Here is a 57,408-nt window from a genome sequence, read left to right as displayed (position 1 = left end):
CCGAAACCGATGTGCAACTGAGGCAGATGACGCGCGCCGGCTATCGTGCGACGACAGCCGGCAACCAGAACTATCCGCTCGCGATGCAGCGTGCGCTCGAACGCGTGAGGTACCCGGTGCCCGACCGCTCGCGCGAGGAGAAGGCCGCGATGGAAGCGCGCGCGGCCAGCGCAGCGCAGAGCGGCCATCCGGTGAAGGCGTTCTTCGTGAAGACCGCGTATTACCTGAAGGGCGAGAACACGTTCTGATGCAGGAGCAGAGCATGGCATGCCTTGACCGACTCCCCGACGTGTTGCGCGCATCCGCGATGCGCCGGCTGCCCCAGGCGTGCGCGACGCGGCGGCGGGGCGACGTGTGCGGCGGCGCGCGACGCCGCGCGAACGGCCATCGCGACGCGAGCCGCGGCGCCGTCGCGTGCCGCACCGCGTCGCCGGCATTCGACGTGGACGACGACGCGGCAGCCGAGGGCGGATCATGAAGGCCGCTCGAAAAGGCCGTCGCCACCCGCCGTTGACGCGCGAGTGGCTGCTGCCGCTGCCGCCCGCGCATGTGCGCGACATCTCGCTGAAATGCCACATGGCGCTCGTCGCGCTGCGCGGCGAGCACGGCAGCGAAACGTTGCTGATGCGGCTGCGCACGAGCGTCTACCTGGTGTTCCTCGCGCTCGACGACGCGGTATCCCCGGATGCGAGCATCGACCTGTGCGTCGACGCGGAGCGCGTGCTCGACGCGAGCATGGCGCGCGCCGTGCAAAGCGGCGCATGGATGCTGCACGACGACGAGTGCGCGGTGCTCGAGCGTGTGCTCGCGGCGAACGACGCGTGCGTCGCGACGCTCACGCGGCACCGGCTCGCCGAGCTGTGGCGCCACGTGTGCGCGTTCGCATCCAGCGAGCAGCCGGGGCTGGTCGCGCAGGCGGCGGCCCGAATGCGGGAACCGGCCGTACTGCATTGAGCGGTGGCAACGCGGCCGGCACCCTGGCCGCGTTTCATGCGTGTTCCGGTCCCCGGGGCTGACGCTCGCCGCCCAATGTCACGACACGAACCGAACGGGTTCGGTCGATGACGATCCATCCGCGCGTTCGCGGCGATCGTGCGTGTCGCCGCGAATGCATTCGTTTCAGTCAGGAGGCGCGATGGCGCTATACAGGATCGGTGGCTACTTCACGTGCGGAAGCGGCCGCGCATTCAGCGAGAACCTGCCGCCGGGAAGCGAGACGCCGGTTGCGGGCATCTATCGATGCACCGTATGCGGCGACGAGATCGGCATCGCGAAGTCGCAGGCGCTGCCGTCCGACGACGCGCATCGGCACGATCTCGATCCGCCGTCCGACCCGCTGCTCGATCGCGGGCCGACCGCGTGGCAACTGATCGCGGCGGCGGAGTCGAGACACTAGGCGTGCGGGCGTTCGCATGCTCATGCGCGGACGAATGCGCGCGGCCTTGCGACGACGCCCGACAAACAAAAGCGCCACGGAGCGAACTCCGTGGCGCTTCTTCGATGCGGGCCGCAGCGGAGGCGCGAACCTCCGTGCGGCGATACGCGCTTAAGCCGCCGTTGCCGGCTTCGCCGGCTTCTGCAGCTTGCCCTTGCCGGCGCGCTGAATTTCCTCGAGCTTGATCTCGACGTGGCGCGAGAACACGTACTCGGCCGGGCGCTGCTTCGCGATCGAGATGTCCGGCGCGAACGCGCCTTCGGTCTTGATGCCCTTGCGGCTCACGGCGAACGCCTTCAGCGGATGCGCGATCGTGTCCATCACGGCGGTGGCTTCGAAGCCGCAGTGGACCATGCAGTCCGCGCACTTCTCGTAGTTGCCGACGCCGTAGTTGTCCCAGTTCGTGTCTTCCATCAGTTCCTTGAAGGTCTTCACGTAACCTTCGCCGACCAGATAGCACGGCTTCTGCCAGCCGAACACCGTACGCGCCGGGTTGCCCCACGGCGTGCACTTGTACGTCTGGTTGCCGGCCAGGAAGTCGAGGAACAGCGACGACTGGCTGAACGACCAGCGCTTGCCGCCTTCGCCGCGCTTCAGGATTTCGCGGAACAGGTTCTTCGTCTTGTCGCGGTTCAGGAAGTGCTGCTGATCCGGCGCGCGCTCGTACGCATAGCCCGGCGACACGGTGATGCCGTCGACGCCGATCGGACCCAGCGTGTCGAAGAACTTCGCGACGCGCTCGGGGATCGCATCGTTGAACAGCGTGCAGTTGATGTTCACGCGGAAACCGCGGCGCTTCGCTTCCTTGATCGCCGCGACGGCCTTGTCGTACACGCCGTCCTGCGACACGGAGTGATCGTGCATCTCCTTGTCGCCGTCGAGGTGGACCGACCAGACGAAATACGGATTCGGCTGGTAGTCGTCCATCTTCTTTTCCATCAGCAGCGCGTTCGTGCACAGGTACACGAATTTCTTGCGCTTCATGATGCCCTTGACGATCTCCGGCATCTCCTTGTGGAGCAGCGGCTCGCCGCCGGCGATCGACACGATGGGCGCGCCGCATTCGTCGACGGCTTCCAGGCATTCATCGACGGACAGGCGCTGGTTCAGGATCGGGTCCGGATAGTCGATCTTGCCGCAGCCGTTACAGGCGAGGTTGCAGCGGAACAGCGGCTCGAGCATCAGCGCGAGCGGATAGCGTTTGTTGCCGGACAGGTGTTGGCGCATGATGTATGCGCCGACGCGGACTTGCTGGAGCAGCGGAATAGACAAGAGTTGTCCTCCTTAAACTTCGCGGGCGACAGCTTGCGTAAGCTTCGCCGGCAACTTGAATTCGACTTTTTCCTCACGGCCCGTCATCGTCGTGACATCGACGGGCCCCAGCGCGCGCAGCGCGCCGATTACATCCTCAACCATTTCCTCGGGCGCCGACGCGCCGGCGGTCAGGCCGACCGTCTGCACGCCCGCGAACCATTCGGGCTTCACTTCCGAGCCGTCGGCGACGAGATAGCTCGGCACACCGCTTTCGGTGCCGATCTCGCGCAGGCGGTTCGAGTTCGAGCTGTTCGTCGCACCGACGACCAGCAGCACGTCGACCTGGCTGCTCAACTCGCGCACGGCGGCCTGGCGGTTCTGCGTTGCGTAGCAGATGTCGCGCGTGTCCGGGCCGACGATGTCGGTGAACCGGCGCTGCAGCGCTTCGATGATGCCGCGCGTGTCGTCGACCGACAGCGTCGTCTGCGTGACGTACGCGACCGGCGTATCGATCGGCAGCGTCAGCGTAGCGACTTCTGCCTCGCTCTGCACGAGGATCACCTCGGCCGGAATCTGGCCGATCGTGCCCTCGACTTCCGGATGGCCCGCATGGCCGATCAGGATCAGCCGGCGGCCCGCCGCGACGTACTGGCGGCCCTGCACGTGCACTTTCGTGACGAGCGGGCAGGTGGCGTCCAGCACGTCGAGCCCGCGCGTTTCGGCGTCGCGTTCGACCGTCTGGGCGACACCGTGCGCGCTGAAGATCGCCACGGCGCCATGCGGCACCTCGTCGAGCTCCTCAACGAATCGTGCCCCTTTATTACGCAGGTTTTCGACGACATGCCGGTTATGCACGATCTCATGACGCACATAGACCGGCGCGCCGTGCTGTTGCAGCGCGCGATCGACGATCTCGATCGCACGGACAACCCCCGCACAAAAGCCGCGGGGCTGGGCAAGGATGACTCGCATAAGTGAGCGAACTCCGACGACAGACGCCGGGGTTCGAGGAGCTGGCACTGCTCGCTCGCCCCGGCTTGATGTTATGAAGGCAGGAAACGAACCGGCCAGGCCAGGCCCCGGAACCCCGAATTAATCGCGCATTTTAACCCTATCGCGCCGTCCTTGCTCTGGTGCCGTATCGGCCGTGTTGCATTCGTCGCAGAGCCGCGTCGGCGCTCGCGGTCGCGGAACCCGGTAAACTGCGCGGTTTCGCGGGCAGCCTGTCCGGCTGCCCGGCGTCGCGCTCATTTCAAGGCCATTCGATGACCGTCGATTCTTACGCATATTGCCCTGCCGCCGATGCGGTCATGGGTGTTTTCATTCAGACCCTGATTATGGCCGGACGATCCGGTGCCGCTCGCGCCGGCATCCGGCAGGAGGCGTGCCGATGATGCTGGCAATTACGTTCCTGGTGTCCGGCCTGTCACTGCTGATCTGGATCGTGCTGCTCGTTGCGCGTGGGGGCTTCTGGCGCGCGCGCCCCGCGCGGGCGCTGCCGCCCGAGGCGCGCGGCGCCGCGGCCGAGGCCGAGGCCGGCTGGCCGGCCGTGGTCGCGGTCGTGCCGGCGCGCAACGAGGCAGACGTGATCGCCCGCGCGGCGACGTCGCTGCTCGAGCAGGATTATCCGGGCGACTTTCATCTGATCATCGTCGACGACCACAGCGACGACGGCACCGCCGACGCGGCGCGCGCGGCCGCGCTCGCGATCAACCGCGCCGACCGCCTGACGGTGCTGGCCGCGAGGCCGCTGCCGGCCGGCTGGTCGGGGAAGGTGTGGGCGCAGTCGCAGGGCATCGCCGCGGTGCGCACGCTCGGGCTGCCGGCCGACTATCTGCTGCTGACCGACGCCGACATCGGCCATCCGCCAGACGCCGTCGCCCAGCTCGTCACGCGCGCGCAGGCCGAACAGCGCGATCTGGTATCGCTGATGGTGCGGCTGCGCTGCGATTCTTTCTGGGAAAAGGCGCTGATTCCGGCGTTCGTCTTCTTCTTCGCGAAGCTCTATCCGTTCTCGTGGATCAACAATCCGCGCAACCGGACGGCCGGCGCCGCGGGCGGCTGCATGCTGGTCAAGCGCAGCGCGCTCGAGGAGGCGGGCGGCATCGAATCGATCCGCGGCGCGCTGATCGACGACTGCAGCCTTGCCGCGCAGATCAAGCATCGCGGCAGCGGCCGGCATCCGATCCGGCTCGATCTGGCCGACCGCAGCGTGTCGCTGCGTCCGTACGACAGCTGGCGCGACATCTGGAACATGATCGCGCGCACCGCGTTCACGCAGCTCCACTATTCACCGCTGCTGCTCGCCGGCACGCTGCTCGGCATGACGATCATCTACCTCGTGCCGCCCGTCGCCGCGCTCGCGTACGGCGCGCGCGCCTGGCCGGCGTGGCTCGCATGGGCGTCGATGTGCACCGCCTATGCGCCGATGCTGCGCTACTACCGCCGCTCGCCTCTGTGGGCGCCAGCGCTGCCGCTCGTCGCGCTGTTCTACGTCGGCGCGACGTTCGCGTCGGCGTGGCGCTACTGGCGCGGCAAGGGCGGCCAGTGGAAGGCGCGCGTGCAGGCGCCGGTGGAGCGCTGACACGCGCCGGCGGATGCCGGTCGTTCCGCCGGATTCCGGAAAGCAAAAAGCCCGATCGGTTGTGACTCGATCGGGCTTTGTCGTTTACGGCGTCGCCACGCGTGCTTACCGCTGCGTCAGCATCATGTACATCTGGATCACGACGTCCGGCGAGAACGTGAACGGCACCCAGCCGTAGCCGGTGTGGCGCGCGACCAGCAGGCGGTCGCCGTTCGACTGCTTCTGCACGGCCATCATCGGGTTCTTCGTCGTCACGAAGCGCCAGCCGGCCGGGATGCCTGGCGGCGGTTCCGGCTGCATCGACGCGCGCGCATGCGCGAGTTCCTCGATCAGCTGGCCGAGCTGCTCCGGGTGCAGCGTGATCGACTGGCCGTTGACGGTCAGCGTCAGTTCGTTTTGCGACGGGCGAGCGACGTGCAACGTCGGCTTGTCCGCGGCGGCGTCCGCTGTTTCGGAAGCGGGGGCGACTTCGATTGCGGTGCCGGCGGCCGGCGCGACGACGGCGGTGCCGGCCTCGGCGGACGCTGCCGCGGCTGCGTCCGCCACCGGCTCGACAGCGGATTCGACAACCGGTTCGGCGACTTCAGCCGCGACGGCCGGTGTGGCTGCCACAACCGCCGCGTTCGTCGCGGCGTCCTTCACGACGGCTTCGACCAGCGCTTCCGCGTCGGCGATCGCCTTCGCGTGACGCTCGGCGGCCGCTTCGGCCTGTGCGATCGCTTCGGCGTGGCGTTGCGCGGCCGCGTCGGCTTGCGCGATCGCTTCGGTGTGACGCAGCGTGACGGCTTGTGCTTCGGCGGTTGCCTCGACATGGCGCTGCGCGGCGGCTTCCGCTTCGGCGATCGCCTGCGTGTGACGGTGCGCGAGTGCCTCGGTCTCGGCGATCGCGGCTGCGTGGCGCTTCGCGGCGGCTTCGGCTTCCGTGGTGGCCGCTGCATGACGTTGCGCGGCTGCATCCGCTTCGGTCGCGGCGGCGTGATGACGCTGCGCGGCGGCCTCGGCTTCGGCGATCGCGGCCGCATGACGCTGCGACGCGGCTTCGGCATCCGCATGACGCTGCGCGAGCGCTTCGGTCAGCGCGGTCGCCTCGGCGTGCCGCTGGGCAGCGGCCTCGGCCTGTGCGGCGGATTCGATGTGGCGTTGGGCGGCGGCTTCGGCCTCGGCGGTGGCGTCGGCGTGGCGCTGCTGCGCGGCCTCGGCGTCGGCGGCTGCGGCCGTGTGGCGCTGCGCGGCGGCCAGTGCTTCGGTCTCGGCGGCGGCGTGACGTTCGGCTGCGGCCTGGGCTTCCGCGGCGGCGGCGCGCGCGAACGCTTCCGCGCTGCGTGCCGCCTGCTGCGCGGCATGGTGATCGTGGAGGAGCCGATCGACGCCCGCGTTGAGCGAATCGATCTGTTCGTTCAGGTTCATGCGTGTCTTCTCTGCGTAAGACCCGCGATTTTAACCGCTGCGCCGGTGCCGGTCCGTCAGCGACGTGTAACAAAGTGCGCAAAGCGGCGTGACGCACGCCGCTTTGTGTTACTTCAGGTAGCCCGCCGAGGCGAACCAGTCCAGCGCATCGCGCAGTCCTTCGCGGTACGGACGTGCGCGGTAGCCGAGCTCGCGTTCGGCCTTCGCGGACGTGAAATACATCTTGTTCTTCGACATCCGCAAGCCGTCGACGGTCACGAACGGCTCCTTCTTCGTGAACTTCGCGACGGCCTCCGCACCGACCGCGAGCGGATAGAGCGGCCAGCGCGGCAGCGCGATCGTCGGCGCCTTGCGGTTCGTCATCTGCGCGATGTCGGTCAGCATCTGCTGCAGCGGCAGGTTCTCGCCGCCGAGGATGTAGCGCTCGCCGATGCGGCCGCGCTCGAGCGCGAGGAAGTGGCCGTGCGCGACGTCGTCGACGTGCACGAGGTTCAGCCCGGTATCGACGAACGCGGGAATCTTGCCGAGCGCGGCCTCGACGATGATGCGGCCGGTCGGCGTCGGCTTCACGTCGCGTGGGCCGATCGGCGTCGACGGGTTGACGATCACGGCCGGCAGCCCTTCGTCGGCGATCATCCGCTCGACCGCGCGCTCGGCCAGCACCTTGCTGCGCTTGTACACGCCGATCGCCTGCTCGGCGGTCAGCGGGCGGTTTTCGTCGGACGGATCGCCTGCGCTCGTGACCTTCAGCGTCGCGACGCTGCTCGTGTAGACGATCCGCTCGACGCCTTCGGCACGCGCGGCGCGCATCGTCGCGACCGCGCCCTCGAGGTTCGCGCGCTCGATCTCGTCCGGATCCGGCGCCCACAGCCGGTAGTCGGCCGCCACGTGCAGCAGGTAGCGCACGCCGCGCAGCGCGGCGCGCATCGACGTCTCGTCGCGCATGTCGCCGGTGACGATCTCGGCGTCGAGATCCGCGACGTTCGTGCGCGGGCTGGTCGGGCGCACCAGCACGCGCACCGCATAGCCCTTCTGCTGCGCGATGCGTGCGACGGCCGAGCCGACGAAACCGGACGCGCCGGTGACGAGAACGAGATCGCGGGAGGTATCAGTCATGCGTTTCCTTCAGGGCCGCGCGCGGGCGGCGCGGCGGTTGTGCGTCGGCGAGATTGTACGTGGTCGGCGCGCCCGGCGACGCGAGCGCCGTACGGCGGCCGCAGCGGGCGACGGCCGCCGCGTGCGGCCGGCTTGCCGGGCACGTGTGCGAAGCGGCCGACGCGACTACAATGCCGGGCTTGAATGCTACGGGAGGGCGACGCGATGAGCCGTAATGAACTGGACGAACGGATCGAGACCTACTACGTGCGGGTACGCGGCGTCGTGCAGGGCGTTGGCTTCCGTCACGCGACGGTGCGCGAGGCGCACGCGCTGAAGCTGCGCGGCTGGGTCGCGAATCTCGAGGACGGCAGCGTCGAGGCGATGATCCAGGGCCCCGGCGCGCAGATCGACCGGATGCTCGCGTGGCTGCGCCACGGGCCGCCGTCCGCACGCGTGACCGAGGTCACGTTCGAGGAGCGTCCGATCGAAAAGCGTTTCGAGCGCTTCCAGCAGCAGTAAGGCGAAAACAACATGACGGGGTATCCGGAGGCCGGGCGCGGCATCATGCTGTCGGTGCTGGCGTCGACGCTGTTCGCGCTGATGTCCGCCTACGCGAAACTGCTCGCGCCGCTCACGGGGCTCGACATCTTCGCGTGGCGCATATTGTGGACCGCACCGGGCGCGCTCGCGCTGATCGCGCTGCGCGGCCGCTGGCCGGCGCTCGTCGAACTCGTGCGGCGCAGCGTGCGCGACTGGCGCCTGCTGATCGCGCTGCCGGCGAGCGCGGCGCTGCTCGGCCTGCAGCTGTGGTTGTTCCTGTGGGCGCCGCTGCACGGGCGCATGCTCGAAGTGTCGCTCGGCTATTTCCTGCTGCCGCTGACGATGGTGCTCGTCGGCCGCTTCTACTATCACGAACGCCTCGATCCGCTGCAATGGGCAGCGGTCGCGTGCGCGGCGCTCGGCGTCGCGCACGAGGTGTGGGCGACGCGCGCGTTCGCGTGGCCGACGCTCGTCGTCGCGCTCGGCTATCCGCCGTATTTCGTGCTGCGTCGCCGGATCAACGCCGATTCGCTCGCCGCGTTCGCGCTCGAGATCGCGCTACTGTGCCCGGTCGCGCTCGCGATGGTGTCGGCAAGTGCGACGCCGGTCGCCAGCCACCCGCTGCTGTGGGCCATGCTGCTGCCGGGGCTCGGCGTGCTCAGCACGCTCGCGCTCGCGAGCTACCTGAAGGCGAGCCGGATGCTGCCGATGGCGCTGTTCGGGATCCTCGGCTACGTCGAGCCGGTGCTGCTCGTCGCGGTGTCGCTGCTGCTGCTCGGCGAGACACTGAGCGTCGCGCAGCTCGCGACGTACGGGCCGATCTGGGCCGCCGTCGCGCTGACCGCGTGGCACAGCGCGATGCTGATGCGGCGCTTGCCCATGCGCGGCTGAGCGCCGTCGCTCGGCGGCGCGACCGCGGCAACGAACGTGCCGCGCATCGTGTGTTCGTTGCGTCGAATCTCGCGATGCTGGCGTCGAACTGGCATCGCGCTGACGTCCGGCTGGCGGCCTTGCCAGCTTTGCATCGCCGACGTCACGCCTGTAATCGAACAGAAGATTCCGTTGCACTTTGTTACTTAGGGTATCCCCCGACCGGCCGCTAGACTGACCTGACCGTCTTCTCTTCGTATGCGGCTTTTCCATGAACGGTCATCTCCGTGCCGGGCCGGCCGGGTTGGCGCGATGCGAGCATACGCGCATCGCCGCTGATCGCGTTCGCCTTCTCCCTTCCGAATCCTCCGCCGGTGCGTGCCGCACCGGCGTCGCGCAGGTGCGGCCATGTCGTTGAGCCTGCCGCCCGCCGTCTCGGTGCCGCCGGCGCGCGGCGGCCGCCTGATCGAAGTCGATTTCTTCCGCGGCATCGTGCTGCTGATGATCGTCGTCGATCACATTGGCGCGAGCATGCTGTCGCGCGTGACACTCCACGCATTCGCGCTGTGCGACGCAGCCGAGGTGTTCGTATTCCTCGGCGGCTTCGCTACCGCGAGCGCGTACGGCGCGATCGCCGACCGGCACGGTGCGCGCGCCGCGCAGCAGCGGTTCGTGCGGCGCGCGATGCAGATCTATCGCGCGTTTCTCGCGACGTCGACGCTGATGCTCGTCGTGTCCGCCGTGCTCGACCATTACGGGATCGACGCGCCCAACCTCGCGCTCGACGACGTCAGCGTGATGCTCGCGTCGCCGCTCACGGGCGCGGCCGAGCTGCTCACGTTCCAGCGCCAGCCGTATCTCGCGTCGGTGCTGCCGATGTACGTGCTGTTCGCGCTGGCGTCGCCGGTGATCGTGCCGTTCGCGCGTCGGCATCCGTGGCTGCTCGTCGCGTTCAGCGCGGCGTCGTGGGTCGCGGCCGGCTGGCTCGGCCCCGAGCTGCTGGATACCGATGGGTTCCGCTGGAGCTTCAATCCGTTTGCATGGCAACTGATGTTCGTCGCCGGCGTGCTCGCGCGCTGCCAGCCGTTCTACCGGCGTGTCGCGCTCGGTCGCTGGGGTGCCGCGGCGACCGGCGTCGCGTGCGCGATCGTACTCGGTTGCGCGAGCTACAAGCTGTTCTCAGGGCTGCCGGTCCCGGAAGGCGTGCTCAAGCGCGATCTCGCGCTGCCGCGTATCGTGAGCTTCGCCGCGATCGCGTGGCTGATGGCCGATTGCGCGCGCCGCGGCTGGATCGCGCGCATCGCGCAGGCCGTGCAGCCCGTCGTCGCGGTCGGCCGGCGCGGCCTGATCTGCTTCGTCGCGGGTGCGGCGATCTCGCTCGTCATCGATTCGCTGCTGCATCCGGTCGCGAACGGCGCCGAGCTGCGGCATATCGGCGTGGGTCTTGCGGCCGACGCATGCGCGATCGGGCTGATGATGGCCGTGGCGGGTTCGGGAACGTGGTTCGCGCGCTGGCGCGGCGCGGCCGCATGATCGGTGCGAAAGCACGGGCAACACGGAAGCACGGAGGCGGCACGCAGCGCGCCGCGCGGCGTCGGTGCGGTCAGTGAGGTGAGCCGATGCGGGAGCGGGGGACGGCGGTCGCGTCGTCGGATTCAGCGTCGTCGCGTTCGTCGGACGTCGGATCGTCCTGCTCCGCGAGCACTGCGTCGGCTTCGGCCGCGGCCCGGGCGGCGCGCAATGCGGTGCAGCGCTGCGCGTGCCGGATGTCCGACAGTATCCTCAAGAGCCGAGTCGTTTTGCTCTTCATGATCTTCTCCCGCCAGTGCGCATCGCGACGGAGCGGATGCGCCGTTGCAACCAGTGTAGGACGTGCTGGCCGCGCTGGCGGGAGAATGTGGCGTGCAGGCCGCACGCCGAGGGATAGTACTTACTGCGCCGAGGCCATCGCCTGCGCCTGAACCGCTTCTTCCTCGCGGCGCTCTTCCGCGCAGCGCTGATGCTGACGCGACAGGCGGTTCATCATCGGCAGCAGGAGAAGTGCGAGCAGCATGCCGATCGCGGCGAGCCAGCCGAGCTTCTCGAACAGCGACAGGTAGAGCGGCAGCGATTCGGTGGCCGGCAGGTCGTGCGACGGCATCTGCGCGAAGTTCGCGACGACGCTGCCCAGATACTGCGACACACCCGTCGCGACGAAATACGCGCCCATCATGAAGCCGCTCATGCGCGCCGGCACGTAGCGGGCGATCATCGCGAGGCCGAGCCCGCTCACCAGCAGTTCGCCGAGCGAGTAGAGGCCGTAGCCCCACACCATGAACCACGACGACACGCGACCGTCCACCGCGTAGCGGCCGCTGATCGTGAACACCAGGTAGCCGGCGGCCACGGCGCCGAAGCCGAGTGCATACTTCGCCGCGACCGGCAGGTCACGGCCGCTCTTCGACACCGCGTTGTAGATCCACACGAGCACCGGGCTCAGCATCATGATCCAGATCGGGTTCAGCGCCTGGAACTGCGCGGCGCTCCACGTGAACAGCGTCGTGCCGAACAGGATGAAGCGCGGATCGACGTTGCGAAGCGCGAACAGCGTCAGCGATGTCGACATCTGCACGTAGAAGATGAAGAACAGGATCACCTGGCCGATCAGCACGAGCGCCGCGATCAGGCCCGCGCGCTCCGAACGCTCCGACTTCGCGATCATGTACGCGAAGATCGCGAGGATCGCGAATGCGGCCGTCCACACGCTCGCGACCGCGAGCTGCTTGTGTTGCAGCACGTACAGCGTAATCAGCGCGAGCGCGACGCCGCCTGCCGCCACGCCGCCGAGGCGCTTCCAGCGGATCGGCTCGTCGTCGGGCTGCGAGCCGATGTGCGCGAGCGTGCGGTGCATCAGCATGAAGTTCAGGATCGCGAGCAGCATCCCGGCGCAGCAGACCGCGAACGCGGTGTGCCAGCCCCAGTGATCCTTGATCCATGGCGTCGCGAGCATCGACACGGTCGAGCCGATGTTGACCGCCATGTAGTAGATCGTGAACGCGCTGTCGATGCGCGCATCGTCGCCTTCATAGATGCGGCGCACGAGGTTCGCCGCGTTGGCCTTGAACAGGCCGTTGCCGACGACGATCACGCCGAGCGACGCATACATGTATGCCAGCGCGTCGTTCGGCACCGCCAGCATCAGGTAGCCGGCGCACAGCACGGCCGCGCCGATGATCATCGTGCGACGGGCGCCGAGCACCTTGTCGCCGATCCAGCCGCCGATCGACGGGGACGCGTAGACGAGCGCGGTGAACGCGCCCCAGGTCAGGTTCGCATGGCTGTCGGTGAAACCGAGCCGGTCGACCATGAAGAGGACCAGGAGCGCGGCCATGCCGTAGTAGCCGAAGCGCTCCCACATTTCGATAAGGAAGACCGTCGTAAACGATCGTGTCTGTGAAACAGGTGTGTGCATCATCAATCTCGTTTGAAACGGACGGCGCGGATCGCGCGTCGCCTTGGGGTCGAACTGGCGCCGGAGCACTGTGGCCGGGTAGGCTTTGCGTCGGCGATGGAGCAGTCGGGCGGTTAGCCCGGGCCGGGGTCGGACGCCGCCAGGCAAGGCGGTGCACGACCCCGACCGGCGCGCGAATGGTAACGTTTGCCGGTCCGGTGCGTCAGGTCCGCGCCACTCAGGGAAACTCCCGATATGGCAGCAGCTTTCAGGAATATTTGTCTCATCATCTATTTGTAAGAATCGCGCCCGTTCTCCGCAAATTCCCGGAGAGCCGCTTGCAGCTTGCCTGTGAAGCGGGCGAGTCTGGCAAGATAGCGCGTCGTTTCGCTCGCCTCGTGCCCTGTTTAGTGCACCGGGCTCAACACCGAAGACGTGTGCGAACCCGAAGACTAAGCCAAATCGATCTAACTTAGTTACTTTCCATCAAACATTTTTTGACGACCACTTTTCGGCCTGCTATGGTTCCCCCCACTGAAAACTCGCAGTCGGCAGACGCTGCCGCAGCACTGGGCAGCAAGATCCGCGCGTTGCGCCAACGACTCAAGCGCACGCTCGACGACACCGCTACCGCCGCGGGGATTTCGAAGCCGTTTCTGTCTCAAGTCGAACGCGGGCTGGCGTCGCCGTCGCTGACGTCGCTGGCCGGTATCGCACAGGCGCTCGGCGTGACGGTGCAGTACTTCGTGGATACGCCGAGCGAGGAACGCTCGGTCTGCAGAGGCGATCAGTTGCGCTTCTTCGGATTCGCCGATTCGGCGAACCTGTTCGCGAGGCTGACCAACGTGACCGAAGGGCGTCAGCTCGAGGCGATCCTCGTGCGGATGCCGCCGGGGCAGAAGCGGTCGGAAGTAACGACACATGCAGGAGAGGAGTTCCTGTACGTGATTGAAGGGGAAGTGTCGCTGACGCTGGAAGGCAAGACGTTCGTCCTGCAGGCCGGCGACAGTTCGCATTATCAGTCGACGGTCCCGCACAGCTGGGTCAACACCGCGAAGATCGAGTCGGTGGTGGTCTGGGTCGGTACGCCGCGGCTGTTCTAACGCACAGGTATTCCTTCGTTTCGGAGACGGAATACCTGTCGAAAGAAACGTAAGGAATACTAAGATGCAATACGAGAATCACGGGCCTCCTCAACCGCTGTACCCGTCAGCGTCTCAAGCGTAACCGCGGCATTCGCCGCGCATCGCTCACCGAACAACCTTCTCAAGACCGCCACGATGAAATCCTTGCATGCCATGTCGGCCGTGCTGGCCGCGCTCGCCCTGACGACGCCCGCCGCTCACGCCGTGACCGTTCCGTCGAACGTCGCGCTCGCTCCTCAACAGGACCTGACGCGCCAGGTGCCCGCCGAAGTCGAGTCGCTCGATCCGGCGCACATCGAGTCGTGGACCGGCAACACGATCGGCCTCGACCTGTTCGAAGGCCTCGCCCGCATCGATGCAGCCGGCCAGGTCGTGCCGGGCGTCGCGCAGTCGTGGGAGCGCAAGTCGCCGCAGACGTGGATCTTCAAGCTGCGCCACGATGCGAAGTGGAGCAACGGCCAGCCGGTGACGGCCGCCGATTTCGTCTATGCGTGGCAGCGCCTCGTCGATCCGAAGACGGGCTCGAAGTACACGATCCTCGTCGAGTTCGTGAAGAACTCGAAGGACATCATCGCCGGCAAGGCTGCGCCGACGACGCTCGGCGTGCGCGCGGTCGACCCGTACACACTGGAAGTGACGACCGACGTGCCCGTCGCGTTCTTCCCCGAACTGACCGCGATGGTGCCGCTCGCGCCGGTGAACAAGGACACCGTCGCGAAGTTCGGCGACGCATGGACGCGCCCGGGCAACATCGTCAGCAACGGCGCATACCAGCTCGTCGACTGGCAGCCGAACAACCGCATCGTGATCTCGAAGGACGCGAAGTACTGGAACGCGCCGAAGGTCGTGATCAACAAGGTCACGTACCTGCCGATCGAAAGCGACGAAACGGCGATGCGCATGTACCAGGCCGGCCAGATCGACTACAGCTACTCGATTCCGTCGGGCATCTTCCAGCAGGTCAGCAAGCAGTTCGGCGGCGAGCTGCGCCCGGGCCTGCAGCTCGCGACCTATTACTACTACCTGAACAACAGCGATGCGGCGCTCAAGGACAAGCGCGTGCGCCAGGCGCTGTCGATGGTGATCGATCGCGACGTGCTGACGTCGAAGCTCACGCAGGCGGGCGAGAAGCCGATGTACGGCCTGATGCCGAACGGCACGAAGGGTGTGCAGCCGTTCACGCCGGAGTGGGCGTCGTGGCCGATGGCCAAGCGCATCTCGACCGCGAAGGACCTGCTGAAGCAGGCCGGCTACTCGGACGCGAAGCCGCTGTCGTTCACGCTCACGTACAACACCAACGACCTGCACAAGAAGGTCGCGCTGTTCACCGCATCGGAATGGCGGACGAAGCTCGGCATCAACACGAAGCTCGAGAACGTCGAGTTCAAGGTGCTGATGAAGGAACGGCATGACGGCAAGGTGCAGATCGCGCGCGACGGCTGGTTCGCCGACTACAACGACGCGATGACCTTCTTCGACCTGATCCGTTGCGGCAGCTCGCAGAACACCGTCGGCTACTGCAACAAGCAGGTCGACACGCTCGTCGACGACGGCAACCAGAAGCTCGACGACAAGGCGCGCGCCGCGCAGCTCACGCAGGCGCATGACACGGCAATGAACGATACGCCGATGGTGCCGCTGTTCCAGTACTCGGCGGACCGTCTCGTGAAGCCCTACGTGGGCGGCTACTCGCTGAAGAACGTGATCGACATGCGTGCTTCGCAGGACATGTACCTGATCAAGCACTGAGCGGAGCGATCATGCTGGCCTACGCATTGAGACGCACGTTGTGGGCGGTGCCGACGATTCTCGCCGTCATCACCGTCTGCTACCTGCTGCTGCACTTCACGCCCGGCGGTCCGTTCGATACGGAGAAGCAGCTGTCCGCGGCGACGCTCGCGAACCTGAACGCGAAGTACCACCTCGACGAGCCGCTGTGGAAGCAGTACCTGCTGTATCTCGGTTCGCTGCTGCAAGGCGATCTCGGCCCGTCGTTTCGTTACGTCGACTGGTCGGTGAACGATCTCGTGAAGAAGGCGCTGCCCGTGAGTCTCGGCGTGGGCGGGGTGTCGATCCCGATCTCGATCGTGTTCGGCGTACTGCTGGGTACCGTCGCGGCCGTGCGCCGCGACAGCGTGATCGATCGCTTCGTGATGCTGATCGGCAACTTCGGCAACGTCGTGCCGCCCTTCGTGCTCGGGCCGGTGCTGGTGTGGATCTTCGCAATCCTCTTGAAGACGTCGGCCGGCAACGGCTGGCTGCCGGCCGGCGGCTGGGGCGACGGCGGCTGGCAGTACCGCCTGCTGCCGATCGTGCTGCTGACCTTCATCAACGTGTCGCTGCTCGCACGCGTGATGCGCGGCTCGATGATCGAGACGCTGTCGAGCAACTACATCCGCACCGCGCGCGCGAAGGGCCTGCCGGGCTCGACCATCGTGCTGCGTCACGCGCTCAAGCCCGCGCTGATGCCGGTCGTGTCGCTGTTCGGCACGGTCTGCATCACGTCGATCACGGCGGCCGTCGTCACCGAATCGGTGTTCGCGCTGCCGGGGCTCGGGCAGCTCGTCGTGAACGGCGCGATCAACCGCGACTACACGCTGGTACTCGGCCTCGTCGTGCTGACCACCGTCTGCGCGGTGCTGTTCAACCTGCTGGTCGACCTCGCGTATGCGTGGCTCGATCCGCGCATCCGTTATTGAGCGAGGCACCGCGATGACTCCGACTACTCCCGTCGTCGGCCTGCCCGTGCAGACCGATTCGCCGCCGCGTTCGCGTTCGCCGCTCGCGCTCGCGTTCGCGCGCTTCCTTCACAACCGCGCGGCCGTGTTCAGCCTCGTGCTGCTCGTGCTCATCACGCTCGCGTGTTTCGTCGGCCCGTGGCTGCTCGCCGCCGATCCCGCCGCGAGCGACTGGGGCGCGATCAGCCTGCCGCCGACGCTCGCGAACCAGCACTGGTTCGGCACCGACGAACTCGGCCGCGACCTGCTCGTGCGCACGCTGATCGGCGGCCGCGTGTCGATCGAGGTCGGCCTGCTCGGCACGCTGGTGTCCGGCCTGTTCGGCGTCGCATGGGGCGCGACCGCCGGTTTCGCGGGCGGCCGTGTCGACTCCGCGATGATGCGCGTCGTCGACATGATGTACGCGATCCCGTACCTGCTGATCGCGATCCTGATGATGACCCTGTTCGGCCGCTCGTTCATGCTGGTCGTGCTGACCATCAGCGCGTTCTCGTGGATCGACATGGCGCGCGTCGTGCGCGGCCAGACGCTGTCGCTGCGCAACCGCGAGTTCGTCGACGCGGCGCGCGCGATCGGCGTGTCGCCGGCATCGATCGTGGTGCGCCACGTCGTGCCGAACCTGCTTGGCGTGGTCGTTGTGTATGCAACTGTTTCGGTGCCGAACATCGTGCTGACCGAATCGGTGCTGTCGTTCCTGGGCCTCGGCGTGCAGGAACCGATGACGAGCTGGGGCGTGCTGATCCAGGACGGCGCGCAGAAACTCGAATCGATGCCGTGGCTGCTGCTGGCTCCGGCCGTCATGCTGTGCGTGACGCTCTACTGCGTGAACTTCGTTGGCGACGGCCTGCGTGACGCGCTCGACCCGAAGGATCGCTGAGATGACTGCATTACTCGAAGTCGACAACCTCGGCGTGCGCTTCACGCGCAAGGACGCGCCGCCGATCGACGCCGTGAGCGGCGTGTCGTTCTCGCTCGAAGCCGGCAAGACGCTCGGCATCGTCGGCGAATCGGGCTCGGGCAAGAGCCAGACCGTGATGGCGCTGCTCGGCCTCCTGGCCGGAAACGGCACGACGACGGGCACCGCGCGCTATCGCGGCGACAACCTGCTCGAGATGGATACGCGCGCGCTGAACGCGGTGCGCGGCGACCGGATCGCGATGATCTTCCAGGATCCGATGACGTCGCTCAATCCGTTCCTGACGATCGAGCGGCAGATGACCGAGACGCTGCAACTGCATCGCAAGCTGTCGCGCAAGGAGGCGACCAGGCGCGCGATCGAGGCGCTCGAGTCGGTGCGCATTCCGGATGCGGCGCGCCGCATCCGCATGTATCCGCACGAATTCTCCGGCGGCATGCGCCAGCGCGTGATGATCGCGATGGCGCTCCTGTCCGAGCCGGAAATCCTGATCGCCGACGAGCCGACCACCGCGCTCGACGTGACCGTGCAGGCGCAGATCATCGATCTGCTGCGCGAGCTGAACCGCGAGCGCGGCACCGCGATCGTGCTGATCACGCACGACATGGGCGTGGTCGCAGGCCTCGCGGACGACGTGATGGTCATGTATGCGGGCCGCACCGTCGAATATGCGCCGGCCGAATCGATCTTCGCGGCGCCGTCGCATCCGTACACGATCGGTCTGCTCAACGCGCTGCCGCGCCTGACCGACGCCGACGATGCGCCGCTCGTCGCGATTCCCGGCAATCCGCCGATGCCCGGCACCGCACCGGCCGGCTGCGCGTTCGCGAAACGCTGCACGTATGCGGAGGCGCGCTGCGGTGCCGCGCGCCCCGCGCTCGAAACCTATGGCGTCGCGGGCGCGGTGCGCGCGTGCCACCGGCCGCTGGCCGATCTGACGGGAGGTCTGCGATGAGCGTCGATGAACGCCGCAATGCCGGCGCGACGGGCGACACGCTGCTGTCCGTCGAGGATCTGAAGGTGCATTTCCGCGTGCCGCTCGGCGGCTATCCGTGGTCGCCCAAGGGCACGCTGCGCGCGGTCGACGGCGTGTCGTTCGACGTGAAGCGCGGCGAGACGGTCGGGCTCGTCGGCGAGTCGGGCTGCGGGAAGTCGACGCTCGCGCGTGCGCTGATCGGCCTCGTGCCGATGACGGCCGGCACGGTGCGCTGGCGCGGCGAAGCCGTCGCGCCCGATCACCTGCGCGGCACCGCGATGCGCCGCGAAGTGCAGATGATCTTCCAGGATCCGCTCGCGTCGCTCGATCCGCGCATGACGATCGAACAGATCGTTGCGGAGCCGCTCGTCACGCACCACGCCGGCCTTGGCCGCGCCGAAGTGCGGCGCCGCGTGGTCACGATGCTCGAGCGTGTCGGCCTGAACGCGCATCACCTGCTGCGCTACCCCCACGAATTTTCGGGCGGACAGTGCCAGCGCGCCGGTATCGCGCGCGCGTTGATCGGCGAGCCGAAGCTCGTGATCTGCGACGAGCCCGTATCGGCACTCGACGTGTCGATCCAGGCGCAGATCGTGAACCTGCTGCGCGATCTGCAACGCGAACTGTCGTTGTCCTATCTGTTCGTCGCGCACGACCTGGCGGTGGTGAAGGCCATCAGCCAGCGCGTGCTCGTGATGTATCTCGGCCGCGTGATGGAGTTCGGCACGCGGCATGACGTGTACGGCGTGCCGCAGCACCCGTACACGAAGGCGCTGCTCGATGCGGCGCCGACGCCGGAGCCGGCGCGCGAGCGTGCTCGCCGTCCGATGCTGCTGGCGGGCGAGATGCCGTCGCCGCTCAACCCGCCGTCCGGCTGCGCGTTTCGCACGCGCTGCCCGGTCGCGATCGACGCGTGTGCGCAGGACGTGCCGCTGCCGGAAGTGCGGCACGGCTCGGCGGCGCGTGTCGCGTGCATCCGGGCGGGCGTGGCGGCGTGAAGTGACGCAGCAAACATAACCAGGCAGGTCAACAGGGGTAGGGTGCGGCGCGAACGATCTTCGCGTCGCGGGTAAAGGCGCGTCCTTAACCGGGCTCGCCGGGGGGCTGGAAGCGGATCGCAACCGGCGTGGACGACATCAACACAAGACGAGAATGACGATGAAAAAGCAAAAGACGATCGGGACGGCATCGAAGATGCTGCTTGCATGGGGCTTGCCTGCGCTTGCCGGCGTATCGCTGAGCGGTGTCGCGCACGCCGACGACGCGGCCCCCGCACCGCTGACGGTCGCGCAGGCCGCGCCGTCCGCCGGCGCAAGCACGTCGGTTGCGCAGGCAACGACCCCGAACGCCATTATCAACGCCGAGGCGAACCAGGCCGTCACGCCGCCCGATGAGCCTTCGGCGCAGTCGAAGTCGAACGGCTTCATTGCCGACAGCCACCTGAACTTCCTGTTCCGCAACTATGCGGACACGCTGGACAACAAGGGCGGACCGCATCGTCACGCGTGGGTCCAGGGCGCGATGGCGAACTTCGAATCGGGCTACACGACGGGCCTGATCGGCATCGGCTTCGACGCGTCGCTGTATGCGGCGCTGAAGCTCGACGGCGGCGCCGGCGCCGGCAGCATGGTGCACATCGCGAAGGGTGGCGGCGGTTCGAACCAGCTCGCGTGGGCCTATCCGGGCATCTACGACGTGAAGGCGCGCATCTCGAACACGGTGGTCAAGTACGGTCTGCAGGCCGTCGACAACCCGTTCATGGAGCAGCATGACAACCGCGCGCTGCCGCCGACGTTTCTCGGCGCGACGATCGTCAGCAACGAATTCAAGAACGTGATGCTCGAGGCCGGCAGCTTCACGAAGACCGATGCGCGCGGCCATACGACGCTCACCAACCTCACGACGCAGTATGGCGGCACGCGCATCAATCGCCTGACCTACGTCGGCGGCACGTGGGACTATTCGGAGAACGGCGAAGTCGCGCTGTACGCGAACCAGGCCGATGACGTGTGGCACCAGTACTACGCGTCGGTGAAGCACAGCATCGGCGATGTGAAGTCGATCAAGTGGACCGGCTTTGGTAACGTTTACTCGACGCACGATACGGGCGACGCGCTGCAAGGCAAGATCAACAACAACGCGTACAGCCTGTCGCTGGCCGCGCAACACGGTCCGCACGAACTGCTGCTCGGTTATCAGCAAGTGCTCGGCGACCAGTTCTTCGACTACCTCAATGAAACCAACGGCATCTTCCTGACCAACTCGATGGACGTCGACTACAACGCGCCGCACGAAAAGTCGCTGCAGCTGCGTTACACGTTCTACGGCAAGGAAGCGGGCCTGCCGGGCTTCAAGGCGATGGTATGGGGCGTGACGGGCTGGGGCGCGGATGCGAGCGCGGGCGCGGCGGCGGATCCGAGCAAGTCGAGCATCTACTGGAGCAACGGCGCACCGGTGCAGGGCCGTCACCACGAGTTCGGCTTCATCCCGTCGTACACGTTCCAGAGCGGCAAGCTGAAGGACACGAAGGTCACGTTCATCGCGATGTGGCACAACGGTTCCGCGCACTACTCGGACGCGACCAACAAGGAATACCGCCTGGTCGTGAACGTGCCGCTGCACGCGTTCTGATCGAAGGGGGGCGCAACGCCCCCTTCGAAACTGTTCGTCTCGCGCGGCCGGCCTGCGATCAGCTCGATCAGGCCGGCTTGTGCAACCCCGCCACCGGATCGTTGGCGGCGGGGATGTCTTCCACCAGCGACGTGAGCTGCCGGCCCGTGTCGCGCCAGGCGTCGAGGCCGCCGCGCAGCGGCAGTGCGTCGGTGAAGCCTGCATCGAGCAGGCGCTTGGCCATCAGCGCGGCCGTCACTTCGTTCGGGCACGAGCAATACACGACGAACTTCTGCGAGAACGGGTAGCGCGCAACGATGTCCTCGATGTGCCGCTCGTCCGCGAATTGCGCACCGGGAATCGTGAACGGGTCGAGCTTGCGGTGCTCGGGCGAACGCACGTCGAGCACCACCGGCGCGGCCGCGTCGCGCAGCAGCAGGTCGAGCTCGTCGACGCCGATCCGCGCGCTCGCGAGCTGGCGGATCAGCGCTCGGCGGCGCATCCAGCGCACGGCAGCATAGACGGCCAGCAGCGCGACGATCACCAGCAGCACCGCGCGGCCGAGCCGGCTCGCGCCGGCGAACAGCCAGTCGATCTGCCGGTAGAACACGAGCCCCGCGACGAGCCCGACGGTCGTCCACAGCGCGGCGCCGAGCGCATCGTAGCCGGCGAACGTGCGATAGCGCGTGCCGAGCGCGCCGGCCATCGGCACCGACACGAGCGACAGCCCCGGAATGAAGCGGGCGACCGCGAGCACGCGCACGCCGTAGCGGCCGAAGAAGCGTTCGGTTTTCCTCACGCAGGTATCGCGCGACAGCGACAGCCGGCAGATCGTCTTGAGCGTCGTGCCGCCGTAGCGCCGCCCGGCGACGTACCACGCGGTGTCGCCGATCAGCGCGCCGAGGACCGACAGCGCCAGCACCGTCAAGAGCTGCGAGCCGATCATCGCCGGATGCATCGCGGCCATCGCACCGAACAGCACGAGCGTCGGCATCGCCGGCACGGGCAGGCCGATGGCCGCCGCGAGTACATTGGCGAAGACGAGAAGCGGCCCGTATTGGGCGACGAGGTCACGGAGCATGACGGCTGGCCGAAAAGGAAGCGCGTGAGGAAGATGCGCGGATTGGCCGATTATCGGCCATTTTCAACCGGGCGGAGGGGAATGACGGAAAGCGCCTGACGGCGGCAGGGAAATGCGGACAGAACGGTGAGCCAGTGCGTTGCACGTGGCTCACCGTCGGACATCAGGAAGACGAGCGGGCGAGCGAGGCGGCGCCGTGGTTTTCTCCGGGCAGCTCGGCGCCGTGCGAGCGGATCGCGGCGATCAGTTCGGCCGGCGTGATCTCGTAGCGTACCTCGCGGTGAATGCCGGGCTTGCGTTCGTCGATCTCGATCAGCAGCACGCTCTTGCCGTCGGCGGTCGATTCGAGCCTGAGCGAGCGCAGTTCGCGGCCGTCGGCCGGGTCGTGTTCGGTGAGCAGGGTCATTGCCCCGGATGAGCCGGTAGTGCGCATCGAACCTATCCTCGTGTCGTGTGTGCCAGATTGGCGAAGATGTCGTTGTTGAATGCAGCTTGACGAAGTTTAACGCGAACGGGCCGCAACACGGAGCATTTTCGTGGACATGAAATGAGGGCTGCACCACCTATCCTTCTGATGTTTGAGCCGCGCCGGGCGGGCGTTTCAGCCGGATCGGACCGCGCCGCGCCAGGCGCCCGGCCGGTGCTCGGGCCGGGCGGGCGCAGGTGCCGTCAGAAGCGGTCGGCGAACCCCATCGCCGGGTCGCTGACCGAGTGGCGACCCGTTTCGACGCGGCCGGCCACGCGGCGCGAGAAGCTCGCGTCGCTGTCGGCGGTGACGACGAAGTCGTACCAGTGGCCGGTCGAGTCGAGGTTCCAGTGCAGTTCCGACTGGCCGCCGGCGTGTACCGCGACGGTCCACGTCGTGCCCGTGTCGTTGCCGTGCCCGCGATCGTCGGTCGCGCCGCGGCCGGACAACTGGCCGTACACCTTGTTCGACTTCACCGTGAAGCGCACCGTGCTGCCGCCGTCGTTGCGCAGCCGCAGATGCAGGTTGCCGCTCGCGCCCGCATAGCCGACCCGGATTTCCGGATGCGGCATGCGTGCACCGGTCAGCCGGGCCAGATCGCCGGTGAAGCGGCGGTGATAGCCGTTCGGGCCGAGCACCCACAGGTCATATTTGCCGCCGTCGTCGGCCAGCGCCGCCCAGTCGCCGCGCAGCGCCTTGCCTGGTTCGACGACGTAGCGGCGGGGCACGCGGTCGAGATGCAGCTTGTCGTAGACGTGGAACACCGCGGCCGCGCGGCCCGTGTTCGCGAACTTCAGCGTGACGGTGCCCTTGCCGGGATCGACCTGCGCGCTCGCATGCAGCTCGTACGGCAACGCGCGCGACGGGCGCACGCCGGTGGCCTGTGCAGGCGGCGACGGCGTGGCCGGCGGCGTGATCTTCGGCGCGGCCTGCTGCGTGGTGCTCAGCGCGTCGACCTGGCTTTTCGTCGTGCGGCCCGCGAGCGTCGGCAGCGGTTCGTCGTTCGGCGCGCGGAAGTTGAACGCGCTCGTCAGGTCGCCGCACACCGCGCGGCGATATGCGCTGATCTGCGGCTCGACGACGCCGAAGCGCTTCTCGAGGAAAAGCAGCGTCGACGTATGGTCGAACACCTGCGAGTTGACCCAGCCGCCGCGGCTCCACGGCGACACGACCCACATCGGCACGCGCGGGCCCGGCCCGTACGGCCGGCCGTCGGCCGCCGGCTGGCTCGACGTGGCCGGCGCGAAATCGTGGTACTCGACGGCGACGTCGGCAGCCGCCAGCGTATGGCCGCCCGCGAGCGAGCCGTCCGCGTTGCGCGACGGCACGGCCGGCGACGGCATGTGGTCGAAGAAGCCGTCGTTCTCGTCGTAGTTGATCAGCAGGACGGTCTTGCTCCACACGTCCGGATTCGCGGTCAGTGCGTCGAGCACCGCCTGCACGTACCACGCGCCCTGAGCGGGGCTCGACGGCCCCGGATGTTCGCTGTAGGCGGACGGCGGGATGATCCACGACACCTCGGGGAGCTTGCCGTTGCGGATGTCGTCGCGGAACGTTTCGAGAAAGCCGTACGGCATCGTGTTGCCGAAGCCCTTCGCGAGCGGGCTCAACGGATCGTCGATCGCCGGATCGTAGAACGCGCCGGCCGCCGTCACCGGCTGCGTGATGTCCGTCGACGCGACGTACGCGGGCCGGCGTGCGGCCGGCATCTGCTCGATGGCCGCGCGCCAGTGGCGGAAGCTCATCATCTCGTTGCAGCCGAAGTTGTCGATCAGGCTCTGGTAGACCTTCCAGTTCACGCGGGCCTGCTGCAGCCGGTCGGCGTAGGTCGTCCACGTCCAGCCCTGGCTCGACGGGCCGATGTCGTTGCCGCCGTTGAACTGGTTGTTCAGCGCGGCGACCTTCACGCGGCTGCCGTCGGTCGGGCTGATACCGTTCGGGCCGTTGGTGCCGCTCCAGAAGAACAGCCGGTTCGCGATGGTGCCGGTGTGCATCCCGCAGTGATAGTGGTCGCAGAGCGTGAACGCGTCGGCGAGCGCGCGCTGGAACGGCACCTCGGCCGCGTCGTAATAGCCCATCGACAGCGGCGTTTTCGCGTCGGGCCAGCGGTTCATCCGGCCGTGGTCCCACGCGGCCTGCGCGTCGGCCCACGTATGCGGCGTGCCGCCCGCGCGCTGCGCGTTGCCCTGGCTCGCATCGAGGTGGTACGGCGTGAAGGTCGTCGCGGGCGTCGTTTTCGTGTAGTTCTGGTAGAACACGTCGCGGCCGTTCGGCGACGGCACCGCGAAGCGGTCGCCGTAACCGCGCACGCCCTTGAACGTGCCGAAGTAGCCGTCGAACGCGCGGTTCTCCATCATCAGCAACACGACGTGCTTGACGTCCTTGATGGTCCCCGTTTCGTGGAAGGCGGGAATGGCGAGCGCGCGGCGGATGCTCGGCGGAAACGCGGACAGCGCAGCGGCGGCGAGGCCGGAACCGGCGGTCTGCTGAAGGAATTTGCGGCGTGACGTCATGGCGTTTGGATCCTGTGAGGGTGGGAGCGTTCGCGAGTTCGTCTGGCGGTGACCGGGCATCGTCGCGCCCCGGGACGATCGGCGATGCGTGCGCGTTCGGGGCATCGGACGCGTATCGCGGCGATGCGCGATGTGCGATGCGCGACGTCGCGCGGATGGCGCGGCCGCCGTCGCGATCCTGCGTGCCGCGCGCTCGTGATGCGCGGGGCAGGTGTCGGCACACACCGGACCGGCGCGTGCCGGGCTGGAGCGGCGCCCAGTCTAGGGATGCGACATGACGTCGACGTGATGAAGAAATGACATCGCATGTCGCGCACATGACGTTGCGTGCGCAACGATTCGTTCGAGCGCGATGCGAGGTTGAAAACAGTAAGAAATTACCGATCGCCGCACGCGTGACCGGTCAGAATTTTCCGGATTGGCGGGGATCGTGCGAGCACGCTTCGTTGCGGATACAACCTGACGTGCAACGGCGTGACACCCGTGTTTCAAATGCGTGAAATCGGCTAAGCTCGATGCGTTGCTGCGCGCCTGCGCAGTCCGCGCCTTCGGCGCGACATTTCGGAACCGGCCCACCCATGACCGATATCACGATCCGGCACAGTGAGACGCACGACGTCGACGCGATCCGACAGATTGCCGCGCATCCCGCGGTGTACATGAATACGTTGCAGCAGCCGTTTCCGTCGTTCGAGAAATGGCAGAAGCGGCTCGACAACGTGCGCGAGCACGGCGTGAGCCTCGTTGCCGAAATCGACGGCACGGTGGTCGGCCATCTCGGCCTGCATCCCGAGCTGAATCCGCGCCGGCGCCACGCGGCGGCGCTCGGCATGATGGTCGACGCGGCCCGTCACGGGAGCGGCATCGGCGGCCGGCTGCTCGCGGCCGCGATCGATCTCGCGGAGAACTGGCTGAACATCACGCGTCTCGAGCTGACCGTGTTCACCGACAACCGCGCGGCGATCGCGCTTTACGAGAAACACGGTTTCCGCATCGAGGGCGAATCGCCGGATTACGCGTTGCGCGACGGCGTGCATGCGTCCGTGTATCACATGGCCCGGATCAAGGCGCCGCAGTGAAGGACCGGCCGTCGCGGACGTGACGGCACGCGGCCGCGACGCCGCGCGTCATATTCAATCGAGAATTCGTTCGTTTTCCTTCGGTTGTACCCGTCGTATCGTCGAACGATTTGCCGGTCGCTGCGGCCGGCTTCGCTTTTCCGTATCGATACATGCGCGGCGCTGCATGTCGGCCGGCCTCATCGTCATCGCTTCACGGCCCTCGTTGCGTGCGCGGCATCTCCCTGAAACCGTCTTGTTCAACGGAACCCGCTTCGATGAAAACCGCTCTTCGCAATCTCACCGCCGCCTGCCTGTTCGCCGCCGCCAGTGCGGCGCTTGCCGCTGCCGCGCCCGCGGGCGCCCCGGTGGCGAACGCATCGCCCGACGGCGCGCATCTGCCGCCCGGCATCGCGTGGCAGCAGGGTGACGTCGATGCCGCGTTCGCGCTCGCGAAGCGCACCGGCAAGCCGCTGCTGCTGTACTGGGGCGCCGTGTGGTGTCCGTCGTGCAACCAGGTGAAGTCGACGATCTTCAGCCAGCAGGCGTTCAAGACCCGCTCGTCGTTCTTCGTGCCCGTATATCTCGACGGCGACACCGAAAGCGCGCAGAAGCTCGGCGAGCGCTTCAAGGTACACGGCTATCCGACGATGATCCTGTTCCGCCCGGACGGCACCGAAGTGACGCGGCTGCCGGGCGAGGCCGATCTCGAACGCTACATGCAGGCGCTGTCGCTCGGGATGACGGCCGCGCATCCGGTGCGGCAGACGCTCGCGACCGCGCTGAACAACGGCGCGGCGCTGACGCCGGCCGAATGGCATCTGCTGGCCGACTATTCCTGGGACACCGACGGCGCGCTGCCGGTGCCGTCCGACCGTGTCGCGGTGACGCTGCAGACGCTGTCGCAACGTGCGCGTGCGGCTGGCGCGAAGGCGGACGCCGCGCGGTTTGCGCTGAAGTCGGCGGTGGTGGCGGCATCCGACGATCCCGCGCAGGCCGGCGCGCTCGACAAGGCGGCGCTCGTCGACGCGCTGCGCGCGGTGCTGCGCGAGCCGGCGCTGGCGCGCGCCGATTCGGACGTGCTCGTCGCAGCGCCCGCGCGCGTGGTCGCGTACCTCGGCGCCGACGCCGCGCAGCGCACGAAGCTGCGCGGCGCGTACGACACGGCGCTCGCGCGCCTGTCGAACGATACGACGCTTTCGTCAATCGACCGCCTGATGGCGCTGCACGGCCGCGTGCTGCTCGCGCTCGGCGACGCGCACGACGGCGCGCCGCTCGCCGCGCCGGCGCTGGTCGATACCGCACGCAAGCAGATCGCGGCATCGGTGCAGGGCGCCGCGAACGCGTACGAGCGGCAGGCGCTCGTCAGCGAAGCGGCGGACACGCTGACCGACGCCGGGCTGTACGACGAATCCGACGTCTTGCTGAAGGCCGAGTTGCCGCGTTCGGCGACGCCGTACTACTTCATGTCGGGACTGGCGGCGAATGCGAAGGCGCGCGGCGACAAGGCCGCGGCGCTTGACTGGTACCGGAAGGCGTACGACTCGGCGAGCGGCCCGGCAACGAAGCTGCGCTGGGGTGCGACCTATTTCGCGAATGCGGTCGCGCTGGCGCCGGACGATTCGGCGCGGATCGAAGCGATCGCCGCGAGCGTGCTCGCGCAGGCCGGCAAGACCAAGGATGCGTTTTATGGGGCGAACCTGCGCGCGCTGACCAAGGTCGTCACGCAACTGAATCGCTGGCGCGGCGGCGGCGCGCACGATGCGTCGGTCAGGTCGGTCGTGAAGCAGTTCGACGGGGTGTGCGCGAAGTTGCCTGCGGGCGATCCGCAGGCAGCGGCATGCGCGAAACTGATCGAGCCGGTGAAGGCGTGATGGCTTGCGCGGAAGCGGCCGGACGGGACGGCCGCGTCGTGACGGCGATTAGTGGCTCGACTCCGACGATGCACCTTGGTCGCTGCCATACCCGGCACGCTGCTGATGGGCGATCTTCGCTTCGGCGGAAACGATGCTGGCCGGGTAGAACCAATCGCTCGGCTGGAAGCCGGCCTGCTTGAGCGCCTTCACTTCGGCGTGAACCTGCGCGCGCGTGAGCGGCGGGTTCGACTGCGCTTGCGCGGCGAGCGGCGCGGATACGGCCAGGGCAACGGCAACTGCGTGAATCAGGCGCTTCATGATCGTGACCTCCATGTTTCCAACTGTGCGGCCGGCCTTCGTTCGACGGAGCGGCGGCGGTTGAAAGCAGTGTAGGCCCGGCCACGCGCGCGAAAAATGCGGTCGCGCCCAACGCAGTGTTCTGCCGCCGGTAACAATGGATGGTGGACGTGGACGTGGACGTGGACGTGGACGTGGACGTGGACGTGGACGTGGACGTGGACGGTGCCGGTGCCGGTGCCGGTGCCGGTGCCGGTGCCGGTGCCGGTGCCGGATGGCGGTGCGTGACGGGCGTCGGGCCGTCCGGGCCGTGCGGCGAGGTAGCGCCGAGCGGCTCCGGTCGGGCGGGGGACGAACCGGCGGATGAGAACCCCGGGGATCCGCCCCGGTTTGCGCGCGGAGGTGTCGGGAAGGTGCGGCGCGTCGCGACCCGCGTTGCGCTGCCTGCTTCGACGATGCCGGGCCGGTCGCTCAGCCCGGGCGTGCAGAGGAAGGAAGGTGCGCCGGCCGCGGCGATGCGGCCGGACGAGGTGCGGCGGCGTTCGGAACGCCGCTCGATGCGGGGCTTACACGAGGCCCGTCGTGTAGTACACGGCGATCACGAAGAACACCGCGAGCGTCTTGATCACGGTGACCGCGAAGATGTCGCGATACGACTCGCGGTGCGTGAGGCCCGTGACCGCGAGCAGCGTGATGACCGCGCCGTTGTGCGGCAGCGTGTCCATGCCGCCGCTGGCCATCGCGACCACCCGGTGCAGCACGTCCATCGGAATGTTGGCGGCCTGCGCGCCCTTGATGAACAGGTCCGACATCGCGGCGAGCGCGATGCTCATGCCGCCCGATGCCGAACCCGTGATGCCGGCGAGCGAGCTGACCGACACAGCCGCGTTCACCAGCGGGTTCGGAATGCTCTTCAGCGCGTCGCTGACGACGAGGAAGCCCGGCAGCGCGGCGATCACGCCACCGAAACCGTATTCCGACGCCGTGTTCATCGCGGCGAGCAGCGCGCCGCCGACGGCGGCCTTCGAACCGGCCGCGAAGCGGTCGCTGACGCGCTTGAATGCGGTCAGCACGACCAGCACGATGCCGAGCAGCAGCGCGGCCTCGACCGACCAGATCGCGACGACGGTCTTGATCGACGTCGTGACCGGCGTGTGCACGCCGGGCAGCACGTCCGGCGCGACCGTGTACGACGCGGCGCCGTACCACTGCGGAATCAGTTTCGTGAACGTGAAGTTCGATGCGCCGACGAGGATCAGCGGCAGGATCGCCAGCGCCGGATGCGGCAGTGCCGTCGCTTCGACGCGCTCCGGCTCGTTGACGAGCGACGTGCCGTAGCCTTCGCCCTTCGCCATCGCCGAACGGCGGCGCCATTCCAGATACGAGAGGCCGACGATGATGATGAACAGCGAGCCGATCGTGCCGAGCGCGGGTGCGGCCCAGGCGGTCGTCTTGAAGAACGTGGTCGGGATGATGTTCTGGATCTGCGGCGTGCCGGGCAGCGAATCCATCGTGAACGAGAACGCACCGAGCGCGATCGCGCCGGGCATCAGCCGCTTCGGAATATTGCTCTGGCGATAGAGTTCGGCCGCGAACGGATACACGGCGAACACCACGACGAACAGCGACACGCCGCCATAGGTGAGCAGCGCGCACACCGCGACGATCACCGCATTCGCACGCGAACGGCCGATGTAGCGGATCGCGGCATGGACGATCGACTCGGAGAATCCGGACAGTTCGATCACCTTGCCGAACACGGCGCCGAGCATGAAGACCGGGAAATACAGTTTGACGAAGCCGACCATTTTCTCCATGAAGATGCCGGAGAAGACCGGTGCGACGGCGGCGGGTTCGATCAGCAGGACCGCGCCGAGCGCGGCGATCGGCGCGAACAGGATCACGCTGTAGCCGCGATACGCGGCGAACATCAGGAACGCCAGCGCGGCAAGGACGATCACGAAAGACAAGGGAGTCTCCTAGTAGCTTGGAATGGCTTTGGTTGTTGTTCGATCGCGGGACGCGCCGCGAACCGGCTCAGGTTCGTGCAGGTTTCGTGCCATCGGCCGGATTGCGCCGCCGGACGTGGATCCGGCGCTGGCTGGCGGGCCCGCGCCGGCCAATGTCTGAAGATTCTACATAAATCGTCTCCATCGGGAGACGATTCGGCCGCCAAGACCGCCCTCTGAATCGGGCAGGGCTTTCCCGGACAAGGGATTCCGGGATGTCTCCGAAATGAGATACTGCGTCTCGTTCCGGAGATATCCGGCCAAGCATACGCGGAGACAACGACACGATGATGAACGACTGGGTCCGCCTGCCCGTCAATTACGGCGATGTGCTGCGGCGCGCCGCCGAGTCGCTGTTTCGGACTTTCGAGGATTCGAGCGCGGGCACGGTGGTCGTCGATCGCGACGCGCGCGTGGTGTGGATGAACGAGCGTTATGCGGCGCGCTTCGGGTTCGCCGATCCGCAGCAGGCGGTCGGCCTCGACTGCGAGGCGGTGATTCCGAACAGCCTGATGCGTGAGGTCGTGTCGACCGGACAGCCGATCCTGCTCGACATCATGGAGACGGGCCGCGAGCCGCTCGTCGTCACACGCCTGCCGTTGAAGAACGAGGCGGGCGAGACGGTCGGCGCGATCGGCTTCGCACTGTTCGACCAGTTGAAGACGCTCACGCCGATCTTTTCCCGCTACGCGCAGCTTCAGCAGCAGCTGATCGCGACGCAGCGTTCGCTCGCGCAGGCACGCCGTGCGAAATACACGTTCGCGAGTTTCGTCGGCACGAGCGCCGCAAGCCTCGAAACCAAGCGGCAGGCGCGGCGCGCCGCACAGGTCGATTCGCCGGTGCTGCTGCTCGGCGAGACGGGCACCGGCAAGGAACTGCTCGCGCATGCGATTCACGCGGCGTCGGCGCGCGCGCTCCAGCCGCTCGTGACCGTCAACGTGGCCGCGATTCCCGACACGCTGCTCGAAACCGAATTCTTCGGCGCGGCGCCGGGCGCGTATACCGGTGCCGATCGCAAGGGACGCGTCGGCAAGTTCGAGCTGGCCGATCGCGGCACGCTGTTTCTCGACGAGATCGGCGACATGCCGCTGCCGCTGCAGGGCAAGCTGCTGCGCGTATTGCAGGACAAGGAGTTCGAACCGGTCGGCTCGAACCGGATCGTGCGTGCCGACGTGCGGATCATCGCCGCGACGTCGGCTGACCTGCCCGCGCTGGTCGAGGCCGGCCGTTTTCGCGCGGATCTCTATTACCGGCTCAATGTGCTGACGATTCATGCGCCGCCGTTGCGCGAGCGCGCGTCCGACATCGCGGCGCTCGTCTACGCGACGCTCGAGGAGCTGGCCGCGCAGCACGGTCGCGCTGCGCACTGCGAACTGACCGACGATGCGCTGCGGATGCTGTGCGCGTACCCGTGGCCGGGCAACGTACGAGAGCTGCGCAACACGCTCGAGCGAGCGCTGATGCTGTCGGATCGCTCGGTGATCGATGCGGGTGCGCTCGCGCCGTTCCTCGGGCCGGTGCGCGTGGTGCCGGATAGCGTGCCGGCGGGCACGCGGGCTGCTCCGTCGCCGGTCGGCCGGGATGCGGGCGATGCAGCGGGGGCGCCTGGTGCGCCGGTCGTTTCGTATACCGATGCATTGGCCGCGTGGGAGCGTCAGTTCCTGACCGACGCGCTTGCGGCATGCGACGGGAAGGTGGTCGAAGCGGCCGCGCGCATCGGCATCGGCCGGGCGACGCTGTACAAGAAACTGACGGCGCTCGGGATCGCCCGGTAGCAAGCGGCGGTGGATGCGCCCGGACATGAGGAACGGTACCGGTGAAGTGCCCGACAGGAGACGACGATGAAGCGAATCGCAATTGCCGGATGGCTGGCCGTACTGGTGGCGACGTCCTCGCTCGCACAGGCGGGTGACGCGGACACACCCGCGGTGCGACGCAACTGGTACAACGATCCGTTCGTCGCGCTGTCGCGAGGCTTCGCCGAATGCCCGCTGCCGCTCGGCCCGTGGATGACGCGCGCCGAGATGGAAGACGACGCGCATTACCGCGTCGAGCGCGGGACCACCTGCTGGCTCGCCCACCGCTGCACGAAACCGAATTCGTATATGTATGACGTGCCGATTGCCGAGGCGGCGAAAGCGCATTTCGCGGGCACCGATCGTCTGCAGGGCACGAGCCTGTGGATCACCGTGCAGCGGCGCTTCATCTATGTCGAAGGGTGTGCCGATCCGGCATTCGATCGGCAGGCGCTGGAGCGCGAACTCGGCGCGCTTCCCGACGTCGAGCAGGTGTTCGTTCGCATCACCGACGATCCGCACCGGGCCGTGCCGTACAAGACGCGCGGACGGCCGGACCGGGCGCCTGACTGAACGACTGACGGCGGTGCATGGCATACTCGCGGCATTAAAAAATCGGTTGACGGAAAGAACAATGAAACACATGCTTGCGTCGGTCTGTCGGTGGCCTCGAATGCATTGGCGTCGGGCCGGATTGTTGGCCCTCGTTGCGGGGCTCGGCGGGTGCGGCGGCGGGGCGCCACTGTTCACTTCGGATGGGCGCCCGACCACGCAGGTGCAGTGCACCGGTAGCGACTGGAGCAATTGCACGGACAATGCCCGAGCCATCTGCAACGGTGAATTCGACGTCCTTCAGCAATCGACCGATGACGCAATGCGAAATCTTCTCTTCGCATGCAAGAAGAAAAGCGGTTATTGATCCCGACATGATCGGATAAAGAGACCGTAATCGGGTGAGACGCTTTTCTATTCGCTTGGAGTCGGCTATTTTTCATGAATAACACTCACGGAGTCCCATCCATATGGCGACCTACAGGCAACTGACAGCGCAGCTCGAAAGACTTCAGCAAAAGATCGACAAGGAACGCGAAAAGGCGATTGCCGATGCGATTGCCGCCATTCGGGCAAAAATCGAGGAATTCGACATCACCGCGGAAGAACTCGGTTTTCGACCGATCGGCGCCGCTGCTGCCGCGAAGCCGAAGCGTCCGTTGCCGCCGAAGTACCTGAACCCGAAGACGGGCGAAACGTGGAGTGGTCGCGGGCGGGCGCCGGCATGGCTCGGCAAGAACCGCGCGCGTTTCCTGATCAAGGACTGACTCCCGAAAATCCTCACCTTTCGTGCGCTGACTGACGGTGCGAACGGCCATGTGGCCGTCGCACCGTTTTGTTTTTGGGCAGTCGCAGCAGGACTCGAAACCGCGAATTGAACACCGATGCCGCGCGATTAACGGATATCGTTTTGCGAATTCGCCGCGATTCGACCGGGTATTGCCGTGAATTCCCGTAAACAACCCCGTAATTTCGCGGCATGCGTGCATTGGCATTCTCGATCTTCGCGGTGCAGACGTATCGCCGATTGAGATCACCTCTCGCGTACTTGCGCTGCGTGCCCTGCAATTCCCGAACTTGTTCACCATGCCTCCTGTAAATCCTCACCTTTGAAACGGCGACCGGATGGGCGCAGCGTGCCGCCTTCGCCCGTTGCGTCGTGCAAAGATGTCGGTGACCGGCTCATGTTGCGGGCATTGATGCGCGTCGCACAGTCGGCCGTTTGGCATATAGGCAGCCGCATCGGGTTCGCCTATGCTTGGAGTTCGCGTCGACCGGCGCACGGCCATTCGGCTCGTGTGCCGGTCGGGTCGTTTTTCATTACCGTGTGGAGCCGATGTGACCGTCCGCCATCTCGATGCATTGTTCCAGCCCAGGTCCGTTGCGGTCGTCGGCGCATCGTCGCGCGCGGGCAGTATTGGTGCGATGGTGTGGGCGCGCCTGCTCGATGGCGCGTTCGAGGGGCCCGTGTGGCCCGTCAATCCGAAGTATCGCGAGCTGAACGGGTACTCGGTCGTGGCCGATGTCGAACGGCTGCCCGCCCCGCCCTCGGTCGCCGTGATCTGCACGCCGCCTGCCACATGGGCCGGCATCGTGCGCAAGCTCGGCGAGATCGGCACGCGTGTCGCGGTGATTGTCGGCGAGGCGCGCACCGACGCCGACCGCGCCGCGCTCGATCGCACGCTCAAGGCCGCGAAGCCGTTCGTGCTCCGTATCGTCGGGCCCGGCAGTCTCGGCGTGCTGTCGCCCGCGCGGCATGCGCATTTCGGCGCGCCGGCCTATACGGTGCGATCGGGTGGCGTCGCCTGGGTGTCGCAATCGAACGCGCTGACGAATGCGGTACTCGGCTGGGCCGATGCGCGAGGCCTCGGCTTTTCACATGTCGTCGCGTTGGGTAGCGAGGCCGACGTCGATGCAGGCGATGTGCTCGACTACCTCGCGAGCGATCCCGGCACGCGCGCGATCTTGCTCGAGCTCGACACCGTGTGTGCCGCGCGCAAGTTCATGTCGGCAGCGCGTGCGGCGGCGCGCAACAAACCGGTGCTCGCGCTGCGCACCGGGCGCGCCGATCCCGGTGATGCGCTTTACACGGCGGCGTTCCAGCGTGCGGGGATGGTGCGTGTCGATGCACTCGACGATCTGCTCGACGAGATCGAGACGCTCGGCGTCGGGCGCGTCACCGCGCGCGGCGCGGCCACACTCGTGACGAGCGACGCAGGCGTCGCGAAACTCGCGGTCGATGCGGTCGCGGAGGTGCGCGACGTGCTGGTCGACTGGCCGGCCGAGGCAACGTCGGCGGTCGCGGCCGCGCTGCCGCATCTCCGCGGGCCCGGCAATCCGCTGACGCTCGGCGACGATGCGCGCCCCGAGCATTTCGGCGCCGCCATCAAGGCGCTCGCGCCGTTTCCGCAAACGGGCACGCTGTTCGTCGTGCATTCGACGTCCCACAGCGCGCCGGCCGACGCGGTCGCGCGCACGCTGATCGAATCGCGGCAGTACGCGCACCGCGGCATCCTCGCGTGTTTCTTCGGTGCGGTCGACGCGGCGACGCGCGACGCACTGCACGCGAACGGCATTCCGGTGCACACCACACCGCAGCGGCTTGCGCGCGCATACGCACGGCTCGTCGACTACAACCTCGGGCGGCAGTTGCTGATGCAGACGCCCGAGGGCACGCCGCTGCAGCCGGCCGAGTGCGTTGCGTCCGCGCAGGCCGAGGCCAGACGGATGGTCGAGGCCGGCGAGCATGAACTGGCCGGCGAAGCAGCGTTGCGCTGGTTGTCGCACTTCGGCGTGCACGGCGAGCCGGCCGATGCGCCGGTGGGCACCAGAGTCGTCGACGTCACAGTCGACATGTACGACGATTCGAACTTCGGCCCGGTGTTTCGTTATGCCGTGCCGCCGACCGACGGCGTATCGGCGCCTTTCGTCGTGTACGGGCTGCCACCGCTGAATACGGTGCTCGCCCGCGCGGTGATGGAGCGTTCACCCTATGCGCGCCGCACGCCCGTCGAACCCACGCTCGATGCGCTGACGGCGCTGTCGCAAGTTGTTTGCGACGTGCGCGAGGTCGTCGCGATGTCGGTCACGCTGCGCGTGCTGTCCGACCGGGCATACGTGGTCGCGCCGCGCATCTCGCTGGCGGCCGGGCGCAGCCGGCTCGCGATCATGCCGTATCCGCGCCATCTCGAGCAGACGCTCGAATGGCGCGGCGAGACCGTGACGATCCGGCCGATCCGTCCGGAAGACGAAGAAGCGCACAACGAGCTGCTTGGCGCGATGACGCCGGACGATCTGCGGATGCGTTTCTTCGGTGCCGTGCGCAGCTTCGATCATTCGCAAGTCGCGCGCATGACTCAGATCGACTACGACCGTGAGATGGCCTTCATCGTGTCGTTCACCGACGTATCGGGCCGGTCGCACACGCTCGCGGTGGCGCGCGCGGTTGCCGATCCCGACAACGAGACGGCCGAGTTCGCGATTGCTGTCCGGCCCGATCAGAAGGGCAAGGGGCTCGGGCGGCTGATGATGGCGCGTATCATCGACTACGCGCGGTCGCGCGGCACCGCGTGGATGGTCGGCGAGGCGCTGCGCGAGAACACCGCGATGATCTCGCTGGCGAAATCCTGCGGTTTCGAGGTGTCGACGACGGAGGAGCCCGGCGTGGTGGGGTTCAGGATGAAGCTGCAACCGTAATCGCGTCGGCGAGCGTGCCTGAACGTTCGGCGGTGTCGTGCGCGGCCGCTACGGAACGCGCGATGTCGGTGATGCGCAGCCGCGACCGAGCGAACTGGTTGTAGTTCGGCATGCAGATCGTTCGACTCTTTCGCCTCACTGTGCGGATCGGTACGACGCTCGCTTCGCGACCGGCGGGAAAGGGCGATCTCGTCGAGTTACCGCGTCCTCGGCGGGCGGTTGCGTATGCTGGTGACCTCGGAGTATCGCCGGTTCCGGCGCAATATTCGAGCGCACTGACGCCCGCCTTGCGCACCGCCAGCATTGAAAGCGGACCAAAGGTGAGATTTTTCAGGAGCCGAAAGTGAGCTTTTCCGGGAGCAATCGGGTGAGTCGATACGGAAGCATCCGGTGAGCCTTCGCGGGAGCTGCCGGTGAGCCCTTGCGGGAGGCCCCGGTGAGCCTTTCCGGGAAGGGGGGGTGAGCGTCTGCGGGATGCGTCGGTGAGGACGTTCGGGAGGGGCTGGTGAGCCTCTCCGGAAACCTCGGGTGAGCTTTTACGGGATGCTCTGGTGAGTGCTTACGGGATGCTTTGGTGAGACTTTTCGGGAGCCCGCGGACGCAGTGCTCCGTCTGGCGCGGCGCGGGTTTCGGCCAGCGTCCGCGCCGGTGCGGGCACGCATGAACCGTGCCCGCGATGGCATTTATGCTGCAAGTTTCGACGCTGCGTCGTTCACCTGGTCACGCGAAATCGCGAGTTCTTCGAGGTGCGCGTCGGCATAAATGCCACCGGTTTCGCGCTCGAGGCGGGCGATCGTCAGAGCACAACGCGCGGTGTCCTTCGGCATCGCGATGAAGCGCTTGACCGATTCGCCGGACGTAAATGCATCGAACAGCGCGCCGCGCACGTCGTCCGGAAGCGTCTTGGTCCATTGGTACGGCTTGCCGTTGAACGTGATCGACGGCGGCAGCGTGCGCTCCTTCTTGGTGGCCGTGATCAGGCCGTAGGTGCGCGCGGCGTCGCCGATCTGCTCGGGCGAGAAGAGTTCGTCGGGCGTGATGTCGAACTGCTCGATGTAGTTCTCGATCGCGCGCATCGCTTCGGCACGGTCGTCGCGCTTCTTCTGCGCGCGCGCGACGATGTCGCGCAGCTCGTCCGCTTCCTCGGGCGTGATCGTGAAGCTCGCCTGCTTCTGCTGAAGTTCGGAGAAACGCTGGAATTCTTGATCGTTCAGAAGTTTGGCCATGACATCCATCGGATACGACGGCCGCGACAGCCGGCCGTCGTCGTTTTTGAGAGGGCCGCTATTCTAGCGTAGCGCGGCGTCCGCGCATCCGGAAACGGTCTGCCGGATGCCGGTACGAGAGCCAGCGTGGCCGGTACGCGTCGCACACTGCGTGCGCGATGTCGAGCCCGCCCGCCTGCCCGATCCGCTGGCCGTGTGACCGAACGACCGCCGCGCCCGAACGGTCTGCCACCTTCAGCGCGGTCGACCGTTCCGCAACGTTCAGCAAGTCTCCGCGCGGTACATCGACAACTGGCCTGCCGTATCGCGCAGTCCCACGACGACCACCTCGACCGACGGCGCCATATGCGCGTCGATCCGGCGCATGTACGGGCAGGTCAGCACCGCGATCGCATGGCCGGCCGGGCCGAGGATCGGCGCGCTCAGGTCGGTCACGCCGTATGCCTGGCGGCTGTCCTGGCGCACGTAACCGGACTGGCGGATGGACTGGCACGCATGCGCGAGTTCCTGCTCGTTCATCGGGGTTTCGCCCTTGACCTTGCGATGCTCGGCCAGCATGTGCGCACGCTGCTCGGCACCCTGGAACGACAGCATCACGCGCCCCGACGCCGTATCGGCAAGCCCGACGCGCGAGCCGAGCCGCACCGACACACCCCATGGGCCGGGGCCGTCCACCTGCGCAATCACGAGCAGGTTGCCGCGATCGTAGACGGTCAGGTGGCACGACTGTTCCGCCGCGTCGGCAAAGCGCTGCATCAGCGGCAAGGCCTCGGCGATCAGCCGGTTCATTGGCGGATGCCGATGCGCGAGCGCGAACAGTTTCAGGCTGAGCGTGTAACGGTCGCCGCCACTCGAGCGCATCACGTAGCGGCGCGCGACGAGACGCTCGAGCATCCGGTAAATCTCGCTCGCGTTGCGGCCGAGTTCCTTCGTGATTTCGGTGCGGGTGAGTCCTTCCTTCTGTTCCGACAGGAGTTCGAGAATGTCGAGACCCTTGTCGAGCGCGGGCGCGCGATAGCGGTCGGCTGTGCCCATCGACTCCCGTGCGTCGCTGCTGGGGAGCGGGTTATTGGTCGTTTGCATCATGGGGTAGGAAGTCCGGGGATTGCCAATCGGGTGGCGACGCACGCCGGCCGGCTTTGCACGCGAATTCGTGAAGCCGCATGCGGATGTGACTGCCATCCGCGCGAGCTTAACAACAAACGTTCAGTGTGCAATGCAGCGTCTTTTTACCGATCGTTACCCAGCAAGAACGGATTACATATCGTTCCCGATGACAGGTTCATAAGAAATATTCGCAATTCATCTTTTGGTGTCGACGGACGGCGGCATTTGGCGTAAAGCCGAACGGTTCGGCAGGCCCGATGCTGCGGTGCAACCTCCATGGGCGCACCAATAGTCGGTATCCGTCGCGCGCCATTTCACGGCGGGCCGCCGATGGTACAAAGAGCGGCGGGCCAGCGACGGCGCGGCCGCGCGTGAAGCCGGCCGGCACAGCACAGGCCGGCACGTGTCGCGAATGCCGGGCCGTCGTCGCCGATGCGCAGACCGGCGGCCGCCCGTTCGATGCGCGTCGCACTCCGGTGCGGCGCCGCGATCGCTGCGCCTGCGCGAGCCTCGCGTGTCGATTGGCCTGCCGGATGCGGCGCCGACGCGCGTCATCGACGATCGACATTCAGTCCGGCGAGTGGCCGTCAACGGCTGCGTCGGCCGGTATCCTGTCACATTCGACAACAGAGGTTGAGCACGATGAAACTGCTTCGCTATGGCCCGCCGGGCCAGGAAAAGCCCGGTATTCTCGACGCGGACGGCCGGATTCGCGACCTGTCCGCGCACGTGCCGGATCTTGCTGGCGACGCGCTGTCCGACGCCGCGCTCGCGCGCCTGCGCGCGATCGATCCGGCCACGCTGCCGCTCGTCCCTGGCGAGCCGCGCATTGGCCCGTGCGTCGGGCGCGTCGGCAAGTTCATCGGCATTGGTCTGAATTATGCCGATCACGCGGCCGAAGCCGGCATGCCGGTACCGAAGGAGCCGGTGGTATTCGGCAAATGGACGAGTTCGATCTGCGGCCCGAACGACGGCATCGACATCCCGAAGGGCTCGGTGAAGACGGATTGGGAAGTCGAGCTGGGCGTCGTGATCGGCGCGACGTGCAAGGACGTCGACGAGGCGCGCGCGCTGGATTACGTCGCCGGCTATTGCGTCGTCAACGACGTCTCCGAGCGCGAGTGGCAGATCGAACGCGGCGGCCAGTGGGACAAGGGCAAGGGCTTCGATACGTTCGGCCCGATCGGCCCGTGGCTCGTGACGCGCGACGAGGTGCCCGATCCGCAGCGCCTCGACCTGTGGCTCGAGATCGACGGCCATCGCTACCAGAACGGCAACACGCGCACGATGGTGTTCACCGTCGCGCAACTGATCGCGTACCTGTCGACCTGCATGACGCTGCAACCGGGCGACGTGATCACGACCGGCACGCCGCCGGGCGTCGGGATGGGCGTCAAGCCATCGCCGGTGTTCCTGAAGGCCGGCCAGACCGTGCGCCTCGGGGTCGAGGGGCTGGGCGAGCAACGGCAGGGCACGCGCAACGCGCAGTAGGCCAGTGGGCGGCGCGGGCCGGATCGCGGGCGCAATCGACCGCAACCCGGCCGCCCTCCGACCGTCCGCTCGGCCACTGGCGTGATTGCTCGCGGTGGCCGCCGCGAACCGGCAATCGATGCAGCAAAGACAAGGGCCCGATTCCGCGCGTTGCGGAATCGGGCCCTTGTCGTTCACCCGTGTCGGTGCGAACCGGATCAGACGACGTTGTCCAGCTCGCAATGGGCTTCGAGCCGATACCCGTCGGGATCGACGACGAATGCCGCGTAATAGCCGGGGCCGTAGTGCTCGCGCTTGCCCGGCCCGCCATTGTCCTGTCCGCCGTGCTGCAGCGCGGCGCGATAGAACGCATCGACTTCCACGGGCGACGAGGCGCGAAACGACACGTGCAACCCTGAATCGGGATCGGCGACGACCGGACGCGCCGCGTGCTGCAACCACAGCACCGGTTCGCTGGTGCCGTAGCCGAGGGATCCGTCGTCGCTGTACAGCCGCTTGTAGCCGAGCGCGCCGAGCGTGTTGTCGTAGAACGCGCGACTGCGGTCGATGTGGGCAACGCCGAACGAAAGGTGATCGATCATCTGTGGCTCCTTGAACTGAGGGGGGACGTCAGTGCAGCAAACCTTTTTTAACCACCATGCTGGTTATGTTAGAAAGCGTCCGGCCGCTTGTCAACCGGCATGGTGGTTAGATACGATCGCGTCATGAGCAAAACGCAACCTTCCGTCGCGACGGACTGCCTGGTTCCGGCACCGTCCGAAACGCTGAGCATCGATTTCGCGAACACGCTGTACTGGCGCGGCGCGGACGCGCCGACCGAAACCTTCGGCACGCTGGATGACCTGTTCACATGGTGCCGCGAGCAGGCGGGCATGCCGGCCGGCCTGGCCGACGTATGTCGTGCACAAGTGAAGGAGAAGGAGAGCGAGCCGGCGACGCTGGCGCGCGCGCTCGCGTTACGCGAGGCGCTGTATCGGCTCTTTCACGCGCAGGCCGAGCGGCGCGAGCCGCAAGCCGACGATCTCGCGCTGCTGGGCGGTTTTCTGGCGGAAGCGGCGCCGCGCGTCGCGCTCGCGCGAATCGACGGCGGCTACGCGTGGCGGATCGGGGCAGCGGACGCGACGCTCGCGAGGTTGCTGAGCCCGGTGCTGTGGTCGGCGACGGACCTGCTGGGCGGCGCGCGGCTCGCGAAGGTCAAGCGCTGCGCGAACGACGCATGCCAGTGGCTGTTCATCGACGACAGCAAGAACGGCAGCCGTCGCTGGTGCTCGATGTCTTCGTGCGGGAATCGCGCGAAGGCTTACCGCCACTATCACAAGGCCGATTGACGGCGGCGCGCGTCCGGCGCGTCATTACCTGCCGCACCTGTCTCGCCCGAACCTATTTCGCCGACAACTTCCGCCACAGCGTCGTCTTGCTGATGCCGAGCATCGCGCACGCGCGATCGCGATCGCCGCCGCACGCGTCGAGCACCGCGCGGATCTCGTCGGCTTCGGCGCGGCGGCGGCGCGCGTGGAGTGTCTGCGCGTCGTCGGTGTCGGTCGAGTCCGGCGGCGCGGCGAACAACTCGGGCGCGATCGCCTGCAGCGCATCGGGGGTGAGCGCCGCGCATGAGGCGCCCGGATGCGCGTCGACTTCCTCGGCCAGTTCCACCGCGATCCGCTCGACCACGTTCTGCAGTTCCCGCACGTTGCCGGGCCATCGGTAGCGAGCGAGCGTCGCCTGCGTCGCGTCGAGCACGCGCACCGCATCGCCGACCTCGCGCACGCGTTCGGCCAGCCGCGGCTCGCGCCGCGCGGCCTGCACGAGCAGCGTGGCCGCGAGCGCCGGAATGTCGGTGGCGCGCTCGCGCAGCGGCGGCAGGCCAATGTTCAGGATGTTGAGCCGGTAATACAGGTCCGCGCGGAACGTGCCGTCCTCGACGGCCGCGAGCAGCGGGCGGTGCGTCGCGGCGATCACGCGCACGTCGATGCGGATCGGCTCGGTCGAGCCGAGGCGGATCACCTCGCGCTCCTGCAGCACGCGCAGCAGCCGGCTCTGCAGCGACGGCGGCATTTCGCCGATCTCGTCGAGAAACAGCGTGCCGCGGTGCGCGGCTTCGAACAGGCCGGTCTTGCCGCCGCGCCGCGCGCCGGTGAACGCGCCTTCCTCGTAACCGAACAGCTCGCTCTCGAGCAGCGCCTCCGGAAACGCGCCGCAGTTGATCGCGACGAACGGATAGCTGTGCCGCACGGACAGCGCGTGCAGGCTCTGCGCGATCATCTCCTTGCCGGTGCCGCTTTCGCCGAGCACGAGGACGGTCGCGTCGGATTTCGCGTAGCGCCGCACGAGATCGCGCACGCGCGCCATCGGCGCGGACGCGCCGATCACGTCGTCGAGCGTGTAGCGCGCCGCGAACTGCTGCGTGTTCGGCTGCGAGCGCAGCGCGCGGTCGAGCCGTTCGACCGCGCGCGATTCCTGGAACGTCAGCACGCTGCCCGACGTCACGCCGCGATCGACGAGCGGCCCGCGATGCACGACGTAGCGCACGCCGCGCACGGTCGCAAGCGCGTCGCCGTCCTCGCCGCGCAGCGTGCGCAACTCCGGGCGCAGGTCGACCAGCGCGCGGCCGACGGCCGCCGCGGGTTCGACCCCGAGCGCCGACGCGAGCCGTTCGTTGATGGCTTCGACGCGACCGCGCGCATCGAGCGCGACCACGCCGTCGCGCAGATGCTGCAACAGGTTGTCGAGCCGCTGGCGGCGAAACGCCTCGGCGTGCGTCGCGTACGCGACTTCGAGCGCCGTCTCGACCGCCTGGCGCACCGACGCGTGCGAATACAGGAACACGGCGCCCATGCCGGCGCTCGCCGCGAGATCGGTGACGAGGCCGGGGCCGACGATCGTCTCGATGCCGCGGTCGTGCAGGTCGTGCACGCAGGCTTCCGCTTCCTGCGCGGACTGATATGACGCAAACTGCACGTCGAGGCCGTAAGCGGCGACGAAGCGACGCACTTCGGGCGGCGTCTCGCCGGCGCTGACGAGCGCGATCCGCGTGGCATCGCGCCGTGCGCGCGCGAGCGCCTGCATCACGTCGAAGCCGGTCGGCGACACGACCACGACCGGCACCTGCGCACGCGTTTTCAGGAAGCCGCCGTTCGAGCCGGCCGCGACGATCACGTCGGGCCGCGCGGTGCCGGCCTCCGCGATCGCGCTCAACGCATCTTCGTACGCGCGCGTGACGATGCGCACGTCGGCACGCTCGTCGAATTCGCCGGCGATCTCGCGAAACAGGTCGCGCAGGCGGCTGATGCCCATCGCCCAGATGCGCGGGCGAACGGTGCGGTCGGCCGGGCCGACGGGCTTGGTCGAGGAGAGGTCCATGGCGATCGATTATGCGCGCGGGATTTCATTTCTGAAACATGAAATTGCCGAATTGAAATCACCGGACGATTCATCGCATGTGCCGGTTGCTTAAGAATCAGTGGGTTAGCGGTGTTTCGCGAGCTGGCCCGGTCCTTGCTGTTTGATGGGCATTCCTTCAGGAGGCCGTTCATGAGCAACACGCATCTTCAGAGCGCCGGCGCGAAATTCCGCGCGGCAGTCGCGGCCGAGCAGCCGCTGCAGGTGGTCGGCGCGATTACCGCGTATGCAGCCAAGATGGCGCAGGCCGTCGGCTTCAAGGCCGTCTACCTGTCGGGTGGCGGCGTCGCCGCGAATTCGCTCGGCATCCCCGATCTCGGCATCAGCACGATGGAAGACGTGCTGATCGACGCGAACCGGATCACCAACGCGACCGACCTGCCGCTGCTGGTCGACATCGACACGGGCTGGGGCGGCGCGTTCAACATCGCGCGCACGGTCCGTTCGTTCATCAAGGCCGGCGTCGCGGCCGTCCACCTCGAGGACCAGGTCGGCCAGAAGCGTTGCGGCCACCGTCCGGGCAAGGAAGTCGTGCCGACCGACGAAATGGTCGATCGCGTGAAGGCCGCGGTCGATGCGCGCACCGACGACCAGTTCGTGATCATGGCCCGCACCGACGCGGCCGCCGCCGAAGGGATCGACGCCGCGATCGAGCGCGCGATCGCATACGTGGAAGCCGGCGCCGACATGATCTTCCCGGAAGCGATGAAGACGCTCGACGACTACCGCCGCTTCAAGGCCGCCGTGAAGGTGCCGATCCTCGCGAACCTGACCGAATTCGGCTCGACGCCGCTGTTCACGCTCGACGAGTTGCGCGAGGCGAACGTCGACATCGCGCTGTACTGCTGCGGCGCCTATCGCGCGATGAACAAGGCCGCGCTGAATTTCTACGAGACGTTGCGTCGCGACGGCACGCAGAAGGCTGCGGTGCCGACCATGCAGACCCGCGCCGAGCTGTACGACTTCCTCGGCTATCACGAATACGAGCGCAAGCTCGACGAACTGTTCGCGCAGGGCAAGAAGTAACGCGGCCCGCGCGCCGGGACACGGTTCCCGGAATGCTTTGCATGAAGCCGGAACGCGCGCACCCGCGCCGCGCCCGGCCGACATGACACCCCGATACCCATTGGAGAATCGAAACATGAGCGAGACGAAAGACGCAGCAGCACCGGCCGCCGCAGGCGCATTCAAGCCGAAGAAGTCGGTGGCGCTGTCGGGCGTGACGGCCGGCAACACGGCGCTGTGCACGGTCGGCAAGACCGGCAACGACCTCCACTACCGCGGCTACGACATTCTCGACGTCGCCGAATCGTGCGAGTTCGAGGAAATCGCGCACCTGCTCGTGCACGGCACGCTGCCGAACCTGACCGAACTGGCCGCGTACAAGACCAAGCTGCGCGCGCTGCGCGGCCTGCCGAACGCGCTGAAGGCCGCGCTCGAGCAGATCCCGGCATCGGCCCACCCGATGGACGTGATGCGCACCGGCGTGTCGGTGCTCGGCACCGTGCTGCCCGAGAAGGACGATCACAACCTGCCGGGCGCGCGCGACATCGCCGACCGCCTGATGGCGTCGCTCGGCTCGATGCTGCTGTACTGGTATCACTTCTCGCACAACGGCAAGCGCATCGAGACGGAAACCGACGACGACTCGATCGGCGGCCACTTCCTGCACCTGCTGCACGGCAAGACGCCGTCGAAGTCGTGGGTCGACGCGATGCACACGTCGCTGATCCTGTACGCGGAGCACGAGTTCAACGCATCGACGTTCACCGGCCGCGTGATCGCGGGCACGGGCTCGGACATCTATTCGGCGATCACCGGCGCGATCGGTGCGCTGCGCGGGCCGAAGCATGGCGGCGCGAACGAAGTCGCGTATGAAATCCAGAGCCGCTACAGCTCGCCGGACGACGCCGAAGCCGATATCCGCCGCCGCGTCGAGAACAAGGAAGTCGTGATCGGCTTCGGCCATCCGGTCTACACGATCTCCGATCCGCGCAACAAGGTGATCAAGGGCGTCGCACACAAGCTGTCGAAGGAAGCGGGCGACCTGAAGCTGTACGGCATCGCCGAGCGCCTCGAGTCGGTGATGTGGGAAGCGAAGAAGATGTTCCCGAACCTCGACTGGTTCAGCGCCGTGTCGTATCACATGATGGGCGTGCCGACCGCGATGTTCACGCCGCTGTTCGTGATCTCGCGCACGTCCGGCTGGAGCGCGCACATCATCGAGCAGCGCATCGACAACAAGATCATCCGCCCGAGCGCGAACTACACGGGTCCGGAAGACCTGCAGTTCGTGCCGATCGAGAAGCGCTGAAACGCCTGCCGCTCGCGCCGGCGCCCGTGATGCGGGTTTGCCGGCGCGCGCGGAACGTCTTACCCCGATTTCCGCCCCACATCATGAATACCGCCTACCGCAAACCCCTGCCCGGCACGTCGCTGGACTTCTTCGACGCGCGTGCCGCGGTCGAAGCGATCGCCCCCGGCGCGTACGATACGCTGCCGTACACGTCGCGCGTGCTCGCCGAAAACCTCGTGCGCCGCTGCGATCCGGCAATCCTCGCCGATTCGCTGAAGCAGATCATCGAGCGCAAGCGCGAACGCGACTTCCCGTGGTTCCCGGCGCGCGTGGTGTGCCACGACATCCTGGGCCAGACGGCGCTCGTCGACCTCGCGGGCCTGCGCGACGCGATCGCCGAGCGCGGCGGCGACCCGGCGAAGGTGAATCCGGTCGTGCCCGTGCAGCTGATCGTCGACCACTCGCTCGCCGTCGAGTGCGGCGGCTTCGATCCGGACGCGTTCGCGAAGAACCGCGCGATCGAGGATCGCCGCAACGAGGATCGTTTCCACTTCATCGAATGGACCAAGCAGTCGTTCGAGAACGTCGACGTGATCCCGCCGGGTAACGGCATCATGCACCAGATCAACCTGGAGAAGATGTCGCCGGTGATCCAGGCGCAGGATGGCGTGGCGTATCCGGACACCTGCGTCGGCACCGACAGCCACACGCCGCACGTCGACGCGCTCGGCGTGATCGCGATCGGCGTGGGCGGGCTGGAGGCGGAGAACGTGATGCTCGGCCGCGCATCGTGGATGCGCCTGCCCGACATCGTCGGCGTCGAACTGACCGGCAAGCGCCAGCCCGGCATCACCGCGACCGACATCGTGCTCGCGCTGACCGAATTCCTGCGCAAGGAAAAGGTGGTCGGCGCGTACCTGGAATTCCGCGGTGCGGGCGCGGCGAGCCTCACGCTCGGCGACCGTGCGACGATCTCGAACATGGCGCCCGAATACGGCGCGACGGCCGCGATGTTCTTCATCGACGGCCAGACGACCGACTATCTGCGCCTCACCGGCCGCAGCGACGAGCAGGTTAAGCTCGTCGAGACCTACGCGAAGGCAGCGGGCCTGTGGGCCGACACGCTGAACGGCGCGCAGTACGAGCGCACGCTGACGTTCGACCTGTCGAGCGTGGTGCGCAACATGGCCGGCCCGTCGAACCCGCACAAGCGGCTGCCGACATCCGACCTCGCCGCGCGCGGCATCGCCGGCCAGTGGGAAGAGAAGCCGGGCGAGATGCCCGACGGCGCGGTGATCATCGCGGCGATCACGAGCTGCACGAACACCAGCAACCCGCGCAACGTGATCGCCGCGGCCCTGCTCGCACGCAACGCGAACGCGAAGGGCCTCACGCGCAAGCCGTGGGTGAAGAGCTCGCTCGCGCCGGGCTCGAAGGCGGTCGAGCTGTATCTGGAAGAAGCGAACCTGCTGCCGGAACTCGAGAAGCTCGGCTTCGGCATCGTCGCGTTCGCGTGCACGACCTGCAACGGGATGTCGGGCGCGCTCGATCCGAAGATCCAGCAGGAGATCGTCGATCGCGACCTGTACGCGACCGCCGTGCTGTCCGGCAACCGCAACTTCGACGGCCGCATCCATCCGTATGCGAAGCAGGCGTTCCTCGCGTCGCCGCCGCTCGTCGTCGCGTATGCCATCGCCGGCACGATTCGCTTCGACATCGAGAAGGACGCGCTCGGCCACGATCAGGACGGCAAGCCCGTCACGCTGAAGGACATCTGGCCGACCGACGAGGAGATCGACGCGATCGTCGCATCGAGCGTGAAGCCCGAGCAGTTCCGCAAGGTCTACGAACCGATGTTCGCGCGCAGCGCGGATGCGGGCGAGCGTGCGGCGCCGCTGTACGACTGGCGTCCGCAAAGCACGTACATCCGCCGTCCGCCGTACTGGGAAGGCGCGCTGGCCGGCGAGCGCACGCTCAAGGGCATGCGCCCGCTCGCGGTGCTCGGCGACAACATCACGACCGACCACCTGTCGCCGTCGAACGCGATCATGGCGAACAGCGCGGCCGGCGAATACCTCGCGAAGATGGGCCTGCCGGAAGAAGACTTCAACTCGTACGCGACGCACCGGGGAGACCACCTGACCGCACAGCGCGCGACCTTCGCGAATCCGACGCTCGTCAACGAGATGGCGGTCGTCGACGGCGTGGTGAAGAAGGGCTCGCTCGCGCGTGTGGAGCCGGAAGGCAAGGTCATGCGGATGTGGGAAGCGATCGAGACGTACATGAATCGCAAGCAGCCGCTGATCGTCGTCGCCGGCGCCGACTACGGCCAGGGCTCGTCGCGCGACTGGGCCGCGAAGGGTGTGCGGCTCGCGGGCGTCGAGGCGATCGTCGCCGAGGGCTTCGAGCGGATCCACCGCACGAACCTGATCGGGATGGGCGTGCTGCCGCTCGAGTTCAAGCCGGGCACGAATCGCGCAACGCTCGGCATCGACGGCACCGAGACCTTCGACGTGATCGGCGAGCGCACGCCGCGCGCCGATCTCACGCTCGTGATTCACCGCAAGAACGGCGAGCGTATCGCGGTGCCGGTGACGTGCCGGCTCGATACGGCCGAGGAAGTGTCGATCTACGACGCGGGCGGCGTGCTGCAGCGTTTCGCGCAGGACTTCCTCGAATCGTCGCAGGCTGCCTGACCGGGTCACACAGGGACAACGCAAACATGGCTCACATTCCTCAAATCAGGATTCCGGCGACGTACATCCGCGGCGGCACCAGCAAGGGCGTGTTCTTCCGGCTGCAGGATCTGCCGGACGCCGCGCAGGCGCCGGGCGCCGCACGCGACGCGCTGCTGCTGCGCGTGATCGGCAGCCCCGATCCGTACGGCAAGCAGATCGACGGGATGGGTGGCGCGACGTCGTCGACCAGCAAGACGGTGATCGTGTCGAAGAGCACGCGGCCCGGTCACGACGTCGACTACCTGTTCGGGCAGGTCTCGATCGATCGCGCGTTCGTCGACTGGACCGGCAACTGCGGCAACCTGTCGGCGGCCGTCGGCCCGTTCGCGATCAGCGGTGGCCTCGTCGATGCGTCGCGCGTGCCGCGCGACGGCATCGCGACCGTGCGTATCTGGCAGGCGAACATCGGCAAGACGATCGTCGCGCACGTACCGATCACGAACGGCGCGGTGCAGGAGACGGGCGATTTCGAGCTGGACGGCGTCACGTTTCCGGCCGCCGAAGTGCAGCTCGAGTTCATGGACCCGGCCGCCGAGGAAGAAGGCTCGGGCGGCTCGATGTTCCCGACCGGCAACCTCGTCGACGACCTCGTCGTGCCGGGCATCGGCACGCTGAAGGCGACCATGATCAACGCGGGGATTCCGACCATCTTCGTCGAGGCCGAGGCGATCGGCTATACGGGCACGGAGTTGCAGGACGCGATCAACGGCGACGCGAAGGCGCTCGAGAAGTTCGAGACGATCCGCGCGCATGGCGCGCTGCGCATGGGCCTGATCGACACGCTCGACGAGATCGCGACGCGTCAGCACACGCCCAAGGTCGCGTTCGTCGCGAAGCCGGCCGATTACGTCGCGTCGAGCGGCAAGCGCGTGAATGCGGGTGACGTCGACCTGCTGGTGCGGGCGATGTCGATGGGCAAGCTGCACCACGCGATGATGGGCACGGCGGCGGTCGCGATCGGCACGGCTGCGGCGATTCCCGGCACGCTCGTCAACCTGGCGGCGGGCGGCGGTGAACGCAACGCGGTGCGCTTCGGCCATCCATCGGGCACGCTGCGCGTCGGCGCGGAAGCCCGGCTCGAAAATGGCGAATGGACCGTCACGAAGGCGATCATGAGCCGCAGCGCGCGCGTGCTGATGGAAGGCTGGGTGCGGGTGCCGGGGGATGCGTTCTGAGTGTGTCGCGGTTCGCGCGCGCAACCCTGCAGTGCTGAAACGGACCGATCCCTGCGAAGCGGACCTGCTGCGCAGGGATTTTTCGTTTGGCGCACGTGTGATGACGGCAATTCGCGACGCAATGCGTTGCATCGGTGACCGTGCCGGCGCGTTGAAGCGCATTGCGGTCATGATGCACGGGGGGCGCGCTGGCTTGAGTCATCGCGGATCGACCGCAACGGATGGGGCCGGCGTAAGTGCTAAGGCGCTAACGCTGGTCGACCGCGAAGCATGGGACCAGCGTAAGCGCTAAAGCACGAACGCTGGTCGACCGCGAAGCATGGGACCAGCGTAAGCGCTAAAGCGCTAACGCTGGTCGACAGGAGAATCGTATGTCGCTTGGTGTCCCGCTTTCCGGCGTCCACATCGTCGAATTCGAAGGCCTCGGCCCCGGCCCGCTCGCGGGCTGGATGCTCGCCGGGATGGGGGCGCGCATCACGCTGATCGCGCGTCCCGCGGGCCGCACCAGCGCGCCGGACGCGCTGCAGGGCCGCGACGGCGACCTGCTGCGCGAAGGCAAGACGATCGTCGAACTCGATCTGAAGACGCCGGCCGGCCGCGACGCGGCGCTCGCGCTGATCGCGCAGGCCGACGCGCTGATCGAGGGGCTGCGGCCCGGTGTGATGGAGCGCCTCGGTCTCGGCCCGGACGATTGCGCACGCGACAATCCGAAGCTCGTGTACGGACGGATGACGGGCTGGGGCCAGGACGGACCGCTCGCGACGGCCGCCGGGCACGACCTGAACTACGTCGCGCTGACGGGGCTGCTGTCGCTGTCCGCGCCGCGCGACGGCCGGCCGGGCGTGCCGCCGACCGTCGTCGGCGATGCCGGCGGCGCGCTCGGGCTCGCATTCGGGATCATCTGCGCGCTGTTCGACGTGCGCGGCGGCGGCCCGGGGCGCGTGGTCGACGGCGCGATCGTCGACATCGTGTCGATGCTCGGCTCGCTCGCGCTGTGGGCGCGCGCGAACGGGCAGCTCGATGGCACGCAGCCGAGCCTCTTCCACGATGCGCCGTTTTACGACGTGTATCGCTGCGCGGACGGCGAATGCGTGACGATCGGTGCGCTGGAGCCGCCGTTCTACGCGCTGCTGGTCGAGCGGCTCGGGTTGACCGACGTCGATCCGGCGTCGCAGTACGATCGCGCACGCTGGCCGGCGCTGAAGGCGCGTTTTGCCGACGTGTTCGCGCAGCAGCCGTCAGCGCACTGGCGCGCGCTGCTCGAAGGCACCGACGTGTGTTTCGCGCCGGTGCTGAGCGTGGCCGACGCGGTCGAGCATCCGCACAATGCGGCGCGCGGGATTTACCGCACCGACGCGAGCGGTAACGTTCGGGCGCGCGTGGCGCCGCGGTTTCTGCCGTTGAAAGCGGGCACCGCGGAATAGGTCGGCCGAAGCGTCGATCCGCGGATTCGGTTCGACACGACCCGTTCAAATCCCGGCTTGCCGGGCGGATCGAGCGGAAGTGATCGTGCTGGACGTCGCAGTCGGTCGCCGTGATCGCGACGCCGTCTATCGCTGCCGCGATGAAGCGATGGAACCGGACGGTGCGCGTCGCGCGTGCCGCGGCTGGTGGTTGCGATGTCGCATCACAGGCACGGGGCGCGATCGTCAGGACGACGCCGGCAGGTAATCCGATGGCCTTTGCGTCCGCGACAATTCACGCCGTTTCCTCCGGCGCATCCGGCATCTTGCCGTCGCCGACGCGATTGATCGTGCCTTGCGCGATCGCGACGAGCCGCTCGTGATCGCCGTCGATGACGAACACATGACACTGGCAGGTCGCCTGGTGCCGTCCCGCGTAGACGACCTTCGCTCGCGCGACGAGCGTGCCGTTCACGGCGGGCCGCAGGTAGTTGATCTTGTATTCGGCGGTGATGACGCGCGGGCCGAGCACGAGCGCGCCAGCGAACGTCAGCGCGTTGTCGGCGAGGTAGCCGATCACGCCGCCGTGCACGAAGCCGTGCTGCTGCCGCAGTTCTTCCCGCACGGGCAGGCACAGCGACACTTCGTTGTCGCCGATATGCATCAGCTCCGTGCCCAGCAGCATGCTGAACGGTTGCGCGCGCAATGCGCCGCGCGCGTGGTCCGTGATGTTCGTCATCGACTGCCCTCGCAATGCGTGTCCGCTTGCGCTGAACTCTAGGAAGGGGGCTGCGGATAAGCAAGGAAATTCGTCCGCATTTCGCACAATGGCCGGCGCGATGCGACGCGATTATTGCGTCGAACGCGCACATTGTTCTCGTTTGCTGGCGATTCGACGGGACTGGCGGGTCTCGGCCGGCCGCTTCTCACCCGCATTCCTAAAGTCCGACGAAGAAATGCCGCTAATGCCGGGGCATTGCTCCATCGTCGCCTTTCCAGGAATCTCCCCCATGTTCGGAAAAATCAAGCTCGCGTCGGGTCTGCTCGGCGTGTTGACCGTGTTTTGCCTCTTTCTGTTCGCGATCGAGGCACTCGGCTTCTGGGCGCTCGCATCGACGCGCAGCGGCGTCGACGATCTGTCGAACGTCGCGATCGGGCAGGTCGACGCGGCCAGCCAGGCGACCGAGCGCCTGCTCGACGCACGCGTGAACCTGTCGCGCGCGGGCACGCGGATGGTACGCGGCGGCCCGAAGCCCGACGAGATCATCCGCCATGCCAGCGCGTCGCTCGCCGAAGCGGACAAGGCGTTCTCCGCGCTGACGGCCGCGCAGGCCGTCGACGCGACGAACCGCGCGCGCGTAGCCGCGCTCGCCGAGCGCTATCGCGCGCTGCGCGGCGCGCTGGGCGAACTCGTGCAGTTCCTCGACGCCGACAACATCCAGGCGTTCCTCGACCAGCCGACACAGGGTTTCCAGGACGCGTACCTCGCCGAGCTGCACCGCTTCGCCGACTACGGCGCCGCGTCGAGCCGCGACGCGCTCGCCACGATCGATAGCGGGATTCAGTGGTTCAAGTGGGTCGGCATCGTGCTGCTGGCGGCGATGCTCGCGGCGAGCGCGGCGATTTACGCTGCCGCGCGGCGCGCGGTGGTCGCGCCGCTGGACGAAGCCGGCCGCCATTTCGAGCGCATCGCGCAGGGCCGGCTCGACGAAGCCGTGCGGGCAGGCGGCGTGTTCGAGATCGACCGGATGTTGCGCGGCCTTGCCGCGATGCAGGCGAGCATCGCTAACACCGTGCGCACCGTGCGTCACGCGTCCGATGCGATCCACCTCGGCGCGGGCGAGATCGCCGGCGGCAACGCGGACCTGTCGGCGCGCACGGGCACCCAGGCCGCGTCGCTCGAGCAAACCGCCGCGAGCATGGAGGAACTGACCGCGACCGTCCGCCAGAACACCGACAGCGCGCGTGCGGCCAGCGCGCTGGCCGACGCGGCGCTCGACGCGACGCGTCACGGCGGCGGCGTGGTCGACAGCGTGATCGACCGGATGCGGGCCATCGCCCAAAGCTCCGGGCGCATCGCGGAGATCATCTCGGTGATCGACGGCATCGCATTCCAGACCAACATCCTCGCGCTGAACGCGGCGGTCGAGGCCGCGCGGGCCGGCGAGCAGGGCCGCGGCTTCGCGGTGGTCGCCGGCGAAGTGCGCTCGCTCGCGCAGCGCAGCGCGCAATCGGCGAAGGAGATCAAGGCGCTGATCGAGGAGTCGGTCACGCAGATCGACGGCGGCTCGGAACTCGTCGAACGGGCGGGCGACGCGATGCGGACGGTATCGGCGTCGATCACGCGGGTCGTGCAGACCATGTCGGAGATCACGGCCGCGTCGGTCGAGCAGAGCGTCGGCATCGAGCAGGTCAATCAGGCGGTCACGCAGATGGACCAGTTGACGCAGCAGAACGCGGCGCTGGTGGAGGAAGTCGCGGCGGCGGCCGCGTCGCTGAACGACCAGACCGCGCACCTGATGCAGGCGGTGTCGGTGTTCGAACTGGGCGACGCGCGCGCGGTTCGCGGTCTTCGCGACGAGCGCGCGTCGTCGTCGTTTGCCGACGCCGGTTACGAAACGGCGGGCAGCGCCGCGTAAGCTGTCGCGAGGTGGTAGGGCGTCGTCGACGGCATGTCGGCGCGCGACACCTGCCCGTCGGCCGTCTTGCACTCGAACCAGCCGCGCGGATGCAGGAAGCGCGCGGCGAAGCGCTCGATCTGCTGCGCGAGCGGCGCGGAGGCCGGCGTGCCGCCGTGCATGGCGAGCGCGCGCAGGTATTCGGTCTGCGCCCAGATCCGTTGCGTGCCGTCGATGCATGCGCCTTGCGCGTCGACTGCCGCACACACGGCGCCCGTGCGCGGATCGATCCCGTGCTGCTCGGCGAATGCGAACGCGCGCGCGAGTGCGTCGGGGAGCCCGGTTTGCGCGAGACGCGCGCCGGCCGCATCGACCAGATAGAACCATTCGAACTGATGGCCGGGCTCGAAGCGGTTGTCGGTCGCCCCGAGCGGCAGTTCGGCGATGCAGCCGGTCGACGTATCGACGAACGTGCGCTCGACGGCCTGCGCGGTGCGCAGGAGCGCATCGTCGAACGCCGCATCGCCGAATGCATCGGCGGCCGCAAGCCATGCTTCGGTCAAGTGCATCAACGGGTTCTGCAGCGCGCCGCTGCCCGATGACGAGAAATCGGCGTGACGCGCGGCGTCGAGCAGCGCGTCGCCCGGCTGCGGCGCGAAGCGGTCCTGGATCAGCGCGGCGGTGTCCTCGGCGACCGTGCGCGCCGCGGTGTCGCCCGACGCCGCATGCCATGCGGCGCACGCGAACACGACGAACGCATGCGTATAAAGGTCCTTGGTCGTGTCGAGCGGCGCGCCTTGTGCATCGACGCTGTAGAACCAGCCGCCGTGGCGCGGGTCGCGGAAGCGGCTGCACAGCGAGTCGAACAGCGTGGCCGCGTGCGTGGTGTGGCCGGCCTGCGCGAACACGAACAGTTGTCGCGCGCATGCCATTGCGCGATAACGGGTGACGGGCAGCGGTGCATGGGTGGCCGGATCGACGGCCTCGAACGGAAGCCGCAGCGTCTGGTCGAACCCTGAACCCTGCCAGATCGGCAGGATGACGTGCGCAAAATGGTCGCGCAATCGGGCGGCCTGGGCGGAAGCGGAATCGGGAACGGACATGGCGGGTTGAGCGCTTGGATCGAATTGAGTCGGCGCGGAGCGGCGCGGCCGGGGCCAAGGATAAACCATTCCGCGCGGCCGTCCTCAAAACAGGAGAGAAATCGGATGCTCGGCAACCTGGAACTCGTGATGCGGCTGGTTCTCGCGGCCGCGCTCGGCAGTGTCATCGGCTTCGAGCGGGAGCGCCTTTCGTGGGCGGCCGGCCTGCGCACGCACATGCTGGTCTGTGTCGGCTCGACGCTCATCATGATCGTGTCGGCGTTCGGTTTCGCCGATGTGCTGGGCAGCAGCGACCACATCGTGCTCGATCCGTCGCGGATCGCCGCGCAGGTGGTATCGGGCATCGGTTTCCTCGGCGCGGGCTCGATCCTGCTGCGCGGCGAGATCGTGCGCGGGCTGACGACCGCCGCGAGCCTGTGGTCGGTCGCCGCGATCGGCCTCGCGGTGGGCGGCGGACTGTACGTCGCGTCGATTTCCGCGACGATCATCATCCTGATCATCCTGGCCGGCATCAAGCCGCTCGAGCGGCGCTACTTCACGGTGCGGCAGCGGCGTCAGCTCGCGCTGACGGTGGTGGGCGGCGCGCTGACGTTCGATTCGCTGCATGCGGCCCTCGGCCCCGACAGCGCGCGCGTGAAGCAATTCATCGTGCAGCGCGCCGACGACACGGGCGAGCATGACGAGGTGCGCATCGCGCTCGGGCGCGTGTCGGATCTCGAATACCGCGCGATCTGCGACAAGCTGCGCGGGCTGTCGTGCGTCACGCGATTCGAGGAAGGCAACGGGTTGTCGGGCGACGAATAGACGGCATCCGATCGGCCGGATCGGCGATCGGTCATGCGACAATGGCCGGTCACTGATTCCGTTCGACATCCGGTTCCGCGTTCGCGGGCCTGTAATCCGACTCCATGACCGAATCCGTTTCCCTGCCTCGCTCCCGTTCCCGCTCCGACCGCTCGTCGGCCCGTTCGCGTCCGCGTTCCATCGCGGCCGCGGCAGACACCGCCGCCAGGGCCACCGCGCGCTCCGGCAACGCGACGGGCGGCGATGCGCCGCGGGACGAACGCACGCTCGACCTGTTCGGCGATCCGGTGCTCGAGCCGGCTGCGCGCGGGCCGGTGGCCTCGCACGATGACGGGGCGGCGGGTGCCGACACGGTGGCCGCCGTCGCGGACGGCGATGACGCCGGCCGGCAGGCGACGCTGGATGGGTTCGGTACGTCGGGCGCCGACGGCGGGGCGGTCGAGCCGGCGCCCGACGTTGCGAAAACGACGGAGTCTGCGCCGACGCGTGCAAACGGCGATGTGGCCGATGCCGATGTCGTGCGCGTGTCCGCTGCCGCTGCCGATGCCGATGCAACGAAGCTCGGCGCGGCGCGGCTGTCCGACGGTATCGCCGCGACTGCAGCCGGCGAGCCGGCAACCGACGGCAGCCAGATAAAGACGGGCAGTGTGGCGGAAGCCGGCGACACGGCCGGAACGCGCGCCGATCGTTCGACGGCGAATGCAGGGGCGGCGGAAGGTGCGGCCGATGCGGTCATCGGCGACCGACCGGCGAAAGCGGGCGGTGAGCCCGAAGGCGCCGCCGTGCCGGCCACACGCGACGAAGCAGCGCGGACGCCCGGCGAGCCCACGAAGGGGCGTCGCGCAGCTTCCGGTGGCAAGCGCCGTGTGGCCGCAGGCGCACGCGAAGCGGCAGCGGCGCGCGGCGCGCCGGAAGCGGTGGCCGTCGACGCGCAGTCGGAAGTGACCTCGGCGCAGCATCCTGCGCCATCAAGTGAGCCGTCGGCGACCGCCGAACCGGCGCAGCCCACGATTACCGCAGTTGCCGCGAGTGCCCGTGACGCCGCGCGGGCAGCCGCAGCGCCGGTCTCGCCATTCGTGCAGCCCGTTGCATCCGCGGCGTCGTTCGTGACGAAGCCGTCGGCGGATCGTGCGCAACCTGCCACGTCGAGCGCGTCGGCTATCGACCCCGACACGCAACTGCGCCCGCTGTCGGATCGGCTCGCCGCGCTGCAGGCCGAGACGGCCGGCATGAAGCAGGCGGCCGATCGCGAGATGCGGCGCGTCAACCGGCTGCTGCTGGCGCTGACGGTCGTCGTGTTCGCGGGGCTCGTCGCGCTGATGCTGCAAACGCGGCAGATCGCGCACCTGAAACAGGAAGTTGACGCCCGGCAGCAGCGGATCGACCGGCTGGCTGCCGACCTGTCGACGCAGCAGGCAACGCTGATGACGCTCGCGGAACACCACGAAGCGATGCTGTCGCAGGTCGACCGGCTGCAGCGCAATGCGAACCGCGAGACGGCGGCCGCGAAGCGTGTGCGTCGAGCGCATTAAATCGTCCGACCCTACCTGCAAACCCCGGCACGACAAGGCGCGTCGGGGCGGACCGTCGATCGGCGGTGGCGCGGGTGCGGCAAACTGATGCGGTGAGCTGGCGGAGTTCAGGGAAAACCCTTAGAATGGCATCCATCTACGGGAAAACCCTAGATCCATCTGTCAGGAGTCTCACATGAGCTTCATTCT

The 57,408-nt window shown here is 67.6% G+C and carries 51 protein-coding genes (2 of these 51 cut by a window edge); 34 read left to right on the top strand and 17 right to left on the bottom strand.

Going from position 1 to position 57,408, the window contains the following annotated elements:
* From DIE11_RS13510 to DIE11_RS13495, 4 genes are all read left to right on the top strand, one after another.
* Positions 1-248: the 3' portion of a hypothetical protein gene (locus DIE11_RS13510; protein WP_124624537.1), read on the top strand. The gene continues 130 nt to the left of window position 1, outside the view; only the last 248 of its 378 coding nucleotides appear in the window; its start codon lies off the left edge, out of view; the stop codon is at positions 246-248.
* Positions 249-262: 14 nt separating this feature from the next.
* Positions 263-478 carry a hypothetical protein gene (locus DIE11_RS13505; RefSeq protein WP_124624534.1) on the top strand — a complete coding sequence of 72 codons (216 nt, stop codon included), beginning with the start codon at positions 263-265 and terminating at the stop codon, positions 476-478.
* Entirely contained in the window at positions 475-954 is a 480-nt protein-coding gene (locus DIE11_RS13500) for a hypothetical protein (RefSeq protein WP_124624531.1), read from the top strand. The genes DIE11_RS13505 and DIE11_RS13500 overlap by 4 nt, the downstream gene beginning before the upstream one ends.
* A gap of 181 nt (positions 955-1,135) precedes the next feature.
* Positions 1,136-1,396, top strand: coding sequence for a hypothetical protein (locus DIE11_RS13495; protein WP_124624528.1), 261 nt, complete (start codon positions 1,136-1,138; stop codon positions 1,394-1,396).
* Between the two features lie 150 nt (positions 1,397-1,546).
* On the opposite strand, the gene hpnH is transcribed toward DIE11_RS13495, so the two are convergent.
* Entirely contained in the window at positions 1,547-2,707 is a 1,161-nt protein-coding gene (hpnH, locus tag DIE11_RS13490) for an adenosyl-hopene transferase HpnH (protein WP_124624525.1), read from the bottom strand.
* A 12-nt stretch (positions 2,708-2,719) separates the two neighbouring features.
* Positions 2,720-3,661 carry a 4-hydroxy-3-methylbut-2-enyl diphosphate reductase gene (gene ispH, locus DIE11_RS13485; protein ID WP_059598904.1) on the bottom strand — a complete coding sequence of 314 codons (942 nt, stop codon included), beginning with the start codon at positions 3,659-3,661 and terminating at the stop codon, positions 2,720-2,722.
* Between the two features lie 418 nt (positions 3,662-4,079).
* Here ispH and DIE11_RS13475 point away from each other — a divergent pair, with 418 nt between their 5' ends.
* Positions 4,080-5,273 (top strand): glycosyltransferase, encoded by a 1,194-nt coding sequence (locus tag DIE11_RS13475; RefSeq protein ID WP_124624521.1) that lies wholly within the window; start codon positions 4,080-4,082, stop codon positions 5,271-5,273.
* Between the two features lie 105 nt (positions 5,274-5,378).
* Here DIE11_RS13475 and DIE11_RS13470 read toward each other — a convergent pair whose 3' ends face one another.
* The gene (locus DIE11_RS13470; protein ID WP_124624518.1) at positions 5,379-6,680 is read right to left on the bottom strand and encodes a phage tail protein; all 1,302 of its coding nucleotides are present in this window, start codon (positions 6,678-6,680) and stop codon (positions 5,379-5,381) included.
* 108 nt (positions 6,681-6,788) lie between these two features.
* Positions 6,789-7,796: a hopanoid-associated sugar epimerase gene (gene hpnA, locus DIE11_RS13465; RefSeq protein ID WP_124624515.1), complete on the bottom strand. Its 1,008-nt coding sequence runs from the start codon at positions 7,794-7,796 to the stop codon at positions 6,789-6,791.
* 204 nt (positions 7,797-8,000) lie between these two features.
* Between hpnA and DIE11_RS13455 the strand changes: the two genes are divergently transcribed.
* The 3 genes from DIE11_RS13455 (at position 8,001) to DIE11_RS13445 (ending at position 10,721) form a co-directional block, all read left to right on the top strand.
* On the top strand, positions 8,001-8,297 hold the full coding sequence (locus tag DIE11_RS13455; protein WP_012367074.1) for an acylphosphatase: 297 nt from the start codon (positions 8,001-8,003) through the stop codon (positions 8,295-8,297).
* A gap of 12 nt (positions 8,298-8,309) precedes the next feature.
* A complete protein-coding gene (rarD, locus tag DIE11_RS13450) occupies positions 8,310-9,209 on the top strand; it encodes an EamA family transporter RarD (RefSeq protein WP_059598908.1) in 900 nt (299 codons plus the stop codon).
* Between the two features lie 387 nt (positions 9,210-9,596).
* The gene (locus DIE11_RS13445; RefSeq protein ID WP_124624510.1) at positions 9,597-10,721 is read left to right on the top strand and encodes an OpgC domain-containing protein; all 1,125 of its coding nucleotides are present in this window, start codon (positions 9,597-9,599) and stop codon (positions 10,719-10,721) included.
* Between the two features lie 70 nt (positions 10,722-10,791).
* Here DIE11_RS13445 and DIE11_RS13440 read toward each other — a convergent pair whose 3' ends face one another.
* Complete coding sequence (locus DIE11_RS13440; protein WP_059598910.1) at positions 10,792-10,998, bottom strand: hypothetical protein; 207 nt, start codon at positions 10,996-10,998, stop codon at positions 10,792-10,794.
* Positions 10,999-11,118: 120 nt separating this feature from the next.
* On the bottom strand, positions 11,119-12,642 hold the full coding sequence (locus tag DIE11_RS13435) for a peptide MFS transporter (RefSeq protein ID WP_124624507.1): 1,524 nt from the start codon (positions 12,640-12,642) through the stop codon (positions 11,119-11,121).
* A gap of 497 nt (positions 12,643-13,139) precedes the next feature.
* Between DIE11_RS13435 and DIE11_RS13425 the strand changes: the two genes are divergently transcribed.
* The 7 genes from DIE11_RS13425 (at position 13,140) to DIE11_RS13395 (ending at position 21,024) form a co-directional block, all read left to right on the top strand.
* Entirely contained in the window at positions 13,140-13,721 is a 582-nt protein-coding gene (locus DIE11_RS13425) for a cupin domain-containing protein (protein ID WP_059448921.1), read from the top strand.
* Between the two features lie 177 nt (positions 13,722-13,898).
* Complete coding sequence (locus DIE11_RS13420; RefSeq protein ID WP_124624504.1) at positions 13,899-15,512, top strand: peptide ABC transporter substrate-binding protein; 1,614 nt, start codon at positions 13,899-13,901, stop codon at positions 15,510-15,512.
* Between the two features lie 11 nt (positions 15,513-15,523).
* Entirely contained in the window at positions 15,524-16,462 is a 939-nt protein-coding gene (locus tag DIE11_RS13415) for an ABC transporter permease subunit (RefSeq protein ID WP_059598913.1), read from the top strand.
* A gap of 13 nt (positions 16,463-16,475) precedes the next feature.
* Positions 16,476-17,378, top strand: coding sequence for an ABC transporter permease (locus tag DIE11_RS13410; RefSeq protein WP_124624502.1), 903 nt, complete (start codon positions 16,476-16,478; stop codon positions 17,376-17,378).
* Position 17,379: 1 nt separating this feature from the next.
* Positions 17,380-18,372 (top strand): ABC transporter ATP-binding protein, encoded by a 993-nt coding sequence (locus DIE11_RS13405; protein ID WP_124624500.1) that lies wholly within the window; start codon positions 17,380-17,382, stop codon positions 18,370-18,372.
* On the top strand, positions 18,369-19,391 hold the full coding sequence (locus DIE11_RS13400; protein ID WP_185633758.1) for an ABC transporter ATP-binding protein: 1,023 nt from the start codon (positions 18,369-18,371) through the stop codon (positions 19,389-19,391). The genes DIE11_RS13405 and DIE11_RS13400 overlap by 4 nt, the downstream gene beginning before the upstream one ends.
* 160 nt (positions 19,392-19,551) lie before the next feature.
* Entirely contained in the window at positions 19,552-21,024 is a 1,473-nt protein-coding gene (locus DIE11_RS13395; RefSeq protein ID WP_124624493.1) for an OprD family porin, read from the top strand.
* Positions 21,025-21,091: 67 nt separating this feature from the next.
* Here DIE11_RS13395 and DIE11_RS13390 read toward each other — a convergent pair whose 3' ends face one another.
* From DIE11_RS13390 to DIE11_RS13375, 3 genes are all read right to left on the bottom strand, one after another.
* Entirely contained in the window at positions 21,092-22,084 is a 993-nt protein-coding gene (locus DIE11_RS13390; RefSeq protein ID WP_124624490.1) for a DedA family protein/thiosulfate sulfurtransferase GlpE, read from the bottom strand.
* Positions 22,085-22,247: 163 nt separating this feature from the next.
* Complete coding sequence (locus tag DIE11_RS13380; RefSeq protein WP_059598918.1) at positions 22,248-22,517, bottom strand: hypothetical protein; 270 nt, start codon at positions 22,515-22,517, stop codon at positions 22,248-22,250.
* A 236-nt stretch (positions 22,518-22,753) separates the two neighbouring features.
* A complete protein-coding gene (locus tag DIE11_RS13375; protein WP_124624487.1) occupies positions 22,754-25,063 on the bottom strand; it encodes a phosphocholine-specific phospholipase C in 2,310 nt (769 codons plus the stop codon).
* Between the two features lie 578 nt (positions 25,064-25,641).
* Between DIE11_RS13375 and DIE11_RS13365 the strand changes: the two genes are divergently transcribed.
* Complete coding sequence (locus DIE11_RS13365; RefSeq protein ID WP_124624481.1) at positions 25,642-26,142, top strand: GNAT family N-acetyltransferase; 501 nt, start codon at positions 25,642-25,644, stop codon at positions 26,140-26,142.
* 257 nt (positions 26,143-26,399) lie between these two features.
* Positions 26,400-27,995, top strand: a complete 1,596-nt coding sequence (locus tag DIE11_RS13360) for a thioredoxin family protein (RefSeq protein ID WP_124624478.1) — start codon at positions 26,400-26,402, stop codon at positions 27,993-27,995.
* A 48-nt stretch (positions 27,996-28,043) separates the two neighbouring features.
* Here DIE11_RS13360 and DIE11_RS13355 read toward each other — a convergent pair whose 3' ends face one another.
* Entirely contained in the window at positions 28,044-28,295 is a 252-nt protein-coding gene (locus tag DIE11_RS13355) for a DUF4148 domain-containing protein (protein ID WP_059598962.1), read from the bottom strand.
* A 96-nt stretch (positions 28,296-28,391) separates the two neighbouring features.
* On the opposite strand from DIE11_RS13355, the gene DIE11_RS36300 reads away from it, so the two are divergent.
* A complete protein-coding gene (locus tag DIE11_RS36300; protein ID WP_185633757.1) occupies positions 28,392-28,562 on the top strand; it encodes a hypothetical protein in 171 nt (56 codons plus the stop codon).
* A 278-nt stretch (positions 28,563-28,840) separates the two neighbouring features.
* Here DIE11_RS36300 and DIE11_RS13345 read toward each other — a convergent pair whose 3' ends face one another.
* On the bottom strand, positions 28,841-30,244 hold the full coding sequence (locus tag DIE11_RS13345; protein WP_059598922.1) for a GntP family permease: 1,404 nt from the start codon (positions 30,242-30,244) through the stop codon (positions 28,841-28,843).
* A gap of 326 nt (positions 30,245-30,570) precedes the next feature.
* On the opposite strand from DIE11_RS13345, the gene DIE11_RS13340 reads away from it, so the two are divergent.
* The 5 genes from DIE11_RS13340 (at position 30,571) to DIE11_RS13320 (ending at position 36,327) form a co-directional block, all read left to right on the top strand.
* The gene (locus tag DIE11_RS13340) at positions 30,571-32,058 is read left to right on the top strand and encodes a sigma-54-dependent Fis family transcriptional regulator (protein WP_059598923.1); all 1,488 of its coding nucleotides are present in this window, start codon (positions 30,571-30,573) and stop codon (positions 32,056-32,058) included.
* A gap of 66 nt (positions 32,059-32,124) precedes the next feature.
* Complete coding sequence (locus DIE11_RS13335) at positions 32,125-32,652, top strand: BON domain-containing protein (protein ID WP_124624475.1); 528 nt, start codon at positions 32,125-32,127, stop codon at positions 32,650-32,652.
* Between the two features lie 61 nt (positions 32,653-32,713).
* On the top strand, positions 32,714-32,998 hold the full coding sequence (locus tag DIE11_RS36855; RefSeq protein WP_226115234.1) for a hypothetical protein: 285 nt from the start codon (positions 32,714-32,716) through the stop codon (positions 32,996-32,998).
* Between the two features lie 103 nt (positions 32,999-33,101).
* Entirely contained in the window at positions 33,102-33,398 is a 297-nt protein-coding gene (locus tag DIE11_RS13325; protein WP_059467298.1) for an H-NS family nucleoid-associated regulatory protein, read from the top strand.
* Between the two features lie 571 nt (positions 33,399-33,969).
* Positions 33,970-36,327 carry a GNAT family N-acetyltransferase gene (locus tag DIE11_RS13320; RefSeq protein WP_124624472.1) on the top strand — a complete coding sequence of 786 codons (2,358 nt, stop codon included), beginning with the start codon at positions 33,970-33,972 and terminating at the stop codon, positions 36,325-36,327.
* 683 nt (positions 36,328-37,010) lie between these two features.
* On the opposite strand, the gene DIE11_RS13315 is transcribed toward DIE11_RS13320, so the two are convergent.
* Both DIE11_RS13315 and DIE11_RS13310 read right to left on the bottom strand, forming a co-directional pair.
* A complete protein-coding gene (locus DIE11_RS13315) occupies positions 37,011-37,562 on the bottom strand; it encodes a hypothetical protein (protein WP_124624469.1) in 552 nt (183 codons plus the stop codon).
* Positions 37,563-37,814: 252 nt separating this feature from the next.
* A complete protein-coding gene (locus tag DIE11_RS13310) occupies positions 37,815-38,639 on the bottom strand; it encodes an IclR family transcriptional regulator (protein ID WP_185633756.1) in 825 nt (274 codons plus the stop codon).
* 663 nt (positions 38,640-39,302) lie between these two features.
* Here DIE11_RS13310 and DIE11_RS13300 point away from each other — a divergent pair.
* Complete coding sequence (locus DIE11_RS13300) at positions 39,303-40,151, top strand: ureidoglycolate lyase (RefSeq protein WP_124624466.1); 849 nt, start codon at positions 39,303-39,305, stop codon at positions 40,149-40,151.
* Between the two features lie 197 nt (positions 40,152-40,348).
* On the opposite strand, the gene DIE11_RS13295 is transcribed toward DIE11_RS13300, so the two are convergent.
* Positions 40,349-40,732 carry a VOC family protein gene (locus DIE11_RS13295; protein WP_059508454.1) on the bottom strand — a complete coding sequence of 128 codons (384 nt, stop codon included), beginning with the start codon at positions 40,730-40,732 and terminating at the stop codon, positions 40,349-40,351.
* A 99-nt stretch (positions 40,733-40,831) separates the two neighbouring features.
* Between DIE11_RS13295 and DIE11_RS13290 the strand changes: the two genes are divergently transcribed.
* Entirely contained in the window at positions 40,832-41,479 is a 648-nt protein-coding gene (locus tag DIE11_RS13290) for an ABATE domain-containing protein (RefSeq protein ID WP_124624660.1), read from the top strand.
* 52 nt (positions 41,480-41,531) lie between these two features.
* Here DIE11_RS13290 and prpR read toward each other — a convergent pair whose 3' ends face one another.
* Positions 41,532-43,511, bottom strand: a complete 1,980-nt coding sequence (gene prpR / locus DIE11_RS13285) for a propionate catabolism operon regulatory protein PrpR (RefSeq protein WP_059598929.1) — start codon at positions 43,509-43,511, stop codon at positions 41,532-41,534.
* A gap of 171 nt (positions 43,512-43,682) precedes the next feature.
* On the opposite strand from prpR, the gene prpB reads away from it, so the two are divergent.
* From prpB to DIE11_RS13255, 5 genes are all read left to right on the top strand, one after another.
* A complete protein-coding gene (gene prpB / locus DIE11_RS13280) occupies positions 43,683-44,576 on the top strand; it encodes a methylisocitrate lyase (RefSeq protein ID WP_059598930.1) in 894 nt (297 codons plus the stop codon).
* 115 nt (positions 44,577-44,691) lie between these two features.
* A complete protein-coding gene (gene prpC / locus DIE11_RS13275) occupies positions 44,692-45,864 on the top strand; it encodes a 2-methylcitrate synthase (RefSeq protein ID WP_059598931.1) in 1,173 nt (390 codons plus the stop codon).
* A gap of 83 nt (positions 45,865-45,947) precedes the next feature.
* Positions 45,948-48,542 (top strand): Fe/S-dependent 2-methylisocitrate dehydratase AcnD, encoded by a 2,595-nt coding sequence (acnD, locus tag DIE11_RS13270; RefSeq protein WP_124624464.1) that lies wholly within the window; start codon positions 45,948-45,950, stop codon positions 48,540-48,542.
* 26 nt (positions 48,543-48,568) lie between these two features.
* Entirely contained in the window at positions 48,569-49,759 is a 1,191-nt protein-coding gene (prpF, locus tag DIE11_RS13265; protein WP_124624462.1) for a 2-methylaconitate cis-trans isomerase PrpF, read from the top strand.
* Positions 49,760-50,130: 371 nt separating this feature from the next.
* On the top strand, positions 50,131-51,183 hold the full coding sequence (locus DIE11_RS13255) for a CaiB/BaiF CoA-transferase family protein (protein ID WP_124624460.1): 1,053 nt from the start codon (positions 50,131-50,133) through the stop codon (positions 51,181-51,183).
* Between the two features lie 274 nt (positions 51,184-51,457).
* On the opposite strand, the gene DIE11_RS13250 is transcribed toward DIE11_RS13255, so the two are convergent.
* Positions 51,458-51,901: a PaaI family thioesterase gene (locus DIE11_RS13250; RefSeq protein ID WP_124624457.1), complete on the bottom strand. Its 444-nt coding sequence runs from the start codon at positions 51,899-51,901 to the stop codon at positions 51,458-51,460.
* 271 nt (positions 51,902-52,172) lie between these two features.
* On the opposite strand from DIE11_RS13250, the gene DIE11_RS13245 reads away from it, so the two are divergent.
* A complete protein-coding gene (locus tag DIE11_RS13245; protein WP_124624454.1) occupies positions 52,173-53,801 on the top strand; it encodes a methyl-accepting chemotaxis protein in 1,629 nt (542 codons plus the stop codon).
* Here the strand turns inward: DIE11_RS13245 and DIE11_RS13240 are convergent.
* The gene (locus tag DIE11_RS13240; RefSeq protein WP_124624451.1) at positions 53,774-54,883 is read right to left on the bottom strand and encodes an AGE family epimerase/isomerase; all 1,110 of its coding nucleotides are present in this window, start codon (positions 54,881-54,883) and stop codon (positions 53,774-53,776) included. The genes DIE11_RS13245 and DIE11_RS13240 overlap by 28 nt on opposite strands.
* Before the next feature lie 105 nt (positions 54,884-54,988).
* Between DIE11_RS13240 and DIE11_RS13235 the strand changes: the two genes are divergently transcribed.
* The 3 genes from DIE11_RS13235 to DIE11_RS36295 all read left to right on the top strand — a co-directional run.
* Positions 54,989-55,687, top strand: a complete 699-nt coding sequence (locus DIE11_RS13235) for an MgtC/SapB family protein (RefSeq protein WP_124624448.1) — start codon at positions 54,989-54,991, stop codon at positions 55,685-55,687.
* Between the two features lie 104 nt (positions 55,688-55,791).
* Complete coding sequence (locus tag DIE11_RS13230) at positions 55,792-57,219, top strand: flagellar hook-length control protein FliK (RefSeq protein WP_124624445.1); 1,428 nt, start codon at positions 55,792-55,794, stop codon at positions 57,217-57,219.
* Between the two features lie 175 nt (positions 57,220-57,394).
* Positions 57,395-57,408, top strand: the start of a protein-coding gene (locus DIE11_RS36295; RefSeq protein ID WP_170296432.1) for a hypothetical protein. The gene runs 142 nt beyond the window's last position; 14 of the gene's 156 nt are visible here — the first part of the coding sequence; it begins with the start codon at positions 57,395-57,397; the stop codon falls past the right edge of the window.

It is taken from the genome of Burkholderia sp. Bp9012, assembly GCF_003853825.1.
Classification (GTDB): Bacteria; Pseudomonadota; Gammaproteobacteria; order Burkholderiales; family Burkholderiaceae; genus Burkholderia; species Burkholderia diffusa.
The sequence above is the reverse complement of the archived record's forward strand: the minus strand, read 5'-3'. Positions and strand labels throughout refer to the sequence as shown.

Coding starts and splice junctions, on each gene's coding strand:
- DIE11_RS13420 (WP_124624504.1), top strand. CDS start 13,899: ATGAAATCCTTGCATGCCATGTCGGCCGTGCTGGCCGCGCTCGCCCTG.
- DIE11_RS13475 (WP_124624521.1), top strand. CDS start 4,080: ATGATGCTGGCAATTACGTTCCTGGTGTCCGGCCTGTCACTGCTGATC.
- prpB (WP_059598930.1), top strand. CDS start 43,683: ATGAGCAACACGCATCTTCAGAGCGCCGGCGCGAAATTCCGCGCGGCA.
- DIE11_RS13390 (WP_124624490.1), bottom strand. CDS start 22,084: ATGCTCCGTGACCTCGTCGCCCAATACGGGCCGCTTCTCGTCTTCGCC.
- DIE11_RS13435 (WP_124624507.1), bottom strand. CDS start 12,642: ATGATGCACACACCTGTTTCACAGACACGATCGTTTACGACGGTCTTC.
- DIE11_RS13400 (WP_185633758.1), top strand. CDS start 18,369: ATGAGCGTCGATGAACGCCGCAATGCCGGCGCGACGGGCGACACGCTG.
- DIE11_RS13290 (WP_124624660.1), top strand. CDS start 40,832: ATGGTGGTTAGATACGATCGCGTCATGAGCAAAACGCAACCTTCCGTC.
- DIE11_RS13395 (WP_124624493.1), top strand. CDS start 19,552: ATGAAAAAGCAAAAGACGATCGGGACGGCATCGAAGATGCTGCTTGCA.
- DIE11_RS13255 (WP_124624460.1), top strand. CDS start 50,131: ATGTCGCTTGGTGTCCCGCTTTCCGGCGTCCACATCGTCGAATTCGAA.
- DIE11_RS13455 (WP_012367074.1), top strand. CDS start 8,001: ATGAGCCGTAATGAACTGGACGAACGGATCGAGACCTACTACGTGCGG.
- DIE11_RS13410 (WP_124624502.1), top strand. CDS start 16,476: ATGACTCCGACTACTCCCGTCGTCGGCCTGCCCGTGCAGACCGATTCG.
- DIE11_RS13240 (WP_124624451.1), bottom strand. CDS start 54,883: ATGTCCGTTCCCGATTCCGCTTCCGCCCAGGCCGCCCGATTGCGCGAC.
- DIE11_RS13310 (WP_185633756.1), bottom strand. CDS start 38,639: ATGATGCAAACGACCAATAACCCGCTCCCCAGCAGCGACGCACGGGAG.
- DIE11_RS13355 (WP_059598962.1), bottom strand. CDS start 28,295: ATGAAGCGCCTGATTCACGCAGTTGCCGTTGCCCTGGCCGTATCCGCG.
- ispH (WP_059598904.1), bottom strand. CDS start 3,661: ATGCGAGTCATCCTTGCCCAGCCCCGCGGCTTTTGTGCGGGGGTTGTC.
- DIE11_RS13405 (WP_124624500.1), top strand. CDS start 17,380: ATGACTGCATTACTCGAAGTCGACAACCTCGGCGTGCGCTTCACGCGC.
- DIE11_RS36300 (WP_185633757.1), top strand. CDS start 28,392: ATGCGGTCGCGCCCAACGCAGTGTTCTGCCGCCGGTAACAATGGATGG.
- DIE11_RS13300 (WP_124624466.1), top strand. CDS start 39,303: ATGAAACTGCTTCGCTATGGCCCGCCGGGCCAGGAAAAGCCCGGTATT.
- prpC (WP_059598931.1), top strand. CDS start 44,692: ATGAGCGAGACGAAAGACGCAGCAGCACCGGCCGCCGCAGGCGCATTC.
- DIE11_RS13425 (WP_059448921.1), top strand. CDS start 13,140: ATGGTTCCCCCCACTGAAAACTCGCAGTCGGCAGACGCTGCCGCAGCA.
- DIE11_RS13245 (WP_124624454.1), top strand. CDS start 52,173: ATGTTCGGAAAAATCAAGCTCGCGTCGGGTCTGCTCGGCGTGTTGACC.
- DIE11_RS13440 (WP_059598910.1), bottom strand. CDS start 10,998: ATGAAGAGCAAAACGACTCGGCTCTTGAGGATACTGTCGGACATCCGG.
- DIE11_RS13325 (WP_059467298.1), top strand. CDS start 33,102: ATGGCGACCTACAGGCAACTGACAGCGCAGCTCGAAAGACTTCAGCAA.
- DIE11_RS13415 (WP_059598913.1), top strand. CDS start 15,524: ATGCTGGCCTACGCATTGAGACGCACGTTGTGGGCGGTGCCGACGATT.
- DIE11_RS13470 (WP_124624518.1), bottom strand. CDS start 6,680: ATGAACCTGAACGAACAGATCGATTCGCTCAACGCGGGCGTCGATCGG.
- DIE11_RS13250 (WP_124624457.1), bottom strand. CDS start 51,901: ATGACGAACATCACGGACCACGCGCGCGGCGCATTGCGCGCGCAACCG.
- DIE11_RS13315 (WP_124624469.1), bottom strand. CDS start 37,562: ATGGATGTCATGGCCAAACTTCTGAACGATCAAGAATTCCAGCGTTTC.
- rarD (WP_059598908.1), top strand. CDS start 8,310: ATGACGGGGTATCCGGAGGCCGGGCGCGGCATCATGCTGTCGGTGCTG.
- hpnA (WP_124624515.1), bottom strand. CDS start 7,796: ATGACTGATACCTCCCGCGATCTCGTTCTCGTCACCGGCGCGTCCGGT.
- DIE11_RS13500 (WP_124624531.1), top strand. CDS start 475: ATGAAGGCCGCTCGAAAAGGCCGTCGCCACCCGCCGTTGACGCGCGAG.
- DIE11_RS13365 (WP_124624481.1), top strand. CDS start 25,642: ATGACCGATATCACGATCCGGCACAGTGAGACGCACGACGTCGACGCG.
- DIE11_RS13235 (WP_124624448.1), top strand. CDS start 54,989: ATGCTCGGCAACCTGGAACTCGTGATGCGGCTGGTTCTCGCGGCCGCG.
- DIE11_RS13340 (WP_059598923.1), top strand. CDS start 30,571: ATGATGAACGACTGGGTCCGCCTGCCCGTCAATTACGGCGATGTGCTG.
- DIE11_RS13380 (WP_059598918.1), bottom strand. CDS start 22,517: ATGCGCACTACCGGCTCATCCGGGGCAATGACCCTGCTCACCGAACAC.
- prpF (WP_124624462.1), top strand. CDS start 48,569: ATGGCTCACATTCCTCAAATCAGGATTCCGGCGACGTACATCCGCGGC.
- DIE11_RS13375 (WP_124624487.1), bottom strand. CDS start 25,063: ATGACGTCACGCCGCAAATTCCTTCAGCAGACCGCCGGTTCCGGCCTC.
- DIE11_RS13335 (WP_124624475.1), top strand. CDS start 32,125: ATGAAGCGAATCGCAATTGCCGGATGGCTGGCCGTACTGGTGGCGACG.
- DIE11_RS13495 (WP_124624528.1), top strand. CDS start 1,136: ATGGCGCTATACAGGATCGGTGGCTACTTCACGTGCGGAAGCGGCCGC.
- acnD (WP_124624464.1), top strand. CDS start 45,948: ATGAATACCGCCTACCGCAAACCCCTGCCCGGCACGTCGCTGGACTTC.
- DIE11_RS13505 (WP_124624534.1), top strand. CDS start 263: ATGGCATGCCTTGACCGACTCCCCGACGTGTTGCGCGCATCCGCGATG.
- DIE11_RS13295 (WP_059508454.1), bottom strand. CDS start 40,732: ATGATCGATCACCTTTCGTTCGGCGTTGCCCACATCGACCGCAGTCGC.
- DIE11_RS36855 (WP_226115234.1), top strand. CDS start 32,714: ATGAAACACATGCTTGCGTCGGTCTGTCGGTGGCCTCGAATGCATTGG.
- DIE11_RS13445 (WP_124624510.1), top strand. CDS start 9,597: ATGTCGTTGAGCCTGCCGCCCGCCGTCTCGGTGCCGCCGGCGCGCGGC.
- DIE11_RS13360 (WP_124624478.1), top strand. CDS start 26,400: ATGAAAACCGCTCTTCGCAATCTCACCGCCGCCTGCCTGTTCGCCGCC.
- prpR (WP_059598929.1), bottom strand. CDS start 43,511: ATGGACCTCTCCTCGACCAAGCCCGTCGGCCCGGCCGACCGCACCGTT.
- DIE11_RS13230 (WP_124624445.1), top strand. CDS start 55,792: ATGACCGAATCCGTTTCCCTGCCTCGCTCCCGTTCCCGCTCCGACCGC.